The following is a 57,671-nucleotide window of genomic DNA, read 5'->3' on the forward strand; positions in this document are numbered from 1 at the left end:
CAACGGGAAGTATAACGGGCATACCTGCAGAGGGCACGGCCATCGGCGGAGCATCGAACGACGGTATCTATCCGATAACGATCACTGTAGACAGAGGAACGGAAACGGTAACGACCGATTTTATATGGACGATATTACCTGTACCTCCAGTAGCCGCCTATCATTATCGTTTGAACGCTGCCGGTCCATCGGTAGTCTCTAGCGATAACGGTCCCGATTGGGTGGGTGGCGCAACGGGCAACGGTGCCTTCAACGGTGCTGGTTATACGGTAACTGCCGGTAACGTCGGCGGTACGAACCCTATACTCGATTATGGCCTTCGCGATAGTTCGATCCCTTCCTCGATGGATGCCGCGACATATACCGGTATATTCACGAACGAACGTTGGGATCCGGGCACCGCCCCGGAGATGGGGTACCGATTTTCGGTTCCCGATGGCAGGTATACGGTGAACATCTTTGTGGCGAACAACTGCAGCTGTACGAACAAGGTCGGTCAACGGGTATATTCCATAGCTATCGAAGGTACTGTGGTAGAGACCAACCTTGACCTCACTTCAAGATTCGGTCATAGGGTAGGCGGTATGCTGTCTTACGAGGTAGATGTGGTCGATGGCGAATTGGATGTTACCTTCTTGCATGTCACCGAGAATACATTGGTCAACGCCATCGAGGTGAAGAAAATGGTGAGCGTAGCTTCAAAAACTCGTTTTGTTACAAGTGATACAAACAACAAATTTGATTTTTCAATAAGCCGAAATCCTATTGCTTCAAGTGACCAGATTCCATTGTTAATTGAAAGTCCAATTGAATCTGAGGGAATTGTTAGCATTTATGGATTAGATGGTAAATTAATTAGTACTCATAAAATTAGATTTAGTGAGGGAAAACAAGAAGTACTACTTCCAAATTTGAATTTGACTCAAGGGTATTATGTAGTGCAAATAGAGAGTAATGGCTCGTATATTCTCAGAAAGCTTTTGGTTAATTAGCTGTTTCAATTGAGATACTAAAGTGTGACGTTTATCGTATTATTCGATAATTAATAGACTATTAGTTACTTTATAGTCAAGAAATTTTATATTTGTTTTAGAATTAAAACAACTTTTTATAAACTTTTGCATTTATTATTAAGAAGTAAATGTAATGTGCTCTATGTAAAAATTTGATTTAGTTCTGCTTAGTAAAAGAAATTGTAGTTACAATTCTTTTAAACTTAATACGTTATATTTTACAAATTAACCATACATGCTGTCTACTCAGACCTACAAATTAACTGTACAAGCATTAGATTCAAAAGAAGTTTTAGAGGTATATTCGAAATCTTTAGATAGTCTAAACTGTGTTTGCCCTTATTATGCTTATGAACTTTTATTAAGTGATGAAAATGAAATTCAAAAACTTCATTTTTTCTCCTTTAATGATGAAGATGGTTCATTGGTTGCTATAATGCCTTTTTTAATTCGCGATATTATTATCAATGATGAAAATACGGGTCTTAAAGATGTTAGCAGTCCCTGGGGTTATAATGGTCCGTACTTTAAAGAAAATAGCTCGTCAGAAGAGAAAACTAATTTCTGGAAACAAGTTGATGAATGGTATACTAGTGAGAACATAGTATCTGAATTTGTCCGTTTTAATTTATACGGTCATTATTTAGAGTATACTGGTGAAACAGTACATACACTGCTTAATGTAAGAGGTGATATTACAGATTGGGAGCAGTTTTGGTCCAATCTAAAATCTAATACTAGAAATCAATTTCGTAAAGCTGAGAAATTAGGGCTGTCCTTTAAACTGGTTTATAAAGATATGGAAAAGGAGCACATTGCTGCTTTTTATGACTTATACATTGGTACGATGGATCGTAGAGATGCGAAAGATTTTTTCTACCATAAGTTAGAGTACTTCGTTCATTTATGGGAAATGAATAAAGATAAATGTGCCATTGGTTTGGTATATAAAGATGGAAAGGCAATTTCTACAGAATTATTTCTACTTACAGACGATACCGTGTATTCTTTCTTAGGGGGTACTGATGCAGATTATTTTAAACTGCGACCTAATGAGTTTTTAAAAATTAATGCCATACAATGGGCTGGTGAAGCTGGTTTTACTTATTATAATATTGGAGGAGGATTGTCTAACAGTAAAGAGGATAATCTATACTTGTATAAGAGAAAATATTTTCCATTAGATGAAGATGTGGACTTCTATACGGGAAGAAAAATTTTAGATGAAAACGCATATGAAATGCTGATAGCCAAAAATAATGTAGAAGCAGATATTGCAGCTTCTAAAGACTTGGCCAACGGATATTTTCCTAAGTACCGAGAGTAATCTCTATAGGTTTATTTTCAATTTCTTGAATAATATTGCGTTATTTATAATTCAGGCAAAATTTGAAGTGTACTCTTATTTCCAATGAGCGCCCTCTTTTAATAGTTTTGCAGGGTGCCCACCTATTAAACAGTTCTCTTGCTCAAACTTTCCTTTTACTATAGAATTACTGGCAACTATACTGCCATCTGCAATGTATGAACCTTTGTAAATTTTAACACCACAACCTATCCATACATTGTTGCCAATATAAATGTCGTTGCTTTTAAGGGGCTTTTTATGATTTTTAACTTTGTTTGGATAATAGATATGATGAAAGTCTTCATCTAAAAATTGACAATCCCATGAAATGGCACAATTGTCACCAATGGTAACTTTATGTGCCACCACCATTTGAGTATAAGAGTTCATGTAGCCTCCTTTTCCTATTTCTAGTACGCCACCTTTTCTAATATCAATTTTACATCCTTTTCCAATAGAGAAGCCTCCTTTAAAAATTAATTGCCCACTTATATTTAAAAAAGTTTTTTCTTTAGGGGTGGCGAAGTTTACGGTTCTTAATCCAAGAAGAACCCTTTTGCCTTTAGTGGTTATATTTTTATTACCGTATATTTTAACTTTGGGGTGAAGAACTATGTTGTTTTTATGAACAAGCTTGTAATACAAAGAATACATTATCACTCTGAGTGTGCTAATGTTACCTTCTCTACAAACTTCTTTTAGTTTGAGATACTGATTTTTCATTAAAAATGGTTAGGGGATGGCAAATATATAAATACTAAGAGGTATTTTAAAGTAATTCTTTATAAACCTCTAATGTGTTCGCTACCATTTGTGTTTTGGTGAATTTTTCTAATGCAGTTTTTTTGGCTGCTTCACCTAATTTTTCACGTAAATCTTCGTCTTTCAATACCTTATCTAAAAGCTTCGCTAAAGCAGCTTCATCATCCATAGGAAATACAAAACCGTTTTCACCATTGGTTATTTGGTCATAAGCTCCATTAGAATCTGAGCGTATAACACAGCATCCGCCCATCATAGCTTCAACGGCAACCAACCCAAATGTATCTGAACGGGACGGAAGCACAAAAACATCGAACAATTGATAATAGGGTTTAGGGTCTCTAAATGATAAAATGGTAATTTGATTTTGTAGCTTATTATCCTTCAAAAAAGTATCGAACCACTCTTTTGAGCCATTCGATTCATAATCACCTAAGAGAACAAGGTGTATTTTTTCTTTTAGTTCAGGCGAAAGGTACTTACCAATAGCGTTTACAAGAACATCCTGTCCTTTCATTGGGGTAATTCTACCTACCACTCCAATTAGTATTTTATCGGTTGGTATATGCTCTTTTTCTTTTAAAGCTACTAATGTAGCGGCACCTTCTACTTTAGCGAATCGTTCATCTATACCGTGGTATACCATTCGTATACTTTCCTCTGGGGAGTGCATTACCTTCTTAGTAAATTCTTTAGAACCTTCGCTTACTGCAATGAGTAGGGTAGGGTGTTTGTACCTAAAATTTGGGGTTATGGTATCTGCATGTACTGTTGAAACACATTTTTCACCCAAAAGCCATGGCACAAAGGTCATATTTGGCGAATGGCAGTGAATAACATCGGCATTTATTTTTTTTACCTGTAACATCACTTTAGAAAAGCTAAGAATGGTTTGTATTCCCTTTTTAATAGGGTTACCCTTAGGTTCCTTAAAATAATGCATGTGTACCCCAAGATGCTGGAATTCACTTTTAAGATTATCAAAGAATTCGGTATTATTCGATGATTTTATTTTATAGCCACTTGTAAGAATGTGTACTTCGTGCCCTTTATGGACCATACCTTTGGTCAATTCTAAAATATTAGTGGCTAGCCCATCCTTACCAAAACGCATTACAACAAATAGAATTTTCATGAGATGGGTTGTATGTGTTGAAATTCTGGTTGTCTTTGACGAATTAGGTCCATTGCCTCAGTAGTTGGGTTCGCATTAGGATCTACTTCAATATCGGCAGATTTTAGCACCTTTTGAAAAGTTAGCCATAAGATTTTAACATCATTGGTAAAACTTAAATTCTCTACGTAGGTGACATCATTTTCAAATTTACTCTCCCAAGTAATTAAATTTCTGCCAGATACTTGTGCAAGTCCGGTAATACCTGGTCTTGCAGAAAATCTTTTGCGCTCTTCGGTCGTGTAATAGGGTAGGTATCTAATTAAAAGAGGTCGCGGTCCAATTAAACTCATTTCGCCTTTTATTACATTCAATAATTGTGGTAATTCATCTATCGAAGTTTTACGCACAAAAACCCCAAGCGGCGTTAAACGTTCACTATCAGGTAATAAATTACCATCGGCATCTCGTTTATTATTCATGGTTTTCAATTTTAAAATTGAAAAGATTTTTTCATGCCTACCGGGTCTTCTTTGAACAAAGAATGGACTTTCTCTAAAACTTATGGCAAGTATTATAGCAGTAATGAATACAATAGGGAAAACCAAGATAAAGCCGAATGTTGCCAGCAAGAAATCTAAAGGTCTTTTAAAGAATTTTTTATACATGATGTTATTGATTATTAGAAGTAATCCAATTATTAATTGTTGAAATAATATAATTTAAATCTGAGGTATCGAACCTATAATCCATATGAATATTTAATAAATAGGTATAGGTAGTGGTTAAATCATTATTAGGCCATAATAATGCGGGGTAAATTTGATGTTGTACTAAATGCCTTTTTAATTCATTTAAGGTGTCTTCGCTTTTAAAAGCTAATAGCAGACCAAAGGGTGCTTTAGTTGCATGATGTACTATCTTAAAGGCATTAGAAGCGATTAATTTAGGCTGAACGTATTCTACATTCTCTTTCTTAAAACGATTAAAATCGGTATGTATATATCCATTCATGAAAGCTGCATGCGCTGCCGAAACGTGGTATACTTCATAAATAGATCGTACCATCAGTTCACCTTGCATATACGCGTCTAAGTACTCTTCTTTTTGAGCGTTTTCAGTGCAAGTTTCCTTTAGTTGCATAGCGCCTATAATAGTATCCCAAGCAGTATTCATAGGGTTTTGACCTGTATATGTGTCGAAAACTTCTGGTTTAGAAAGCGTCATGTCGCTTTTAGAAGCTTTAGGTTTCCAAGCAACACCACCCATTGGTATAGGTAATGTTTTTCGTAATGATGCAAAACAAAAATCTGCCTTACTGTTCAAGCTACCTTCACTTAACCACCCGTGAGAGTGGTCTTCAATAATTATCGGTCTATCGCCATCTGGTATGTCTGTATTTTTTAAACCCCAGTAGTTATTGACCATAACCAAATCTGTTGTCGAATTAAATTGCGACCAATCAATTTTCGATTCAGGTTCAAAAGGATCGACATAGTAATATTTTATGGTTTCGAATTCGTGATGCATCCACTCTTTAACAAAAGGGCAGTAGTATTGTGGCATCCAAATAGTATCAATATCGGTATCGGCGCTAATACGCTTAATCAAATATTTGAGCGCATATCTACCGGCATAGAATAAAAGCGTGTCGCCAAAATCGGGTGCACTCAATTGTGGTAGTTTTCTACCATAAGTACCCTCAATAAAGGATCCGTAACCAATGATATCTTTTCGCATAGTACAAAGAAACCAATTATAAACGATAGTTAATATCGTATTCGAAGAAGTTCTAATTTAATAGTTAAAAGGAATTCTTAGGAAAATAGAAATAAAAAAGAGCCTTACTTTTTAGTCTTTTAATAACGATTCATATTCCTCATGCAAAAGTTTCCAAATTAACTTCTGATCATACCTGTCTACAATCATTTGTCTACATTTTTCAGATGAATATTTTGTCGAATCAGCTTCAATAAAGTCAGCGATAGCTTTCTCAAGTAATTCTGTATTTTTCACAGGTACAATAAATCCATTTTCACCAGAGATGATAATTTCGTTACTACCGTTTATATCACTAACGATAACAGGAACACCCATTGCCCCAGCTTGCATAACAACATTTGGGAACCCTTCTCGATAACTTGGGAAAACCATTACATCTGATATTGCCAAATACGGTCTAACATCTTCGATCCAACCCGCCATTTTTATTTTTGGGTGGGTATGTAGTAATTCTTCAGTTTTAGGTTTTATAGGGTCTAGCTCTTTTTCAGGCGTTCCACCAACAATTAGTGTTACGTTAGCATATTTAGAAGCTATGTTAACAAAGGCATCGACTAATTCATGAATACCTTTATCGTTCACAATTCTACCTAAAAAAATTAAAATAGTTTCATCTTCGGCAATACCTAGCGAATTTTTTAAATCTTGCTTTTGAATATCCGAGAATAAATCAGGGTTAAAGTGTGATACATTTACACCGTTAGAACTCCCTTCACCGATTACTTTAAGTTTACTCGATTTAGTAAATTTTTCTTTTTTAACAAATTCATCTAAACCATTTGAGTTAGGGTACACTTTTGTAGCACAAGCATATGTTATTTTTTCAACGGTATTTAATAATAGTCTTTTCTTACCTGTTGCTTCCATTAATGGTAAGCCTGCGATAGTATGCAATCTATTTGGTACACCTGCTAAAAGCGCTGCCAAAAGACCTAAGGTACCTGCTTTAGGTGTGTGCGTATGTACAATAGCCGGTTTTTCTTTTCTAAAAAAAGTATACAACTGCCAAACAGCCTTTAAGTCTTTAAAAGGTGTTATTTTTCTAGTCATATCTATACCCTTAGTTCGTACGCCTTCTATTTCGGTGACTTCTGCTAAAACAGGGTCTTTTGAAGAAACACCAATGACATCATAAAATTGGTTCATGTAAGACAACTGCCCCTTAAGTAGTATTTTAAGAGATGATGCTACGGTAGTAACTCTAATTATTTTTTTATTGGACATGTAACTTTATTCTAAAATTTTATCTAGCATGTTGAATATAGCTGCTGATGACGATCATATATTTTATCGATGTCAAATTCTGTATGCACTTTAATTTTAAATTTTTGTGCCTTTTGTTGTGCCTTTTGATAATCAGACATCAAATCTATCAATTTTAAATGAAAGCTGTCTAGTTTAGATAAGTATCCGGTCGTGTCATCTAAAAAATCTGGAATACTACCGACAGGTGTTGTAACTACAGGTAACCCAACTGATCCTGATTCTAATATAGAAATTGGCATACCTTCCCATTGAGAAGGCATAATTTGAGCACTAAAATCTTTTAGAATATCAGGCACATCATTTCTGAAACCCATAAGTTCTATATGATCTTGTACTTTGAGTTTATCGATTTTTTGAATTAAAGAATCTTTAAGCGGACCGCTTCCTAGAAAATATACCTTAAAATTAGTGTGCCCGCTATCCTTTAATTTTACCACCAAGTCAGGTACAAAAAGTGGATTCTTTTGTTCTGTTAAACTTGCCAAAAATAGAAATTTAAAAATTTTAGGATTTTCAGAAACTAGCTCCTTTTCACTTTTAAACTTGATTAGATTAATTCCATTAGGCAGAATTACTCCTTTTTTTAAATACCATTTTTCTCCTCTATCAGAAAAAATAATATCTTTTGACCTTAATGGTTTGGTTATAAATAGCAACCATCTGCGTAATACGCTACTTACAATATTGTTATGTAAAGTGAACACAATCTTTAATGAAAAACCACTTAATTTTATTAATATAGCAACCCATAGCGCATGAAACATATGGCAATGAACCACAGGTTTTGGTTTAAATGGCGTCAAAATTGTCTTTAGCTTTTTTAGACCTTGCCCAAGTTGAGAAAATGAATCAATGTTTAAGAATTCGCAGGTTATACCTAGTTTGGTAAACTTATGTTCAATGTCATTTAAGCTCGTAACAGAAATCACGACAACTTTTTTATTATCATTCTTAGCTCTTTGACTTAAGTCTAAAACCAAATGTTCAGCGCCACCGCCAGATAGACCAGTTATAATATGAATGTTATAGTTCATTTAGTAATTGGTTTTGCTTAAAAATAGATTCTCATAATCTGCAATAATCTTACTTTCATTATATCTAGAAACCACAGCATTTCTTACTTCTTGTATATTCCAATCTTTGTTGGCTGAAATCTTTATCTTATCTGAATATTCCTTTTGATCTTCTGCAATAAAACCATTTACACCTTCAATTATTATTTCATTTATACCACCAGGGGCATTAAATGCTACTACTGGTGTGCCTACTGCACAGCTTTCTAATAATACATTGGGGAAACCTTCAACAAAAGAACCTAATAAAAAGATATCGTGTTGCTGTAGTAGAGTAGAAACTTCGTTAGAAAATTGAATGTGGGTTACTTTATCGGTTAGACCATATTGTTCTATAACACTAAAAATTTCATCTTTAAGTTCACCATTGCCAACGATAGTATATGTAAAAGGTATGGTTAAATCTTTTAGAACTTCTAGAATTCTCAAATGACCTTTTCTGCCAGAAAGACTACCTACAGTTATTAGTTTGACCGGCTCATTTTTATCTCGTAATTCTGTCTTTAGTTGGTATTTATCGGAAATAGGATTGTTTATAATAGCTATTTTTTCTTCTGGAAAATTAGATAGTTGCTTAATGTCTTCAGCCATATCTATCGATTGGCATACCATTACATCTAATTTGTGCATTAAATATTTATTTAGCCAAGGTGGTAAAGTTGCTTTAATATGTTGTACTTCAGCTAACTTACTTATTACATTTACTTCTCTACCAATAAAGATGGTTTTAGAGAAAAATATTTTACAAAGACCTAGCATTATATTTACATGACCAATGGTACCAAAAACAATATCTGGTTGACCATTTTTTATAGTTTTATAAACTGTGCCAAAACTTCTCGAAACTCTATCATGATTTAAAAACTCTAGATTTACATCGGTTACTTTAAACGTAGCATCTTTATTAGAGCCTATTACGTAAAGTGTAGTGTCAAATTTAGATTTATCTATTTTTTGAGCAACAAAAGATACCACACGTTCTGCTCCTCCAGCTCTAAGCGAGGGTATAAAGAAGAATATTTTAATTTTACCTCTAGTTTTACCTGAGTTCAGCATATCTTTTGAAAATTATAATTTTTATGTATTGCGGCTTGATTATTTTTTGATTAATTCACTTGTTCAATCCAATTTAAGTAACAAATGTTTTTGAAACCTTTATACTGTACCAAAATGTAAAAATCATTTTTAAGATGATTACGACACTCGTACAAATAGCTATACCTAGAATACCATAATATTGTATAAATACATAATCTAAAATTATATTTAAGATTAACGCGATTAGTGATGAATATGCCATAAAAGCATTTTTGTTGATACTAGTTAAAAAATTAACTACAACCATTCCACAGATTGTGAATGGCGTATGTATTAGAAATACTTTTTGCATGGTAGAAACTATTGACGAATCTTCAGACGTAAATTTGTTTCGTTCATAAAATAATTCAACTAAAAAGTCTGAAAATAAGATTCCAATAATCGCACAAATAGTAGAGACTATAAATAATAGTTTTACCATTTTTAAATAAGAATTAAAAGCCTTTCGTTGATTGTCAATGAACATGCTTGAAAATTTAGGTAATAAAACATTGTTTAAAGCGACCACAAGAATACCAATTAAAAAAGCAGGAATTTTTTGACCATAATTAATGGCAGCAATGGAGCCAACCAATAATTGAGCAGCAAAGTATTGATCTACGACACTGTTCATTCCTGTTAAAAAACCCGATGAAACTTTTGCGGGTACTTGTTTTAACATTAGTTGGACGTTGGCATCTTTTATATTCGGTTTTGATAAGGTGAGTATGTTTTTTTTAATACAAATAAAAATTAAAAATATGATACCTAGTAGTGAACCTACTAAAGTGCCAATTGCTAAAACGTTATAGCCTAATTCTTCTTTGAAATAAGCAAGGAATAAAATCGTAACTATGGGTATGAAAAAACTGGGTAAAGAAGAGTATACAAATTCTCCTTTAATATTCAACATACCTGATAGAAGCGATGATATGCCCCATAAAAATATACAAGGTGCTAAGAAATAAAACTGTGACTTGATCATGGAGTAAAAAAGCTCGTCATGATCAGGAAATAGAGTTTCTAAAAACGTATCGGTTATTAAATATGCAATTAAAACGAAAATTGCAGAGGTAACTATCGTAATTAAAAAACCCGTTGCTTGAAAAGAAGCAGGGTTGTTTCCCTTTTTTAATTCAGCAACATAATTAGGTATAAAAACCCCTTTGAAGGCACCAAGAAAGACGTTTTGAATAAAGCCAGGCACTAATATTGCTATGAAAAAAGTATCTAATACTAGCGATAGCCCAAAGCTAGAAGCAATGTATGTTTCTTTAAAAAAGCCTAAAAATTTGCCCAAAAGTGTAATACTCGCTACAATAAGTAAATTACGAGCAGTACTATTATTTTTAGAAAAAATATTTTTTATAAACTGTTTTGGATTCAATACAGAAAATTAAATTGGTCTTTACTATATTACTAGAAACATAAATCTTAAAATTCATATTATAAAATATAAACCCTTTAAATAGATATATATTGTATTATGATAGACTTTACGCGGTATTAATTATAGAAGAATTTTCAACAGGCGTTGATTCTTTTTTTAGTTCTACATGTATCCACATTAAAATAAATAAAGAATAATTAGAAGTCAGGAAATTATGATTGGTCATCAAGAATAAACTAAGTCCTAAAATCATCATTAATAAATGGGGTTTATCATTGAACACTTTATAGCTCTCAATAAATAACCAAATAATATATATAAGAAATATTGTTATCGGAATAATACCGCCTTCACCCCATATTAAGAGATAGGTATTATGAACACCTACTGGTGGTGCAATACCTGACCCAAGAAATGATTGATATCCATTACCAAATATTGGCTTGTTTTGCAATGCGTCATAATATCTACTCCAAGTTGTCCATCTTGAATCTTTATCTATACCCTTAGATTTTGTTTCGTTACCTGTCAAAGAAGCACTTATTTGTTCTAATCTTGGATTTTTGACAGGTAGAAATTCATTATAAATAAGTAGGGAGCTAAGAATGCCAAAACCTATTGCCAGCATTTTAATATTTTTAATACTTAGCTTAATAGATAGTACATTAATTAATATCCAAGTAATTACAAAGGTTCTCGAGAGTGTAAACAGACCCAAGAGTGTAAAAGCAGCTTTACCTATTATTTTATAGACTTTTGGTAATAAAAAAGATGCTGAAAAGCCCATCAAACAGATAAGGCCTCCATTATTTGGGTCTAAATAGAATCCACTATATCTTCCGTAATCAGCTTTTGGGTCGTTAAATAAAAACATATTTCCTAATATAGATAGTGCTCCAATCATTAAAAACCACCACATTTCAATTTTACTAGTCCTTTTCAGGACTTCATACCCTCCCCATATTACAATGAAAAATTTAATTGCTATAACAAGAAAAAACCTAAAATCTGGCATGTATTGTTGGTCAACCAAACCTGATATTAAGAAATAAGATAAACCGAGTAATAACATGCTTTTGTTATTACCGCTCTTTCCATTAATTATAACATATAGAATTAATAATGCATATGATATATAACTAATTATAGATGATATCGAACCATTCATATATGTTAATATAAATGCTGGCAAATTCCATAAAAATAGAGCTAAGATTAAATATCTTAATACAGGAAATCTATTTTTATTTTCATCTAAATTATGTGTCATATAAAAACTATTTATTAATAGATAGAATTAATTTTTCCCACTTCTCTAAAATAGCGTTTAAACCATATTTCGATATAGATTTTGGACCATTATTCGCTATTTTAAATCTGAAATCAAAATCGTTAACTAATAATTCCAAACCTTCTTGCATAGCCTTACTATCCTGATCAGGAATTAATAATCCATTCTCATAATTTTGAATTAATTCACTAGGACCTGAATTACAATCATAAGAAATACATGCCATTCCATTAGATAGCGCTTCCATTAGCCCCATAGGTAAACCTTCAAATTTCGAGGGTAGGGCAAAAATTTGGGAATCTTGCATAATCTTATCTATGGATTTTACGAAGCCTAAAAATTTAACTTGTTGCTGTATTTCTAAATCGGCAGTAATCTTTTGTAATACTTTTAATCCCTTTTCTCCATCACCTGCAAATACTAAGTTCCATTCTTTGTTTTTTTTAAGTATAGGGGCTAAAATGTGTAAGATTTGATCAAAACCTTTATTTTGATACCTATTTAAAGAACCAACTACTAATATATTTTTTTTTCTTTCTTCGAAAGGTTTAATTTCAATAGGAATTATCAATGGGTTAGGCATAACTTGGACATTTGCCTTAAAACTCTCGTAATATGGTTTGTCAAACTTTGTAAGTACCGTAGTTACATCAGCAAATCTATAGAAATACTTTCTAATGATGTCTTTTTTTCTGGTAGAAGGGGCTGTATGATTTGTATGTTCGGAAATTATTAATTTAATGGAATATATTTTACCTACAATTATTGCTGTTAAGTTGTTTGATGGTAAAAATGAAATTAAAATGTCTGGTCGTTTTTTTTTTTGTTTGTAATAGGTGAAAAGATTTTTGATTGAGCGTATTGTTTGATTTTTATCGTTACCACCATGTAGTTTTACACGATTAATATTTGTGGATAGTTCGTAATCCTGTCCTTCATGAAAAGTAATTAATTCTACTTCATGATTATTAACAAGACCATTCGCTATTGTTGACATGACGCGTTCTGCACCACCACCAATAAGAGAAGGTATTACGAAATGTATTTTCATTTTGAAATTATAATTTAAAACTGCGAATATAGACCCTACTTTAGAAATATTCCTATAGTATTTGTTTAAACGCATTTTATGGCGACAAAATTATATAATGTGATATATTAATCTTACTACTATTTAGTAATTAAAAACAGCTATAGTGTGTTTATGATTTATAATTAATATTTTCGTTATTTATTTATATAAAATGTTGAAAAATTTACTTCCTGTTTTTAATTTAATTGAAGAGGAAATTTATAAATACAAATTTACTGTATTTGTACCTGTATATAATGCAGCGGAAACCATTAGCTTAGTTTTTGATTCTTTAAATGCTCAAACCTTTAAGGATTTCGAAGTTATTATTATTAATGATGGATCTACTGATAATTCTCATGAAGTTATAAATAGTAAATTACCAGATTTAAGTTTTGACCATACTTATATTAATAATATTGTTAATGTAAACAAATTTGGTATATTATTCGAAGCAGTTGAAAAAGCTAAAGGTGAGTTTTTTATAATTCATGATTCTGATGACCAATGTACATCAAATGCTTTGGAAACATTTTTACGGCAGTATAATTCAATTCCCAACGAATTAAAAGACAAGATAAGTGGTGTTACATGTAAATGTAAGAATCAATTTGGAGAGGAAATAGGTGCGAAACTACCAGAAAATCCTTTGTTTAGTAATACTTTTGAAAGTTCAATCAAATATGGTTTGTCTTTTGAGAAGTGGGGATTGGTAAAGACTAGGTTACTAAAAAGTATAAAAATCGATAAATTTATTGTAGGAAAAGGAATGATTCCAGAAAGCTTTATTTGGATGATTTTTGCGAAAAACAATTACCTAACTAAATACTGTTCTGATGTAATCAGAATTTATTTTGTTGATAATCAGAATAGCTTGTCTACATTGAAGTATGATAAAAAAGCTCTAGGAATGAGTTTGTATGCTATAATGTTTATGAATTATTTTTATGAGGATTATATATTTACTTATCCAAAACACTTTATAAAAAGACTTGTATCCCTTTTAATGGCGAGTAAATATTTAGATTATACTTTTAATGATTATTCTCGAAGTATAGATTCTATATTATTAAAAATTTTGTTCACAATACTTTGGCCTTTTAAATCTTTCTTATAAAAAAATAGCCTTGTTAATAATTAAATTAACAAGGCTAAAGAATTCCTTTTACTGAAATAAACTATTAACTTATTCTGAATCTACTTGATTCATATATTCTTCAATATTTTCATAACCATCACCATCAAAGTCACCTCTGTAACTTTGGTTCAAATTTCCAAATGTTTTTATTTCCCATGCATCGGCCATGCCATCTTTATCTGAATCATAAGAGTTTGGTCTCGTATTTGAAGGTATATTTGGTAAAACCCACTCACTAACTTGATGCCATTTTTTATCAAGTCTAGTTTGAACTGCATTTAAAAAGTATTCGTCTAAAGGGTCTAAAAAGGTTTGTGCATTACCGCTGTTATCTAAATATTTATTAGCTCCAACATTTCTATTGATAATTTTACTATTGTAGGCTTCCTCAGCAGATGCGGGTATCAATTGATTAGGTATGTTTGGGTGTGCATGTTTGTTATTTGTAAAGAATGAATCAGCCAGAGGTATTGTTCTATCATAAAAATCAGTCCAGATTTTTTTATTTTCATTATTAACATTACTTCTTAAAGGGTTTGTCCAACCTTCGTAAAAATTTCCAGTTGTGTAAATTATCGGATATACTTTTTCGGTTACACCAACATCTTGATATGCATGCGTTTTGTATGATGTTGAATTAGTTGGTATTCCATGCCAGTTGTTAATGTGGTTTAAATTTAATTGGTAATAAGTATTTATCATTTTTGAGCCCACTTCATAAACAACGTTATTAATTATTTCCGATTGACCATTCCAACTAACATTTGGAGTTCGATTCGATCCTATGAAAACATTTCCATTTATAGATATGTAATCAATTTTATCTTCAGGATTATTATCTTTATTTGGATTAACTCCCATTGCCATGTTTGTATGGCTATCAGCAACAATATTATCTTGAAATGTTAAATTATAAACAGTATTACCTTCAGCGGCTACTAATGCATCAACATAACCACCCATTGCTTTATCGTAAGAAAAAGATGCACTACTATTAGAAACAATTATATCGTTTCCGCCATAAAATAAAAAAGCCCAAGTAAATGAATCATCATCTGCAATACCATCAATATTACCTTTAGCCCCATTCTTATCATAAATAGGCCTACTACGCAAGAATCTAAATATTAAATTTTGATTGTCCCCATATCTACCATTAAGTCGAAAGGACCCCCCGGTTAAGGTAATTCCACCTTGAGGTGCCGATTGTCCAAAAATTGTTTTGTTGTTAACACCGCCCATACCATCATAGCCAAATTGATTTTGAGTTCCGCCTACGCCTAGTTGAATGTTTCCTGAAATATTAAATACAATGTAACCAACATTTTCATTTTGCATTGCAGGAAATAAACCGCCTTCGTAATATTCGTCATTACCGTTCTCAGCTGGATAATATGTTAAAGTTTTATTTCTATCTAAAGTATTTATGATTGCTAATGCTTTACCTCTACCACCGGTAGCATTTGAACCACCGCCATAGGCACTCGGAAATGCTTTTACTGGCCCGTTATCACTAACAGATACAGTAACTGTTGCTTGTTCTTCAGTTACTTCACCAGTTTCTTCATTAACCACTTCTGCTGTATAGGTAAAGGTATCTTCCTCTGGTGTAGTTTCTTCAGTTGGAGCTGTTTCGTCAGTTGGGGTTGTTTCTTCTGCTGGAGTTGTTTCTTCTGCTGGAGTTGTTTCTTCTGGTGTATTTTCCTCAGGAGTTGTTTCCTCTGGGCTGGTGTCATCTCCCACCTTATATGTTAACGTATTGTCATCATTAATAGTGACAACACCGTTAATTGGATTGGAGGTCTCAATAATGGTAACAGTACTATTAGAACTCAAATTATCATTATTTAAAACATCCATTAAAATTGTTGTTTGACCTTCGTTCATAAAGAAAGTATCATTAATTAATAATGAAATTTCTAATTGAGAGTCATCTGTTTTAATAACGTATTCAGATAATAAATCGGCATCTTTACTGCAGGAAAAAAGAAAAAATGATGCAAGAATTGACAGGGTCACTTTGGAGGATAAACGAATGAACTTTGACATAAGTAGGTAAATTGCTTTTGAATTAAAATAATTACTATTTGGGTTACAATAATAATCTAATAAGTTATTGTGTCGATGAAATAACTGTTATTTTCGATGAACTGCATAATTTGTTTTGGGGCAACGGTTGTTCAACGCTGAAATTCATATTTTATTTTTTAAAATTATGATTTTCGATTAAAGGCATTTTCGATTTTTAAATTTTAGATAATTATTTATAACCCTTTGGTTACGTGGTTTCTTAGTTGTTTGGATGTTTTTAATCGATGAACTACACTTCTTTTTTAAAATACTCGACCAAATACAACATTTGTTAACATCTTACTAGGAATTTGAAGAGTAATATTAATTCGTTAGATAATTTTTTTAACGCTAAAAGAGAGATGCTTGGGCGTTAAACGCTGTTCGCTTGACACCTTGTTTTACGCTAAACGCTGTTTGCTGTACGCATGGCGCTTTTCGCAATTCAATTGATAATGTATTCCTTAACAATGGATGCTGTTCTTTAATTGCTACCCCTTAGTCCTTTATAATACCTGGCAGAATTTGTAATGTATAGGAGGAGAAATCTATAAATTATGTCAAAAAAAAAGCTTGTATAAATATTTCTATCCATACAAGCCTTTCAATTTTTAATATACGGCGATTATAATCTTGCGTCTACATCTTTCTTAAGTATACCTTTTACATCGTATAAGACACCTTCTGGCTTTAGTAAACTCTTTAGTTCCATTTCTAAAAACTCTTTATGTGCTACCGTTAAAACAATAGCATCGAATTTTTCTGTCGGTAATTCTTTTACGACATCCATTTTATATTCATGCGCAACTTGTTTTGCAGATGCCCAAGGATCAAAAATAGTAACATTGGTACCGTAAGATATTAGATTGCTGATAACATCTACCGCCTTAGTATTTCTAACATCGGGGCAGTTTTCTTTAAAAGTGATCCCTAATACCAGAATTTTACTACCTTTTATTTTAATATCTCTCTGAACCATTAATTTTATAACCTCTGAAGAAACGTATTTGCCCATGGTATCGTTCATACGTCTACCGGCTAATATAATTTCTGGATGGTACCCAAATTCTTGTGCTTTCTGAGCTAAATAATAAGGATCAACACCAATACAGTGCCCACCGACTAAACCAGGCTTAAAAGGTAGGAAGTTCCATTTGGTTCCCGCAGCTTCTAATACATCATGGGTATCGATACCCATAAGATTAAATATTTTAGCTAATTCATTTACAAAAGCAATATTAATATCACGTTGCGAATTTTCGATTACTTTCGCAGCTTCAGCAACTTTAATAGTTGGGGCTAAATGTGTGCCTGCAGTAATTACAGATGCGTATAGTGCATCCACTTTTTTCCCAATTTCAGGTGTAGAACCTGAAGTGACTTTAAGAATTTTTTCTACTGTATGTTCTTTATCTCCCGGATTAATACGTTCTGGAGAGTAGCCAGCAAAGAAATCTGTATTATATACTAAACCACTTTCTTTTTCTAAAACCGGAATACATTCATCTTCAGTTACCCCAGGATATACCGTTGATTCATAAATAACCGTGTCACCTTTCTTTAATACTTTACTTACCGTTTCAGAGGCTTTGTATAATGGTGTTAAAATTGGTCTGTTGGTACTGTCTACAGGGGTAGGTACGGTAACGATATAATAATTACAATCAGCAATATCAGCTAACTGATTGGTACAGAATAAGCCAGTTTCCATTTTAGGACCATCTTTTTGTACAGCCTGTAAGATATCATCTTCAACTTCAAGTGTACTATCATGACCCTTGCTAAGTTCATCAATACGTTCTGTATTAATATCGAAACCTATAACAGGATATTTAGTTGCAAATAATCTAGCAAGTGGTAAGCCTACATAGCCTAAACCAATAATAGCAATTTTAATGTCTTTCATAATCTTAATACTACGGTTATTTTTACTAACCTTAAATTTATCAGAACGGTTGCGATAAGCAACCATTGTTTATATTTTAACTCCTAACTCCTAACTCCTAACTCCTAACTCCTAACTCCTGAAAAATCTTATTTCAAATTCTCCCAATACCATTTGACCGCTTCTTTAAGTCCGGTTTTAATATCAAACTGAGGATCGTAATGTAATAATTCTTTTGCTTTATCAACAGATGCCAAAGAATGAGGTACATCGCCGGCTCTTGTAGGGCCGTATATATTTTTCACTTCTTTTATTTTTGGGTCATATTCCCCTAAATATTCTTTTAATAGTTCTGTTAGTTCATTTAAATCGGTCCGTTCACCATAGGCTGTGTTATATACGGTATTCATCGCGTTTTGGTTGTCTGAAACTATGGCGCGAACATTCATTTGAATTACATTATCGATATAGGTGAAATCTCTTGAAAAAGAACCATCACCATTAATAACGGGAGATTCATAATTCATGAGCTGCATTACAAATTTTGGGATTACGGCAGCATAAGCGCCGTTGGGATCTTGTTTTCTACCAAAAACATTAAAGTAGCGTAAGCCAATCGTTTCTATTCCATATGTTTTACTGAATACGTCTGCATATAATTCATTCACGTATTTTGTAATCGCATAGGGGGAAAGCGGTTTGCCTATAATATCTTCTACTTTAGGCATATTAGTTGAATCGCCGTACGTAGAGGAACTTGCGGCATAAATAAAACGTTTTACCTTGGCATCACGTGCAGCTACCAGCATATTTAAAAACCCAGATACATTAACATCGTTACTGGTGATAGGGTCATTGATTGACCGTGGTACCGAGCCTAAGGCGGCTTGATGTAATATATAATCTACACCTTCACATGCCTTTTGGCAATCGCTTAAATTTCTAATATCTCCTTCAATCAAGGTAAATTTTGGATGGTCTGTTAAAGGAGCCACATTTTCGCGCTTTCCAGTAGCAAAATTATCTAAGCAGGTAACCTGATTACCATTTTGTAGTAAGGCGTTACAAAGGTTAGAACCAATAAAACCGGCACCACCTGTAACAAGTATATGAAAATTAGAATTAAGATTGTATAAACTCATGTAGTTAAGTTATAATAGTAAAGTTGTAAATAAGAACTCTGTAATTAGGGCCTTAGTATTTTAAATGTTATTTAATTTAACATTTTTAGAAAGATTATTTATTTGCAATTAATTTGACCTTAATGGAATCTGTAAAAATTTTTGCTCCTTTGTCTGACAGATGGGTATTATCTCGCCAGTTTTCTAAGGCCCTATTATTTTGAAATAGGTCAGTGTAATTCCAATAAGTTATTTTCTTTTTATTTAAAAATAGACTTAGAGCATTATCATCTTTTTTACAATCGTCTTTGTAAATGGGGGCTGTAAAAATGATTAAGCGTTTATTGTTTTTTCTACAAAATGTGTCAATATCATTTATATACTTTTCATAAATAGAATTTAGCTGATAGTCATTAGGGCAGGTAATATCTATTTTTTGATTACTAATCTTTTTAAAAATTTCTTTTTGTTGCTCAGTCACTTTTATAGGGTCAAAACCTTTATAATTTGTTACGTCATTTTTTGGAAAAAAGTAATTTTTTAATAAACCCAACGTCGATCCATTAAAATTTATGGTCCAAAAAAACTTTTTCAAAAAAGTGATTTTGTTAAGTTGGTCAAATTCTCTTTTTATAATTTTATTTTGATTGTATAGTTTGGATAAAGCTTTGATATCATCACCATTATATAACGTATCGTAAGCATAGCCAGGGGATAGATGAAGTAAAACAGTCTGCTCTTTGTTTTCTGGTAAAGTCATTAATAATGTTGCAGCTGAAGCAATTTTTGCACCGTCCATCCCGATATTAAATGATTTATCCGATAATTGCGCATTATCGATATGATGATTAGCCCTAGAGCTGCCAAAAACAATTAAATCTAATTCATCTTTTTCTTTTAAAAATTGATTCACCTTGCCACCACTTTGTCCGGTAAAAACATTTTTGTTTAATTCTTCTAAGCCGAAATAGGCAATTTTATCAAAAACGTAAACCATTACCACTAAAAGTAGTGACAGCTTGAGAACATATTTTAGGTTGTTTTTTTTCATGTTAAAATTGAAAATATATAAAATTGTTTGAAGTGGAGTAGAAGAGATTTGTTAAAACAATTAATACGCTGCAAATGATAGCAATTTTCAAAGGTTTGAAATTCTTGCCGAAATTCTCTAATGCTATATTTTTTTTAAATAAATAATAATCAAAAGCGATGCCTATGGTTAGCACAAATAATGAATTAACCATAACATTAATATCACCGATAAAGGGAATACCACCTTTAAAAATCAAAATCTTATGAATAGCAGTAATAGCGCTATTTAATGTAGTGGCTCTAAAAAATACCCATGCCAGTAGTACAATAAAGAATGTGATGGGATAGCCTAAAAAAGCGAATCTATTTAAAAAGCTAAAGCGTGAATTAGATTTTATATATTTCTCAATGCTCAACACTAAACCATGAATACCACCCCAAATGATAAAATTCCAAGAGCTACCGTGCCATAGGCCACCAAGTAACATAGTGATCATCAAATTACGGTAGGTGATTTTAATTCCTTTTCTGTTGCCGCCTAATGAAATGTATAAATAATCTCTTAACCAAAATGACAATGAAATATGCCATTTTCGCCAGAATTCGGTTAATGATTTAGAGAAATAAGGTAAGTTGAAATTTTGATGAAATTTAAATCCCATAACCTTTGCTGTGCCTATTGCTATATCTGAATACCCCGAAAAATCAAAATAAATTTGAAAAGCATAGAAAAAGGTGGCTAATAATACGGTACTAGAATTATAAAGACTAGGGTCTGCATATATGGTGTCAACATATGTTGCAAGGGTATCGGCAATAACAATTTTTCTAAATAAACCAATAAAGATTTGTATTATACCCTCATTGAAATATTCTTTATTGAAAGTTCTTTTTTTCTCTATTTGTGGTAAAAGATTAGAGGCTCGTTCAATTGGCCCTGCCACAAGTTGTGGGAAGAAGGCGATATAGGTAAAAAAAGATAAAATGCTTTTTGTTGGTTCAAAACTTCTTCTATAAATATCAATGGTATAACTCAATGTCTGAAAAGTGTAAAAACTTATACCTACTGGTAATATTATATTTAGCGTTAAATCATTCGGTTGCCAACCTAAAGTAGAAACAGCTTGGCTAAAAGATTCGGCAAAGAAGTTATAATATTTAAAAATAGATAGAAAGCCTAAATTCGCTGTCAAACTGACTATTAGCCAAAACTTTCGTTGCTTTTCTGTTTTTGCTTTATATATGGATAAGCCAGCAACATAGTCAATAATTGAACTAATAATTATTAAAGAAAGAAAACGCCAGTCCCACCAAGCATAAAAAATATAACTAGCACCTAACAGCATTAAGTTTTGTAATGTTAACTTATCACTTAAAAACCAATATAGTATAAACACAATTGGAAAAAATATTAAAAATTCGATGGAGTTAAATAGCATAAAAAACTATTAAATGAAAGGATTAAAAATTTGCTTTGGAAATGTTATTGGTAATTTAACTTTGAATAGTTAGAACTATATCTTTTATTGATTATTGATTTTAGTTTTTTATTTATTAATAATCCAAATTCTTGAGAACCCGCAAGGTTAAAGTGGGTGGCGTCATAGAATAAGTCAGTATTTTTTTGAAGGGAATATCCGTCAATGAAAAATATGTTTAAGCTTTCACATGCAATTTTCATTTCATTATTGAAATTTTGATATTTTTCATCTATAGAGATACTATTTTTAATTTGTGAGATATCTATTCCGTTGTTGTTAATATAATTACCATAAGGTGTAGGTGCAGAAATGAAAATTGGAATTGAATTATTCATCTTAACAATTTTGTTAATTTCATTTAATTTTTCCTTTATCTTAGTATTAAGTTTTCTTGGAATATTCGTTTGTTTATTAGAAATTTTCTGCTCTGTTTCCCAATTTATTTTTCGATGACCTATATTGGAGTTTTCTTTACTTCTAATAAATGGTATTATAACTGATTTAAACAGATTAATTTCTTTTACAAATTTTTTGAGATTTGGTGTAGAGTCTTCTGTATCAATCAGGTCATTATTGTTAAACGGGTCAAAAAGAATGATAGTGTATGCTGGGTTTATAAATTTAGTATTTTCTATTTGAGTTGTAAGATTTTTGATTTTTAATCCATCGACTCCACAATTATTATACCATAAATTGAGATCCTGAATTGCAAATGTAGTCCACTTATAACTGTTAGGAACATAAAATGATTGAGTAGTACTTGAACCTAAAAATATTATTTTTTTTCTAGTTATTGTATCTGTAAAATTTTCACCTAAATAATTGATGTTGTTGTATTTAACCTTAATTATTTGTGGTAATTCGGGTATGAAGTTATTTTGGAATTGTTCGGTAATATTTGACCGTTTATTTGCTAAAGGATTATATAATTCAAAAGAGAGCAATAGTAGAGAAAAAGTAAATAATATAAATAAACCAACTTTCTTAATTAGTTTTAATTTAGAACTGGAAGTATATAAAGCTTGCTTTGTCATTAAGTAGGTATTTATAAATTATAATAATAGCTATAATTAAATATGAGGAATATCGAATAATGTGTTTATCTTTTAAAAAGGAGTAAATATCTCTTTCATCATTTCTGATTAACCATTCGATTATAATAAACCCCGCTATAGTTAAATTTAAATTCAAAAAAGAAAAAGAGCCAAGTTCACCTTCATTGCTACCGAAATCGAAGGAAAACATTTTTTTTAAATAGTAAAATGCTACATTAATAGTTGGCGATCTAAAAAATATCCACGCAATAGTAACAAAAAAATAATTCGTTAGTATTTGATAAATTTCTTTTAAAGAAGGTAAGTGTCTATTTTCTGCAACAACAGCACTTACATAGTTTCTGTTCGTTTTGAAAAGAAAGGATGGTAAGTATAGCATAGCATGTATCAAACCCCAAAATATAAAAGTCCAATTAGCTCCATGCCAAAATCCACTGACAAGAAATATAATGAATATATTTCTTATTGATTTAAATTTTGAAAATTTTGACCCTCCTATTGGGAAATACAAGTAATCTCTAAACCATGTGGAGAGAGAGATGTGCCATCTTCGCCAAAACTCTCCAATATTTCTGGAGAAATATGGAGTCTTAAAATTTGACATCAGCTCAAAACCTAATACTTTAGAGGTTCCAATGGCTATGTCTGAATATCCGCTAAAATCACAATAAATTTGAAATGAAAAATAGATAGCACCTAGCAGAAGAGTAGTACTGTTTAGTGTACTATAATTTTCGAAAATTTGATTCACGGTTGGAGCTAAAGAATCTGCTATTACCACCTTTTTAAACATGCCCCAAAGAATTAATCTTAATCCTTGCCTAGCTTGGTCATAATCATATTTTCTTTCTCTTAAAATTTGTGGTAGTAAATTGCTTGCTCTTTCTATTGGACCAGCTACAAGTTGAGGGAAAAATGAAACAAATGATGCAAACGAAATAAAGTTTTTAGTCGGGGTTAAACTTTTTCTATATATGTCTATAGTGTAAGACATGGTTTGAAATGTATAAAAAGAAATGCCTACTGGTAGTATAATTTTAATGGTCCAACTATTTTGAAGCGAATAACCAAAAAATGTAAAAAATTCGACAAACGATTCAACAAAGAATGAGTAGTATTTGAAAAAACCTAAAACGGAAAGATTAAATATAACACTAATCCATAAAAAAAGTTTCCTGTGAATTTTTGAATTACTCTTGTGTATTTTAATACCAATAAAATAATCTACTATGGTGGATAAAAGAATTAATCCTAAAAATCTGTAATCCCACCACCCGTAAAAAACATACGAACTTACTAAAATTAATATATTTTGAGATTTTATGTTTTTATTGAAAACAAACCAATAAAGTATAAATATTATTGGAAAAAAAATAGCAAACTCTAAGGAGTTAAATAGCATAGACTACTTAGTTTATATTTGGAAATCTAGGTTTTTTTGGGTTTTTTAAAAATAGTATTCTTTATACCATGTAATAAACTTGTCAACTCCTTCTTGTATAGGCGTATTTGGGCGATAGTCATAATCAGCTATTAAGTCATCTACATTTGCCCAGGTTTTTTCAACATCGCCAGGTTGCATAGGGTACATGTCTTTTTTAGCTACGGTATCTAAACTCTCTTCTATAGCGGTAATAAAATCCATCAACTTCACAGATTTACTATTGCCAATATTGTAAATTTTAAAAGAACCTTTTTTCTCTAATTGCTCGGTAACCGGTTTTTGAATAATACGCACAACACCTTCTGTAATGTCATCGATATAGGTGAAGTCGCGCTCCAATTTCCCGTTATTAAATACTTTTATGGGCTTGTCATTTACAATGGCATCGGTAAATAAGAACATGGCCATATCTGGTCTGCCCCAGGGTCCATACACTGTAAAGAAACGTAGCCCCGTAGTTTTGAATCCGTATAAATGACTATACGAATGTGCCATAAGTTCATTGCTCTTTTTAGTAGCAGCATATAAACTTACAGGGTGGTCAACAGCATCGGTGGTTTCGAAAGGTATTTTTTCGTTTAAACCATATACACTTGAGCTACTGGCATATACCAAATGTTTAATCTTGTAATTACGGCAGCATTCTAAAATATTTAAAAAACCAACTACATTACTATCGACGTATGCTTCGGGGTTTTCTAAACTATAACGAACACCTGCCTGCGCAGCTAAATTACAAACTACATCAAAATGCTGTGCTTGAAATAACTTCGGTAGATTTTCGCGATCTTCTAAAGCTAATCGAATAAAAGAAAATGAATTGGAAGTAGCACTTTTTGTAAGTACATTAAATTCTTCTGCATTTTTTCTAGCCATGCCAAGTTCGTTTAACCTGGCATATTTAAGATTGATATCGTAATAGTCATTGATGTTATCTAAGCCAACAACTTCATGACCTTTTTCTACTAAACTTTTAGAAACAAAGAAGCCAATAAAACCGGCAGCACCGGTTACTAAAATTTTCATGATTGCCCTATTTTGTAATAATTAAAGCCAATACCTTTCATAGTGTCCGTATCTAACAAACGTCTACCGTCAAACACAAATGCAGGTTTAAGCATTTGCTGATGAATTTTTTCCCAGTCATAGGTTTTAAATTCATCCCATTCGGTTAAAATTGCAATGGCATGTGCATCTTTCGTCACTTCAATAGGATCGTTGGTTACCTTCAATAATCTTCTATTTTCTTCTGGTGATCTTGTATTTAAGTAATCTAAATCGGCATAAATGCGTTCTTCAGAAACTTTTGGATCATATACGATGATTTCGGCACGTTCTTCTAATAAAGCATCTGCAACTGCAATGGCGGCAGATTCGCGCGTGTCATTCGTATCTTTCTTAAATGCCCAGCCATATATAACAATCTTTTTACCTGAAATGGTATTATAAAGGTTAGCTATAATGTTTTCGGCAAAGCGACTTTTTTGATAATCATTGGCAATAATTACCTGCTCCCAATAATCGGCAACTTCATTTAAGCCATAAGACCTTGCGATATAGACTAAGTTTAAGATGTCTTTCTGAAAACAAGACCCTCCAAAACCAACCGATGCATTTAAAAATTTAGATCCTATTCTACTATCAAAACCAATGGCTCTAGAAATTTCTTGAATATTGGCATCTGTTTTTTCGCAAAGTGCCGATATGGTATTAATAGACGATACACGTTGTGCCAAAAAGGCATTGGCAACTAGTTTTGATAACTCTGAAGACCACACATTCGTTTGTAATATGCGTTCTTTCGGCAACCAATGTTCGTATACAGCACTTAGTGCGTCTTTAGCAGCTTGACCACTTGGCGTATCATTACCACCAATTAATACACGGTCTGCATGAATTAAATCTTCAATAGCCGTACCTTCCGCTAAAAACTCTGGATTAGATAAAATTTCAAACTTAACAGCGTTGCCGGTATTATCTAAAATATTTTGAATTGCCTGAGCGGTTCTAACAGGAAGTGTCGATTTTTCAACAACAATTTTGTCATCTTTAGCTACTTTGGCAATATTACGGGCACAAAGTTCTATGAATTTTAAATCTGCTGCTTGCCCTTTCCCTTTACCATAGGTTTTGGTAGGGGTGTTTACAGAGATAAATATCATTTGAGCTTCATCGATAGCTTTATCAACTTCGGTAGAGAAAAATAAATTCTTACCGCGTCTTTCGCCAACGATTTCTTTTAATCCTGGTTCATATATAGGAAGTTGATCTAAATCGGTAGTATTCCACTGATCAATACGGTCTTTATTAATGTCTACAACTGTTACTTGTATTTCTGGACATTGTTTAGCAATAACAGACATGGTTGGGCCGCCAACGTAACCAGCACCTATACAACAAATTTTAGTAATTTTTTTCATTAATGGTTTAATAGGGATTAAAAAATGCAAAGATTAAAAAATAACGCTCGATTAGAAAATATATTTTAGATGAAGTCGTTATTTACTGGGTTCAAAAGCTTGTAGATACGATAAATGACGTATGCCATTTCCTTTAACCGATAATTTACACGAATTAAACGAATTATACTATGAATTGAGTGATTTGGTTAAATGTATAGTTAATTTTGAATCTTATATTTGTAACCCTAAATGAACAACTTTTGAAAACCATTGCAACACCTACCAAAATATGGCTTTCTTCTCCGCATATGGGAGGAACAGAGCAAGACTATGTTAATGAAGCCTTTGATACAAATTGGATAGCACCATTGGGGCCCAATGTTAATGCTTTTGAGCAGGCTATTAAAGATGAACTAGGCAATGCCGTTCATGTGGCCGCCTTAAGTTCTGGGACGGCAGCTATTCATTTAGGACTTGAATTATTAGGTGTAGGCAAAGGTGATGATGTCATTTGTCAAAGTTTTACATTTTCTGCGTCTGCCAACCCAATTGCTTATTTGGGTGCAGAACCTGTATTTGTAGACAGTGAAACAGAGACTTGGAATATGTCTCCAGTACTTTTACGAAAAGCTATTGAAAGCGGAATTAAAGAAGGTAAAAAACCAAAAGCGATTATTGCCGTTCACTTATATGGCATGCCGTATAAAGTTGCCGAAATAAGAGCTATAGCCGATGAATTTGAAATTCCAATTTTAGAAGATAGTGCAGAGGCCCTTGGTAGTTCATGTAATAACATTGCCTGTGGTACTTTTGGTGATATCGGAGTGTTGTCTTTTAATGGAAATAAAATAATAACTACTTCAGGTGGTGGTGCCTTAGTCTCTAAAAATAAGGACTATGCCGAAAAAGCTATATTCTTAGCAACACAAGCTAGAGATGATGCACCGCATTACCAACATTCTCATATTGGGTATAATTACAGAATGAGTAATGTATTGGCAGGTATAGGGCGTGGTCAAATGGAAGTTTTAAAAGACCGGGTAAACGCACGTAGAGCCAATCATCAATACTATATAGAGTCTTTAAATCAATTTAAACAAATTGAATTTCTTTCTGAACCCAAAGGGTACTTTTCAAATAGATGGTTAAGTTGTATCTTAACGCCATCTTTTGAAATGAGAGAAAAACTTAGGTTAGCCCTTCTAGAAGAGAATGTGGAGTCTAGACCTTTATGGAAACCACTACACCTTCAACCGATTTTTAAAAGTTCGAAGCAGTTTGTAGATGGTACCTCGGCATCGTTGTTCGAAAGAGGTCTTTGTTTGCCGAGTGGTTCTAATTTAACCAATGAAGAATTAGAACGAGTTGTAACAACTATCAAAAACGTTTTATCATGATCCAGAAATACCTAAATTATAATGCACAACGCTATGCCTCTAAATGGTTGGTGTTAGGCATTGACCTATTAACGGTAGTTTTCTCATTTATACTATCTTATTTTATTCGCTTCAACTTAACCTTAAATTTTGATATCCATAATTTTTTGGTTCAGATACCTTTAATTGCAGCAGCTGCTTTGATCGCTTTTTTAATTGTAGGTTCTTACAAAGGTGTGGTTCGACATACAGGAGTTAGAGATGTCTATAATATTTTCAATGCCGTTTGTTTTTTTAGCATTATTGTTATTTTCATTGTATTGACCAACAGACAGCTTGGTGTACTAAGTCAATTTACGATACCATTGTCTATAATCATTATTAATAGTTTGATTGCATTTATTGGTTTAGTTGCCTCTCGTTTTGTATTTAAGTCTTTTTATAACAAAATGAATAGTAATATTAAGGTGACCAAAAATATTATTATTTATGGTGCTGGCGATTCAGGCGTACTTACACACAGTGCAATTACAAATAATATGCAAAGTAGGTACAAGGTAATTGGATACATTGATAGAGATGCTAAGAAAATTGGCAAGAACATTAATGGTGTTCCTGTATTTGGAAGAAAAACCTTAACCGAAGCATTCATTGTAAAAAACAATATTTCTGAAATTATTTTTTCTATACAGAATATAGATTCCCGTAAATTAAGAAAGACCGTAGAAGGTTTGGTCGATTTGCCGATTGTGGTAAAAATAGTACCGCCAATTGAAGATTGGATCAACGGAGAATTAAAAGTTTCTCAAATTAAGCAAGTGCAGATAGAAGATTTATTAGATCGCGCACCTATTACTATTAAGAACAGTAAAATTGCTATGGAGTTGATGAATAAGACCGTTTTAGTTACCGGTGGTGCTGGTTCTATTGGTAGTGAGATTGTTCGTCAAATATGTAATTATGGTTACAAGTCTTTAATTGTTATTGATTCTGCCGAGTCTGCTTTATATGATCTACAACAAGAATTGAAGCAAAACGGATTTCATAATTTTATACCGATCGTAACCGATATTCGAGATAAGAATAGAATGAATGCCTTATTTGGGGAACATAGGCCAAATGTAGTTTTTCACGCTGCAGCATATAAGCATGTGCCTTTAATGGAATACAATTCTTACGAGGCGATTAAGATCAATATTGGCGGAACAAAAAATGTAGCGGATCTATCTGTATTGCATGGTGTCGAGAAATTTGTGTTTGTTTCTACAGATAAAGCGGTAAACCCAACTAATGTGATGGGGGCAACGAAGCGTATTGCAGAATTGTATATCAGCTGTATGCAAAAAGAAAACAAAACTAAATTTATAACCACACGTTTTGGTAATGTTTTGGGCTCGAACGGGTCTGTAATTCCATTATTTAGAAAGCAAATTGAAAACGGTGGGCCGTTGACCTTGACCCATAAAGATATTACCCGTTATTTTATGACCATACCAGAAGCATCTCAACTCGTTTTAGAGGCAGGTGCAATGGGTGAAGGTGGTGAGATATTTATATTTGATATGGGCGAATCGGTTAAGATATTTGATCTGGCCAAAAATATGATCAAGCTTTCTGGATTAAGATACCCAGAAGATATCGATATAAAAATTACCGGATTAAGACCAGGTGAAAAATTGTATGAAGAGTTATTGGCCAATGGAGAAAATACCTTGCCAACGTATCATCAGAAAATCAAGATCAGCAAAGTGCGTGATGTAGAATATGCGAAAGTAAGATCGAAAATAGATGAGTTATGTATTACCAATATGTTCTTTAGCGGAAACACGGTGAAATTAATGAAAGAGATTGTTCCGGAATACGTGTCTAAAAATTCAGATTTCTGTGAGCTTGATAAAACACCAAATTCTGCGGACGATACCAAAGCTCCTTTAAAAATAGTACAACCTTAATCATTTGAACATTAACCATATTTATAGAATTAGAAAGATGAATACATTGAAAACGAAATTTAATCATTACGGATTACTGGTATTTTTAGGAGTGCTTATTGCTTCTTGCGGGTCAAAAAAGGATGTTGTCTATTTTCAGGATGCCGAAGATTATGAAACCATTGTAAGTGACAATACCCATACGAATACTTTTAAAGTTGATGATGTTGTCGGTATCAATGTTTCTACTTTAGATGCTTTGGCAAGTATGCCTTTTAATTTATTCTCTTCAGCACAAGGTGAGCGAAGTATGGGTCAACCACAACAATTAGATTATATCGTTGATAAGAATGGTGAAATAGATTTTCCGGTAGTGGGTAATATTAAGATTGTTGGTCTTACACCAGAAGAAACAAAAGATTTGTTAAAACAAGAATTACAGCCCTATTTAAAAGATCCCATTATCAATATTCGTTTACGAAATTTTACGGTAACAGTTTTAGGTCAAGTAAATAGACCTGGAACGTACGAAGTAAATGGTGAACAAATTACCGTTTTAGAAGCTATTGGTCTTGCCAATGATTTAAATATTAAAGGTAAGCGTGATAATGTGCTGGTCATCCGAGATTTTAATGGAACTAAAGTGTACACGCGTATCGATTTAACCAAGAAAGCAGCGTTAAATTCACCAGTGTATTATTTAACACAGAATGATGTAGTGTACGTAGAGCCAAACCAGTCGGCAGTTACACAATCTACTTTAGATAATAGAGCAGGATTAACAGTATCTATCGCGTCTTTAATCATTACTACAGCTGTAATTATTCTTACAAGAAGCTAGAATCCTATTTTAATTACCCAATTCAATATATTATATGAATATTTCTGATAAAAAAGAAGATATTAAAAATGTGATTACCACCTACGCCAAACAATGGAAATGGTTTATGCTATGCGGCATTCTAGCATTGGTAATCGCTTATATTAATATTCGTTATACAGTACCTGAATATGCGGTGATGTCGCAAATTCAAATCGTGCAAGAAAAAAGTACACCAACAGGTATGAACGTGTTTCAAGATTTAGACATGCTTGGTGGTGGTAATCAGCAAGTAGAAGATGAAATTGAAATTATTGCTTCAAGATCTAATTTTATTGATGTAGTCAATGAATTAGGAGTTAATAAGAAAATAATGGCTTTAGGTAATGTCATCAATTCTGAAGTGTATAAAAGTCAGCCATTTAATATGAATTTTATAGCATCTGACTCTATTATTAAAAATGCCAACTTTGGTTTTTTTATTGAGTTTTCATCTGCTAGTACCTTTGGTTATGTAGAGAATGAAGGGGAGCCTGCTAAAATTTATTCTTTTGGTAATGGTATACCAACGCCAGTAGGCGATATGGTAATTACACCAAATGTAAAAGATGTAAAGGCTTTAATCGGAAAGAAGTTTCAAGTTAAAATGAGTCCGGTAGAAGATGTGGCGAGGTCATTGAAAACGGCAGTTCAAATAGGGGTGTCAGCTGAATATTCAAATATTCTAGATGTCACCATGACCAGTGCAATACCAGAAAAGGCAAAAGATATTATTGATAAATTGATTGAAATTTACAATAGAAATGCTGTAGAGGAAAAAAAGCGTATCGCCGATACTACTTCTGACTTTATTAATGATAGAATTCAATTGATTTCTGGTACTTTAACTAACGTAGATAAAGATGCACAAGAGTTATTGACCGAAAAAGGGATGACTGGATCTGGTTTAGAGGTCGGTGCTGCTGTTCAAGTAAGTGCAGGTAGCCGTCAAAACCTTGAAAATGCCAAGGTACAATTAGAAATGGTCAGTGGATTAAAAGATTATGTTAGTGGTGAAACTGGTTATGATGAAATGCCTGTGGTTGATGTAGGTAGTGGTGCGTTAAGCCAAGCTACACTACAATACAATACGTTGGTTTCAGAACGTAAACGATTATTGAAAAGTGCAGATGAGCAAAACCCAATGATCGTTAACCTCGATGAACAGTTAGATGGTTTGAAAAATACGATGCAATCTAGTTTAAATTCATTAGAGCGTAATGTAGGTATGAATGTAAGTACACTTCAAAGTCAATTAGGAAGAATACAAGGTACCATATACTCTGCACCACAGAATCAACGCGAGTTAAGAAATATTACCAGAAAACAAGAGACTACGGAATCTTTATACTTGTATTTGTTGCAAAAGCGTGAAGAGTCTCAAATTACATTCGCATCTGCAGCACCGAAGTCTAATGTGATAGATTTGGCTTATGTATCTAGTCCGACACCGGTAAAACCTAAAAAAGCGATTACCTATTTGGCAGCTTTGATGTTAGGATTGTTATTGCCATTCGGCATTATTTATGGTAAGGATCAATTAGATACAAAAATTCATAATAAGCACAGTCTAGAGAAATATACGAAAGATGTTCCTGTATTAGGTGAATTACCTAGATTGTCTAAAAAAGATAGTAAGATTATTATTAATGATGACCGTTCAGTATTAGCTGAGGCGTTACGAATAATTCGAGCGAACCTTGACTTCTTAATTAAAACCAAGCGCGCTAGTAATAGTAATAAGAACAATGTTATTTATGTTACTTCTAGTACACCAGGAGAAGGTAAAACGTTTGTATCTTCTAACCTGTCGATGATATTGGCAAGTACCGATAAAAAGGTTTTATTAGTGGGGGCAGATATTAGAAATCCGAAATTATATACCTTCTTTTCTGGAGATTCTGTCGATAAGTTGAAAACACCTTCTAGAAATAAAGATGCTGGTTTGACAGAATTTTTATTGGATGATTCTATTAGTGTAAAGGATATTATCAGACCGATGTTAGTGCATCACAATACAATTGATGTAATTTACTCAGGAAAAATACCGCCAAACCCTGCAGAGCTTTTAATGAGTTCTAAAGTAGAAGAGTTATTGGCTGAAGTTTCTGAAATGTACGATTATGTAATTGTCGATACTGCTCCAATGATGGTAGTAAGTGATACGTTGTTAATTGCGCCTTATGCGAATCATATTATATATGTAACTAGAGCAGGAGTAACCGATGAAGCTGCAGTGAAATTTCCGTTAAACCTTCGTGATGAAGGGAAATTAAAAGGAGTTTCTTTTGTAGTGAACGATGTTACTTTAGATGAACTAGGATACGGAGGTAAGTATGGTTACGGATATAGTAAGACCAGTAAAAAGTGGTGGAAATTTTAAACTTGGTTACTTGATAATCGAGATTATAAAATCCTGATTTTTGTCTCTAAATTTTATAGATTTCTTTCTTATGAATACCTAAAGATTTTGCTCAGAGGTAATTTATTTGAAATTATAAATAGTCTTTTCAATTATAGGCTTTATAAGCATCAATGTTTTTTCATTGATGCTTATTTTTTTGAGATACTTTAGTTGCGATATTTTGTGAATATCACTGGCAACAAAATCTATTAAATTGTTCTTCAACAACCATAACGCAGTTTGCTTTACTTCTTTACCATAATATTCACCGATAGATAAAATATTCATTTGAAACAACAATCCTTCATTTTTATACCGTGAATAAGCATTTAGGTTTTTATGTAAATACGCATACCGCTCAGGATGCGCGAAAATTGGAAACAATCCTGCGCTTTTTATTTTTTCTACCGAACTATCAAAATTTATTGAAGCTTGTAAGTAGGACATTTCTATTAATAGGTAGCTTTTGGCTATAGGCATAATATGTTTGTCTACGAGGAGTTTTTCGAAGCCGGAATCAATCATATGCTCTGCTGCTGCATTTATATTAACATGCTCTAGATTATTCATTTTTAAAGCATTCTTAAGTAACGATAGCGAGCTATTTATTATTGTCGGGGTATTAGGATAGTAATTCTCCATAATATGAGGAGTACATATAAAATCTGTCACTCCGAATTCACCAAAACCTTTTATAAGTTCAATAGAATCTTCAACAGTTTTTGCGCCATCATCTATACCTGGTAATATATGATTGTGAATATCGATAAAACCTTCAAGATAATCTATTAAAAAATGTTTTTTAGAGAAAAAGCTGAACATAAATTAGGTTTTAGTTTTCTGAGGATTTATTATACATCAAAGTTACTATTTATTACCATTATAAGTTTTTACGAAAGCTACAATGTGGAATGGATTTACTTTTATTACTTGTATAACACAGTATCTTCAAAGTTGATAACTATAAAAGGTCTCTATTATTTTAGATGTATCAATTAAAAATATAGTTTAGGTATTTTTAGGTGCAATGTGTAATTGTCTTGAGCCGTACCAAGAAAAGAACTCTCCGTCGACTAATCTAACTTCTGTATTTTTTAGAAGATCCTTAATTGTTTTTAGATTCTCGTTATTGAACGGGTAGGGCTCAGAAGATAACAATACCATATCTGGATTAACATCACTTATTTTTTGTAACGTTATACTAGGGTAGCGGTTTTGGTCTGCAAACACATTTATATAGCCACACCTATTAAGCATGTCACTAATATAGGTATCGCCACCTACGGTCATATACGGGTCTTTCCAAATTAGATAGACTACTTTTATTGATGGTCTTTTTGGTTTTAATGTATGATTTAGTTGATTAATGATTTCCGTCGCTCGTTTGGTGCTAGAAGTTATTTGACCAATTTGTTCTATCATTTTAAGACTGTCGTCAAAGGTTTTAACATCACTCAACCATACTGGAGTGGATTCACTTAAAAATTCAATCTGATTCTTTACATTTTCCTCTTTATTTGCGAGAATCAAATCTGGCTTAAGTTGTAGAATCTTTTCAAGCTTCAGGTCTTTTGTACCACCAATCATGCTTTTTGTGAGATACGGTTTATTGGGGTGCACACAAAATTTGGTGCAACCAACCACTTTATCTCCTAGACCTAAATCGAATAATAATTCAGTAATGGAAGGAACAACAGATACAATACGAGATGGAGTACCATCGATATTTAATTGATTTCCTAATTGGTCAATATAAATCATGAAAATAGCAATAATAAGAGTCGTAAATCTACCCTTTTTAATGTGAAATACTAATTAAAGAAAATCAATACATTATCTTAAAAATATTAATTCGTCAATTTTCAGGTACATATTTATTAATAAATCATATTCGAAGCGCAGGATTGAAGAAAAGTGAAATTATACTAATTAAAATCTTTATTTTCGTGTCATCCTAAAATTGTTGTTACAACATCAATATTTATCAAAGTAGTAAAGTATTGAACGACGATTTATTGAAGCGTAATTGATTCATCCCGTGGAAAAAAGATTGGGTTACTAAATATTAAATTGAGCATAGAAAATGAACGATATCATACAAACTCCTTATAAACCGCTAAATAATATACGTATTGTTACCTCGGCTTCCCTTTTTGATGGTCACGATGCTGCTATAAATATCATGCGGAGAATTATACAATCTACGGGTTGTGAGGTTATTCATTTAGGTCATAACCGTTCTGTACAAGAAATTGTTGACTGTGCTATTCAAGAAGATGTGCAGGCAATCGCAATTACTTCATATCAAGGCGGACATGTAGAATACTTCAAGTATATGTATGATTTGTTGCAGGAGAGAGGAGCATCGCAAATAAAGTTATTTGGTGGCGGTGGCGGAACAATTCTACCTGAAGAGATAGAAGAATTACATGCCTACGGAATTGAGAAAATATATTCTCCGGATGACGGTCGTGCCATGGGACTTCAGGGTATGATTAATGACTTGATTAAAAAAAGTGACTTTGCGATAGGAGAGCATCTTAATGTAGAATTAAGCGAATTAGAAGAACTTAGTTACGCTGATATTGCACGACTAATTTCGTCAGCAGAGAACTTTCCAGAAAAGCATGAAGGTGTTTTAAATACTATCAGAAAAAAGGTTGAAACGAAAAAGGTAGCTCCCGTATTAGGTATTACAGGAACAGGAGGCTCTGGTAAATCATCGTTAGTAGATGAATTGGTGCGTCGTTTTCTTGTTGATTTTGAAGATAAAAAGATTGCAGTAATTTCAGTAGACCCTTCTAAACGCAAAACGGGCGGAGCATTGTTGGGGGATCGTATTCGAATGAATGCTATTTTTAATGATAGGGTATACATGCGTTCACTGGCTACACGTCAGTCAAATTTAGCCTTATCAAAATACGTGAAAGATGCGGTAGATATTACAAAGGCTGCGGGTTTTGATCTAATTATTTTAGAAACTTCAGGTATTGGTCAGTCCGACACTGAAATTACTGAGCATTCAGATGTTTCTTTATATGTTATGACTCCGGAATACGGTGCGGCAACACAACTTGAAAAGATTGACATGCTTGATTTTGCAGATTTAATTGCTTTAAACAAGTTTGATAAAAGAGGGGCTCTAGATGCTTTGCGAGATGTGAAAAAACAATACCAGCGTAATCATCAATTGTGGGATACTCCGGCAGAAGAGCTTCCGGCTTATGGTACTATTGCATCCCAGTTTAACGATCCAGGTATGAATCAATTGTACAGGGCGGTTATAGATATTTTAGTAAATAAAACTGGAGCAGAGGGCTTAATATCGACCTTTGAAAGTTCTCGAGAAATGTCTGAGAAGATTTACATCATCCCACCAAAAAGAACAAGATATCTTTCTGAAATAACAGATGCTATTCGTGATTATAATGAAAGAGCAGAGCATCAAAAAATGATTGCCCAAAAACTATTTAGTCTTAAAGAATCTTCTGAAATATTAAAAGATAAAGAAGATGTATTAAGCGCGATTGAAGACGCGAAGGAAGAATTGCAGTTAGACCTTGACCCACATAATAAAAAAATAATAGAGGAGTGGCACATAAAGAAAGCTAATTATGAAGGAGATTTTTTCACCTACATAGTTAGGGGTCAAGAGGTGAAGGTAGAAACAACGACCAAATCTTTATCGCAGACACAAATACCAAAAGTAATTTTACCTAAGTACGAAGGCTGGGGAGATATTTTAAAATGGTCTTTACAGGAAAACGTACCGGGAGAGTTTCCTTTTACGGCAGGTGTATTTCCTTTCAAAAGGCAAGGCGAAGACCCAACTAGAATGTTTGCTGGTGAAGGCGGACCAGAAAGAACGAATAAGCGTTTTCATTATGTTTCTAAAGGATTACCGGCAGCTCGCTTATCTACAGCATTTGATTCGGTGACACTTTATGGAGAAGATCCAGGTGATCGACCAGATATTTACGGAAAAATCGGAAATTCCGGTGTGAGTATTTGCTGTTTAGATGATGCCAAAAAATTATATTCGGGATTCGATTTATGCGCGCCGACAACTTCGGTCTCTATGACCATTAATGGGCCTGCAGCTACAATAGCGGCATTTTTTATGAACGCGGCAATTGATCAGCAATGTGAGAAGTATATTAAAGCCAACGGATTAGAAAATGAAGTAAACAAAAAGATTGAAGCCATATATAAGAAGTTAGGAGCTAAGCGCCCAACTTATGCAGGTGAGTTGCCAGAAGGTAATGATGGTCTTGGTTTGTTTCTATTAGGTGTAACTGGCGACCAAGTTTTAAAAGCAGATGTATATGCAGAACTAAAGGCTGATGCATTGTCTAAAGTAAGAGGAACGGTACAAGCCGATATTTTAAAAGAAGACCAAGCACAGAATACCTGTATTTTTTCTACTGAATTTTCATTGCGTTTAATGGGTGATGTGCAACAGTACTTTATAGATCAGAAAGTCCGTAATTTCTATTCGGTCTCCATTTCTGGATACCACATTGCAGAAGCAGGTGCAAACCCTATTAGTCAATTGGCATTTACACTTGCCAATGGCTTTACTTTTGTAGAATACTACCTTTCTAGAGGTATGCATATTGATGAGTTTGCGCCCAACCTTTCTTTTTTCTTTAGTAACGGACTTGATCCCGAATATGCCGTAATTGGTAGGGTCGCAAGAAGAATTTGGGCAAAAGCCATGAAGTTGAAGTATAACGGGAACGAACGTTCTCAAAAGCTGAAGTATCATATTCAAACATCTGGTCGCTCTTTACATGCGCAGGAGATTGATTTCAATGATATTAGAACCACATTACAAGCGCTTTATGCCATCTATGATAATTGTAATTCATTGCATACCAATGCCTATGACGAGGCAATAACCACACCTACAGAGCATTCTGTTAGAAGGGCAATGGCTATACAATTGATAATCAACAAAGAGCTTGGGTTGGCTAGAAACGAGAATCCGATGCAAGGATCTTTTATTACGGAAGAATTGACTGATTTAGTTGAAGAAGCTGTTATGGTTGAGTTTGATAGAATCACCGACCGTGGCGGAGTGCTTGGAGCAATGGAAAGTATGTACCAACGTAGTAAAATTCAAGAAGAGAGTTTGTATTATGAAACGAAGAAACATACTGGGGAATTACCCATTATAGGAGTAAATACCTTTTTGTCTTCTAACGGCTCACCTACTATAATACCAGAAGAGGTTATTCGTGCAACCGAAGATGAGAAGAAGGCACAGATCAGCAACCTTGAAGATTTACAAGAAAGAAATTCAGCTATAGCAGAAGAATCTTTAAAAGCGTTACAGGATATTGCCTTGAATAATAAGAACACTTTTGAACAATTAATGGAAACATCTAAATATTGTTCTTTAGGTCAAATTACACATGCCATGTTCGAAGTAGGAGGGCAGTATCGTAGAAATATGTAATTGTTTTTTAAGGATAAAAATTAAGCTATAATTTCTGATTTCTGAAATATATAAGATGTTGATGGTTGCATATTCTTCGTTGACACCTATTTTTACATAAAGAAATAGCCCATGCTTCATTTAAAATTAGCAACTGACCCGCGTTGGGTCAATATTGTAGAAAAGAATATAGAAGAGATATTAACGGATCATGCATGGTGCGAACAAAAGGCAGCTACTAATGCGATTACGATTATTACACTTAATTCTGAGTATCCAGATTTAGTGACAGAATTACTTCTGTTAGCTCAAGAAGAATTAGTGCATTTTCAAATGGTTCATGATATCATTAAAGAACGCGGTTATACACTAGGTAGAGAGCGTAAGGATAGTTATGTAAACGAGCTTTATAAATTTATGAACAAAGGTGGTAGTAGATTACAGTCTATGGTAGATAGACTGTTGTTTTCTGCTATGATAGAAGCAAGAAGCTGCGAACGATTTAAACTACTTTCAGAAGAAATTCAAGATATAGAATTATCTAAGTTTTATCGAGATTTAATGATAAGCGAAGCAGGTCATTATACGACTTTCATTGGCTTTGCTCGTAAATATGGTAAAGATGTTGATGTTGATAAACGCTGGAAAGAGCTAGTTGAGTTTGAAGCGGAAGTGATTCAAAATTATGGCAAAGATGAAACTATTCATGGTTAATTTCTCTTTTCGTGGTATTACTTCCCGATACAAAAATTAGCAAAAATATTCCCAAGTAATTCATCATTTGTAACTTGCCCCGTAATTTCGCCTAAGTGATATAGAGCTTCTTTGACATCGATGGCCATAAGGTCACTGGAGAGTTCTGCCTTCATTCCAAATTGCACCTTTTCTATTTCCTCTAAAGCTTTAAGTAGTGAATTGTAATGGCGCGTATTGGTTACGATTGTTTCATTATTACGAAGGGCACCGGTATTTACAAATTCTAAAAGGCTGTTTTTTAACTCCTCAACTCCTTCGCCTGATTTGGCTGATAGATATCTAACATTTTGTAAATGCAAACTAATTTTCTCTTTATCAGCAGTCGTAAGGGTATCTGCTTTATTAATCAATAATAATAAAGGTTTCTGCGGATTCTGATTTTTTATCTTCTCAAAATCAATTACGATATTCTTCAGTTTTTTGTCGTCTGCTAATAATTTTGAGCCGTCAACCAATAACAAAACTACTTGTGCTTGTTCTATTTTTTCGAAGGTTCGCTTAATGCCCATTCCTTCGACAACATCTTGGGTCTCGCGAATACCTGCCGTATCTATAAATCGAAATCCTATTCCACCAATAGAAATTTCATCTTCTATGGTATCACGTGTGGTACCTGCAATATCTGATACTAATGCGCGCTCTTCATTTAAAAATGCGTTTAAAAGTGTTGATTTACCAACATTGGGTTCGCCTACGATAGCAACCGGAATCCCGTTTTTAATCACATTACCAACTGCAAATGAATCAATTAGTCCCTGTAATACTTTTTGAATTCGTGTTAAAAGCTTTTTAAATTCTGTACGGTCCGCAAATTCTACATCTTCTTCAGAGAAATCTAGCTCTAGTTCAATTAATGAAGCAAAATTCAATAATTCTGTTCGTAACTGCTTTATTTCATTGCTAAATCCGCCACGCATTTGTTGAACTGCTATTTGATGGCTGGCAGCATTATCGCTTGAGATTAAATCTGCAACAGCTTCTGCTTGGCTTAAATCCATTTTACCATTCAAGAATGCCCTTAAAGTAAACTCACCGGCATCTGCTGTTCTGCATCCATTTCTTATAAATAATTGAATAATTTGTTGTTGAATAAATGAAGATCCGTGACATGATATTTCGATCACATTTTCTCCGGTATACGAATGCGGATTTTTGAAAATGGAAATCAATACTTGATCTAATACATTTTCTCCATCTTTTATGTATCCTAAGTGTATGGTGTGACTCTTTTGGTCTCCAAGAATTTTGCCTGAAACTGATTCAAAATGTGCTGAAGCAATCGTTATTGCATCCTCTCCAGAAAGTCTAATAATTGCAATGGCTCCTGATCCTGCAGGAGTTGCTAATGCTATTATGGTATCGTTTTGAATCATGCTGCAAAAATAATCAATTATTAACTGTTGTAGTTTTCTTAATTTAAAAGCATTTTGTTTTCAGTATATAATTATATAGTAATTTCGCATGTAATAAAATGTAATTAAAAAAATGAAAAAAGTTGTTGTATTGTTAGTGTTCCTATTTGTTTCTTCTTTTGGTATCGCTCAAACCGATGTTCCTGAGCCTACTGGTGAAATTACAGTAACACAAGAAAAGGAAATGGAAGAGGTAAAAAAGAAAGTTGATAAAGCAGAAGCTGAAGCCAAAAAAGAAAAAAAGGAAGCTGCAGCGAAAAAGAAAAAAGATGCAGCGAAAAAGAAAGAGGAGAAGCTGCAAAAGCAAATAGATGCTAAAAGTAAGTCTATTTCTAAGCAAGAAAGGCAGGTTGAAAAATTAAAAACTCAACTTGAAAAAGGGAAGCTGAAAGGAACGCTTTCTCCTGTCGATATTCAAAAAATCGAAGATAAGGTTGCCAAGAGTCAAATGAAGATTATGAAGGAGCAGGAGAAGCTTAAAAAATTGAATAGGAAACTATAAATTATTCCAAAATTGTAACAATTTGCGACTTTATGCGTCTTATTTGTAGTATTCATCATTAAATCAATCAAAAATGGAACTAGTAAATAAAAACGCAGTAGTTGTTCGTGAAGACCGTAATTTGTTGGTCATTACTCATTTATCTCAATATTTAGATTTTGTAACAGGATTTGGCGGACTCATAGTACCCCTAGTAATTTGGTTAACGACCAAAGATTCTGTTATAGGTATGGATGAGCACGGTAAATCGGTAATCAACTTTCAGTTAACGTTACTCTTATATCTTGTAATCGGTATACCTGGAATCTTATTATTCGGACTCGGTATCTTATTATTAATATTCGCAGGGATTTTGTCAATTGTTATGCCTGCAGTAAATGCAATAAAAGCTAGTAACGGAGAATCGCCGAGTTACTTTGGCACCATACGGTTTATATCGTAAGTATATTATAAAACAAAAAAAGGGTCAGTTTAATAACTGACCCTTTTTAGTTTATAGATTTTAAGTACTAGCTGTTAAGCATAACAGGCATTACTAACATAGTTACAAATTCACCTTCATCTAAGCCATCGGTAGGTGTAAGTATACCTGCACGATTTGGAAGACTCATTTCTAAAGAAACCTCATCAGAACCTAAATTGTTCAACATTTCTGTTAAGAATCTAGAGTTGAATCCGATTTGCATATCATCACCTTGGTAAGAACATGTTAATCTTTCTTCAGCCTTGTTTGAATAATCAATATCTTCTGCAGAAATATTTAATTCTGCACCTGCTATTTTTAAGCGTATTTGGTGTGTCGTTTTATTCGAGAATATAGAAACCCTTCTTACTGAGCTCAAAAATTGATTTCTAGCTATAGTAAGTTTATTCGGATTCTCTTTTGGTATTACCGCTTCGTAATTAGGGTATTTACCATCAATTAGTCTACAGATCAATTCTGTTTCTTCAAAGCTGAATTTCGCATTGCTTTCATTGTACTCTATTAGTACATCAGATTCGCTACCTGCCAGTATACCTTTTAATAAAGTCAAAGGTTTTTTAGGCATAATGAATTCCGCAACTTGCGATGCTCTTACATCGGTACGTTGGTATTTCACTAATTTATGCGCATCGGTAGCAACAAAAGTTAAGTTCTCTGTAGAAAACTGAAAAAAGACACCGCTCATTACAGGTCTTAAATCATCGTTACCGGCTGCAAAAATTGTTTTATTGATAGCTGTTGCCAAAATATCACCAAGCAATGTCGTAGAACTAGGACTAGCTAATTCAACCGCTTTTGGAAATTCTGCTCCGTCTGCATAAGCCAAAGCATATTTACCATGGTTAGAACTAATTTCTACCGTATTGTTATCTTCAACAACAAACGTTAGTGGTTGCTCAGGAAAAGTTTTCAAGGTTTCTAAAAGCAATCTTGCCGGTACTGCAATAGTACCTTCGCTATCTGAATCTACTTTTATAACCGAACTCATGGTCGTTTCTAAATCAGAGGCTGACACAGTTAGTTTATCCTTTTGCAAATCGAACAGAAAATTATCTAAAATAGGTAACGTGTTACTGTTATTGATAACACCTCCTAATATTTGAAGTTGTTTTAGCAAATAGGTACTTGAAACTATAAATTTCATTCTTTATTTTTTTGTTGATATTTCAATTGAAGTTTTCAAAAGAAATAGATTTAAACTCCTGATCGTTGGCAGTTTTAGTTACCAACAAAGATATTTTAAATGCCCTTTTTAAGGAAACAAACTTATTAACAGTTTATACGTGTTACGTGCGTTGTATAGCACTAGGTATTACTACATTAAGCCTGTAATTTTCATTTTTGTCAATTAGTTATTAACTTTTGCCATTTAGGTTATTGTTGAAATTACGATTAAATTTTCTAGAAGTCATAGCATCTGCATTTATTCGAAATCTATCATGATAGTGTCCCTATAATCTAATCCTAATAGGGTAGAGGCACCACCAACTGTAGTAAGATTGCTCTTGTAGATCGCCAACTCAATGAAATCTGATGAATTAAATATAGCCAATAAATCGCCAGCACTTTTACGCTGAGATTTTTCAAGACTGTAATCTATAAAGTCATTGTATGTTTTATGAATCTTTGTGATCTTATGATTTCGCACAAACAAGGTAAAACCTTTGTCTTTGCGGTAAGCATCGAATAGATTTTTACGAATATTGGTAACAACATTGCCATAGTTATCAATATAGATAACACTGCCAATAATCTTTTTGCCGTCTTCTGTAATTCTTGGGGCAAACTCACGTAAATCGTTTAGCTCTGTAAATGGTTTGCCAACAATTTCTAATGTACCACCACGGGCAATATGACAGGCAACCTGAATAAATACATTTAAAACAGGAAAGGAATTTGCAATGGAGTCGGGTAGGTTAATTTCTACTACCTTTTCTGGAGTCATTTCAGAGGTGATGAGCCCAATGACACCGGTATTTGCACTAATAAAATAATGTCCGTTTACAAGCACAACTACATGCTTGTTATCTGGTGTTTCTTCTGAGTCTACACCAACAATATGTATGGTGCCCTTCGGGAAACTTTTGTATGAATTGGATAATATATAAGCGCATTCTTGAATATTGAACGGCATGATGTCATGCGAAATATCAACAATTTTGGCATCGGGTAATTCTGTATATATGGAGCCTTTTAATACAGCTACAAAGTGATCTTTTAATCCGAAATCTGTTGTTAGGGTGATGATTGCCATACAGCAATGTTGATATGTTTTTGGTTAGTCGAACTTAAAATTTGCTTAAATTTGATATACAAAATTAAACAAAAAACAGCGATTAAAAATATTCTTCGCTAACTATAAATCATAATAAAACAGACTGTTTGAACGAGATAATTCTAGAACTTACCGAAATTAGCCCGAGAGAGTTTTTTGGGCAGCAAAATGAGCATATTGATTTATTGAAAAAATATTTTCCGAAGTTGAAAATAGTTGCCCGTGGCAATAAGATAAAGGTTTTCGGAGATCAAGAACTTTTAGAAGAGTTCGAAAAACGTTTCGATCTACTTACGCAACATTTTGTAAAGTACAATAAATTAGATGAGAATAGCATTGAAAGGCTTTTAACCAGTTCTGAAGGCGACGAAATTAAATCTTCAAAGAATAGCGGCGAAACTCTTGTGCATGGTGTAAGTGGTAGATTAATAAAAGCCCAGACTGCCAATCAACGTAGATTAGTTGATGCCTCTAAAAAGAACGATATGGTTTTTGCTATTGGCCCCGCCGGTACAGGTAAAACCTATACAGGTGTTGCACTCGCTGTAAAGGCTTTAAAGGAGAAACAGGTTAAGAAAATTATTTTAACCAGACCTGCCGTTGAAGCGGGTGAGAATTTAGGTTTTTTACCGGGAGATTTAAAAGAGAAGCTAGATCCTTATATGCAACCATTGTACGATGCGCTTAGAGATATGATCCCTGCAGAGAAACTGGTACATTATATTGAAAATGGTACCATACAAATTGCCCCTATGGCATTTATGCGAGGTAGAACCTTAGATAATGCATTTGTTATCTTAGATGAAGCTCAGAATACTACGCATGCACAAATGAAAATGTTCTTGACCAGAATGGGTAGAAATGCAAGATTTTTAATTACTGGTGACCCCGGACAAATTGATTTACCTAGAAGAACTATATCTGGATTGAAAGAAGCTTTATTAATTTTGCAAAACGTTCCTGGTATAGAAGTTATTTACTTGGATGATAAAGACGTTATCCGTCATAAACTTGTGAAAGAAGTTATTGAGGCTTATAAAACTATAGAACATCACAATTAAAATTTTACATGTCAAAGAATACTATTTACGAAACAGAATTCAATTTTCCAGGTCAAAAGAATGTCTATAAAGGCAAAGTAAGATCGGTATATACTTTAGAGAACGATATGTTGGTCATGGTGGCTACAGATAGGTTGTCTGCTTTTGATGTAGTGATGCCAAAAGGTATACCGTATAAAGGTCAAATTCTAAACCAGATCGCCACGCAAATGATGGCTTCCACCGAAGATATTGTACCTAATTGGTTAACTGCTACTCCCGATCCAAATGTAGCTGTAGGTGTTGCTTGTGAGCCTTTTAAAATTGAAATGGTTATTCGTGGGTATTTATCTGGTCATGCAGCTAGAGAATATAAACTAGGTAAAAGAATGCTTTGTGGCGTTGCAATGCCAGACGGAATGAAAGAGAATGATAAATTCCCTAGTCCGATTATTACTCCTGCAACTAAGGCAGAAATGGGAGACCACGATGAAGATATCTCTAAAGAGGATATTTTAAGTAGAGGGATAGTTTCTGCGGATGATTATGCGGTGTTAGAAAAGTATACCTACGCACTTTTTAAAAGAGGAACAGAGATAGCTGCCGAAAGAGGATTGATTTTGGTAGATACCAAATATGAATTCGGAAAAACTAAAGAAGGTAAAATTGTTTTAATTGATGAGATACACACTCCCGATTCTTCAAGATATTTTTATTCTGATGGATATCAACAACGACAAGATGCCAATGAACCTCAAAAGCAACTTTCTAAAGAGTTTGTAAGGCAGTGGTTAATCGCAAATAATTTTCAAGGTTTAGAAGGACAAACGGTACCGCACATGACTGATGAGTATATTGATTCAGTTTCTGAGCGTTATATTGAACTTTACGAGCATATTACAGGTGAGCCTTTTGTTAAGGCAGATACTACACACATTAATGACCGTATTAATAGAAATGTATTGAATTATTTAGAGAGTCTTTAAAAGACTATCTAATTAAATATTTAAGCGAGAAATTTTTCTTTTCCTTTAAACGAGAAATTATTTTTAAGAAGGCGACTGCCGTTATATAGGCGTCGCCTAATGCGGTATGTCTATCCTTTTTAGATATTGAAAATTTATCGGCAAGCTCATCTAGTGAATAATTAGTTTTTGGCTGAACTAAATACGATTTTATAAGGGTTTTTTTATAGATAACTCCCGTATCTAATACGGTGTTTTTTAATTTAGGTAAACCATTTCTTTCTAATGCCGTATTTAGCATACCCATGTCAAAACCGGCATGGTGTGCTACTATAATAGCATTACCTACATATTCCAGAAATTTCTCAAGTGCCAAAATTTCACTAATACAGTCCCGTTGCCCATTTTTTAGAAGTCCGTGTACATGTACTGTATCTTTACTAAACTTTTCTTGCGCTAAATAAATATCAAAAACTTCTTGAACAGATAAGGTTTCTCTTTTGATTTTTACGGCACCAATAGAAAGTATTCGGTCCTCGTCAAAGCTGAACCCTGTTGTCTCTGTATCTAAAACGACAAATACAAGGTCTTCAAAATTTTTGTTCTGAGTTTCCTTAAATAGATTGGCGTAGTTTACCCAAAACTCAGGTAGATTTTTAGGTGTTTTTCTAAATAATCCCATTAGCCTAAAATATTAGTAACCTTAAAACGTAGTGTTATCAATTCTTGAATTTCTTTAATTGCTTTAAAGGTGCGCTTTAATTTCATTTTTTCTTGCTTACTCAATTGATCTAATTGAATAAACCGTCCTGAATCATGATTAGCCAACCCTTGTCGTGTTCTAAACTTTAATAATGCTTTAGTGGCATAAGAGCAAGCCATGTACAACTCTTGATTATTAGGTTCTAGTTCTGCCAACTTCTCATACCTTTCCCACGTATTACTAATTGCTTTTACAGAATGCGATAATATCAAGACCCTGGCAGCATCAATTAACGGTCTTAATGCTCTGCTTTTTAAATCAAAAGAATCTTTGTGCTGCCCATCTTGCTCAACAACAAATTGTCTAAAAAACCCCGTTGGTGACGGACTCTGTAATGCTCCGTTTGCCAAGTGCACTAAGAAAATGGGGTAATTACCAACAGTTCTGAATATGTGTTCAGACATATTGTCCAATAAACTACGTTCACCATAGGCCAAGCTGTAATCGAAAAATATGGAGGACATAAGTACTTCGTTCGGTCCGGGGTTGCCTATCCAATAAGACAATTTATTTTTCCATTCTTGTAAGCTTAAGCACCATTTAGGGTTAGATGCCATCATATCTGCAGGGCAGTATTCGTAACCTATGGTATTTAATCCTTTGGTTATATGCTTTGAAAGTTCTAAAAAGTACGTTGTGGTTTTTGATAAATCTTCTTCGGGTACATCTTCAAAGACCAAGGCATTATCTTGATCTGTATGTAAAAGTTGCTCGCTTCTACCTTGACTTCCTAATGCCAACCACGCAAATTTTACAGGCGGTGGAGCGTCCATTCTTGCAAGAGAAATTTCAACAACCTGTTTTATGCAGGTATCATTTAGTTCTGAGATAATTTTAGCAATTAATCCTAACGGAATATTTTGCTCTAAATACCCGCTCAAAAGCACCATAACACTTTTTCTGATTTGCTTTATCTTTTTAATTTTCGAGGTACGTTTAATGGCTTTTACCAAAACGGCTGGGTTATCACCTAACGAAACCATAACATCATGCTTAGATAAAATACCTAATGCATTAGAATTTGGGGTACCGTCTTGGGTAATGACCAAATGACTGATGTTACTTTTCATCATGGCCATTTGTGCTTGGGTAATCGTTAGATTTTTAGGGTAAGTGATTACCGGTGCCGTCATTATAGATTTTACAGAAGCTGTAATAGGCTGCTCACCAGAAATTACTTTATTTCTAAAATCTTTATCTGTTATTATACCTACAGGTAAATCGTTGCTAGTAACTAGAATAGAGCCGATTTTCTTTTTAGACATGATATCGGCAGCTTTTTTGATGGTAGTTCTTGTAGAACAGGTCACCAATTTTTTTGAGTAACTGGCTAATTGTAGGTCTGGTAGTAGGACGTCTTTGGTGACTTCTTTTTCATCTTCATTATCGAAGAGTTGCCCTTTTTGGTCTTTTGCATACGGGTTGCGGGTATTGGAGGCAAAACTCTCCATCAAAAAAATGCTTACCTGCTCGTTCTTCTTTGCAATAGGTTTAAAAATATCAATGGGGATTCCGTAGAGAATGCATTCTTCATGTGCTCTAGCTTCTAACTTATAATTTTCATTGGCAAATAGCGGGCGTAAGCCAAAAATATCTCCCTCATCGCAATAGTCAAGAACATTCGAAGAAGCGGCGTTGTTCAAGGTAACGGCACCTTTATGAACTAAGTAAAAATGAGAATGTTGAGGTTCATCTACCTTAAAAATAATACTGTTCTTTTCTTTGTAGACAATTAGCACTTGTTCAGCAAGCTGAAATATCGATTTGCTATCAAGAAGATTAAATGGCGGGTAGTTTTTTATAAAGTCGGCTACCCTTTCAGAAATCAGGTTTTTCATATATTAAAGTTAGCGGAATATCGGCTTATAAAAAAAGGACATCCATTTATACAACTACAAATTAAAAGGAGCTTCTTTTTAAAACAGTTTTAGCAATCAGTCAAGAAAACACCAACTGCTAATCCGCCTTCAGAGGTTTCTTTATATTTAGAGCTCATATCTTTTGCAGTTTCCCACATGGTCTGTACTACTTTGTCTAACGGGACTTTAGCTGCTGACGGGTCAGAACCCAAAGCAAGCTCGGCTGCATTAATAGCTTTTATAGCACCCATCGAATTTCGTTCTATACAAGGTATTTGAACCAAACCTCCGATAGGGTCGCAAGTAAGACCCAAATGATGTTCCATAGCAATTTCTGCTGCCATAAGTACCTGTTCGGGTGTGCCACCTAATAGTTCGGTAAGTGCACCTGCAGCCATAGCTGACGATACGCCTATTTCTGCTTGGCAGCCACCCATAGCAGCCGATATTGTTGCGCCTTTTTTAAAGATGCTTCCTATTTCGCCGGCAACCAATAAAAATTGCTTTACATGTTCAAAATTACCTGCATGGTTTTCAATGACCATATAATACATTAATACAGCAGGTATTACTCCTGCGCTACCATTTGTAGGTGCAGTAACAACACGACCTAAAGATGCATTTACCTCATTTACACTAAGTGCAAAACAACTTACCCATTGTAATATTTGACGAAATTTCACTTCTGTCTGTCGTATGGTCTGTAACCATTCTTCGGGTGTAGAGTATGGCAATTCACTTTTGAGTTTGCTATGCATTTCAAAAGCCCTGCGTTTAACATTTAATCCGCCAGGTAAAATACCTTCTGTATGGCATCCGGTATACATGCATTCTAACATGGTAGACCAGATGCGGTTTAATTCGTAATCGATCTTCTCATCATCTCGTAAAGATCTTTCATTCTGTAAAACAATCTCAGAGATTGGTAGATTTTCACTTTTACAAAATTCAAGTAGTTCGGTTCCTTTCTGAATAGGAAAAGGAAATTTATTGAACATGTCAACTTTACGCTTGGCATTCTTTCGTTCCTCACTAATAACGAAACCGCCACCAATAGAGTAGTATGTTTTTGATATTAATCTGCCAGATTTCAGTTTTGCCTTAAAGGTTAATCCGTTGGCATGAAAAGGTAGAAACTCTCTATTAAAAATAATGTGCTGTTTTGGATCGAACGTAATTTGGTATTTACCATCTAAATGTAAAATATGTTCGTTCTTAATCGTCTGTACTAAAGAGTCTATTTTATCGATAGGTACTAATTCTGGATCAGCACCTAATAACCCTAACATAACGGCATAGTCAGTGGCATGGCCCTTACCTGTTAATGATAGCGAACCATATAAGTGAACCTCGACTTCTTCTACTTTTTCGAGATTGTTTTTCGAGTTTAAACGAGCCAACCACCTTTCGGCAGCGCGCCATGGACCGAGCGTGTGGGAACTTGAAGGACCTACGCCAATTTTTAGCATATCGAAAACACTTATACTTTCTATTTCCAAATCAAAGTTATTTATTGGCTAAGGTACAATGTTTAAAACACGTATTAACTATACTAAAATGGCATATTTTTCAATAAAAAATGACGATTAATGACATCATGTCAGTTTTTCTTGCTTGGCATATTGTTTGTCATTTACAAATCGATTGTAAAATAAAGCACTTAATTTAAAACATATAAAATGAGTAAGATTATAGGAATAGATTTGGGTACTACAAACTCCTGTGTTTCCGTAATGGAAGGTAATGAGGCAGTAGTAATACCGAATGCAGAAGGAAAAAGAACAACACCGTCTGTTATCGCTTTTGTTGAAGGTGGCGAAATTAAGGTTGGTGATCCAGCTAAAAGACAGGCAGTAACCAACCCTACAAAAACCATTTATTCTATTAAAAGGTTTATGGGTAACAAATTTACAGAATCTAGTAAAGAAGCTGAAAGGGTACCTTATAAAGTAGTAAAAGGTGATAATGATACACCTAGAGTTGATATAGACGGTCGTTTATATTCTCCTCAAGAATTATCTGCAATGATTCTTCAGAAAATGAAGAAAACGGCAGAAGATTATTTAGGTCAAGAAGTTACTCGTGCGGTAATTACTGTACCTGCATACTTTAATGATGCCCAAAGACAAGCAACAAAAGAAGCTGGTGAGATTGCAGGTTTAACTGTAGAGCGTATTATCAATGAGCCAACTGCTGCGTCTTTAGCGTACGGTATGGACAAAAAAGATACGGAACAAAAAATAGTTGTTTTTGATTTTGGTGGTGGTACGCATGATGTATCTATCTTAGAATTAGGAGATGGTGTTTTTGAAGTATTAGCTACTGATGGTGACACTCACTTAGGTGGTGATGATGTTGATCAAAAAATTATTGATTGGTTGGCTGATGAGTTCAAGTCTGAAGAAGATATGGACCTTAGAAAAGATGCAATGGCTTTACAACGTTTACGTGAAGCTGCTGAGAAAGCTAAGATTGAATTATCATCTTCTGCACAAACAGAAATCAACTTACCATACGTTACAGCTACCGCTTCAGGACCTAAGCACTTGGTTAGAACTTTGACAAGATCAAAATTCGAGCAATTAATTGCTGACTTGGTAAAAAGAACTATTGAGCCATGTGCAAGTGCAATGAAGGCAGCTGGTTTGAAAAATAGTGATATTGATGAGATTATCTTAGTTGGTGGTTCTACAAGAATACCTGCAGTACAAGAGGCTGTTGAGAAATTCTTCGGTAAGAAACCTAATAAAGGAGTTAACCCAGATGAGGTTGTAGCGGTAGGTGCTGCAATACAAGGTGGTGTTTTAACAGGTGATGTAAAAGATGTATTGTTATTAGATGTTACTCCGCTTTCTTTAGGTATTGAAACTATGGGTGGTGTAATGACAAAATTAATAGAGTCTAACACTACGATTCCTACAAAGAAATCGCAAGTATTCTCTACTGCATCTGATAATCAGCCTTCAGTTGAGATTCATGTATTACAAGGTGAAAGACCAATGGCACCTGATAACAAAACGATCGGTAGATTCCATTTAGATGGTCTTCCACCAGCACAAAGAGGAACACCTCAAATTGAAGTTACTTTTGATATTGATGCTAACGGTATCATTAAAGTTTCTGCAACTGATAAGGCAACGAACAAAACTCAGGATATTCGTATTGAAGCTTCTTCTGGTTTAACTGAAGAAGAAATCAAGAAGATGAAAGCTGAAGCTGAAGCAAATGCTGAATCTGATAAAAAAGCTAAAGAAACTGCAGATAAGTTGAACGAAGCAGACGGAATGATTTTCCAGACTGAATCTCAACTAAAAGAATTTGGAGATAAATTATCTGACGATAAGAAAAAACCAATTGAAGATGCTTTAGCAGAATTAAAAGCTGCATATGAAACTAAAGATTTGGCGGTTATAGCACCTGCTTTAGATAAAATCAATGAAGCTTGGAAAGTTGCATCTGAAGAAATGTACAAAGCGCAAGCTGATGGACAAGCTGGTGCTCCTCAAGGAGAGCCAACTGCTGATGGTGGTGCTGAAAGTGATAACGTTGAAGACGTTGATTTCGAAGAGGTTAAATAATATAACGTTAAGTTGTTATAAAAAAGGGACGGTATATACCGTCCCTTTTTACTTTTACATCATAATTTTTTATCCCTAGTTATAATAAAGTAATTTTGCAATATGATTAAAAAATACTTTCGGACTCTTTTTATCATTGTTATCGCAGTAGTTCAGAACATACAAGGTCAAGAAATTCAGATTTTCTCCCTTGAAGATTTTGATTTGAAGGGGCAAGTGAAATCATGCTTGGTTAGTACCGATTATGGTAAAGAGGAATATGATTTTAATAAAAAGGGATTTTTAACGAAATCAGTTACGAGATACAACGATCAAGATTATGACGCTGTGTATTACAAATACAGTAATGGTGAACTTTTAGAAAAACGTTCAGAGTCATACAGAAATAATACGTTCGATGCCAGTACTTCTATTGCTCATTTTTATTCTATCGATTCTACCGATACGATGAAAATTCAAGAACGAATTTTTTCATATGATAAACAGTTTTTAGATGAATACATATATGTTTATGATGAGTTTGGCGATTTAGCTAGTATAAAAAGAACCAACAATGATGGTACCGATGTAACACAGATTGAACATAAGAAGTTTCAAGGGGAAAACACCATTACTTATTTACTAAACGATGTGCCGTTGAAATCAATTCGTACGTCTACCCAAAAGCTTAAAAATAGACCTGAACAAAGAATTGTTTTGACCAAAGAGTATGTAAAAGGGGAAGAAAATTTTGCCTTTGAAGAAGTATTTACTTTGGATGGAAGATTAATGGCGCAGCAAGAATTCGAATATAATGTGCAAGCGAAGAAATTTGAGCCAACCACGAGAACTAGTTATACCTATGATGACATGGGTATGTTGGTTTCTGAAACGGCAAAAAGAGGTGCTGGTATTATAAAGAAAGAATACATCTATCAATATGATAAAAAAATAGAAGGCAACTGGATCAAACAAATTGTAACGCCCGATAATACTTATACTACTAGAAAAATTACTTATTACCCAGCTGACACCAAAGTTATAGAAAAGTAAAGCTATTTCTGATTAGTTTGCCATTCTTCCCGTAATAGACCGTAGCAACACGTATTTCTTTTAAAGCCATTTAGTAGATAAACATCTTTTCGTAGCATGCCTTCTAATGTGCAACCTAATTTTTCAACTGCCTTTCTGGAAGCTAAATTTCTTTCATCTACGCGGAATTCCACTTTTTCAAAATCTATCGTAGTAAAAGCATATTCAAGCATTAATTTTTTCATTTGAGTATTTAATCCCGTGCCTTGAAATTCACGTCCGATCCAAGTGGAACCAATATGCAAAACTTTGTTTTTTGAATTGATGTTCATAAAACGTGTACAACCTGCAAAAGCGTTATACTTTCTATCATAAATAATGAATGGTATGCTAGTGCCTGTTTTTTGCTGTTCTAGTGCGGTTTCTACATAGTTTTTCAAACTTTCTGGTGTTGCAATATCAGAAGGGGAATATTGAACTAGATTCTCTTGAGATGCAATGGAAATAAGCTTTTCAAAATTTTTTATGGTTAGCGGACTCAATACAACCCGTTCATTTTCTAAAGTTGGTGTGTTGTTCATTCTGCCAGTTGATTTATAATTTCTTTTTTAAGCTCATGTCCGCCATCAAAAGTGATGTATTGTACATTATCACCAAAAAGGGTTTTAAGTTTACGGTTCTCTTCTATTGATTTGTCTGGGGTAATGTATTGATCCTCGTTTCCAAAAACTGAAATAATCTCTGTATCACTTTTTAAATGTGTAAAATCTGATTTTTTCAATTCCGTAGGTATTCCGCCTGCATAAAGAATCAATTTTGAGCAAGTCAGTTTAGAATACGCCAAATATCGTAACGCTATCGAAATGCCTTGCGAAAAACCGAAGAAAATAATTTTACAGTTAGCTGGTAATTTTTCATGTGCTATTACAGCATCTAAATAATTGTACAGGTTAGCTGTTTCAAGTGCCGTGTTTTCTTTGGTCAACCAACTAGCGCCTACATGTTTATATTCATTTTTTAAATAATATTTTGAAGGTGCCTGGGGTGCGATAATGTAGTTTTCGTTTTCGGGTAGTTCATTGAAATACTTTAGAAAAAAACGACTCAAAAATCCTATACCATGAAAAACAATCCAGACGCGTTTGGTATCACTATGCAATTTATTTAAAGTCTGGTACGTGTTTGTAGTATTATAAGTAACATTTTTAATTTGATTTTCCATAAAGTATACAATTCATTCAAGCTTTTCTGTTGGTAATGTAATGCTTAATTTTACAAAAAAAAGAATGAACGACTACAAAGAAAAAATTTTGAAGATTTGTAACGAAACTTCTAAGAATACTTTAATGGAGACCTTAGATATTGAATACATTGATGTAGGTGAAGATTTTTTGTTAGCCAAAATGCCTGTAACACCTAAAGTACATCAACCAGATGGCGTTTTACATGGTGGGGCAACAGCGGCACTTGCCGAAAGTGTTGGTAGCGCTGCGTCTTATGTTTTTTTAGACGGTAATAAGTTTTTCGTTCGAGGTATAGAGATTTCTGCAAATCATGTGAAAAGCATAAAAGAGGGTTTTGTTTATGCTAAAGCAACAATCCTACACAAGGGTAGAACTACTCAGTTATGGGAAATTAGGATTACTAATGTAGATGATCAGCTAATTTCTCTATGTAAATTAACCACAATTACATTACCTAAAGTATAATATGGTGCAAGAACTTTTTAATCGAGCTGCAAGTTGCTTGAAAGAGCAGTTGCCGTTTGTCTTGTATAGTAAACCTAATGATACCGAATTGATCGGAGTTTTTCAAAACAACGATGCCATTCATGAGGTTAGAGATTTCACTGAAACCGGATTCGTTTTTGCTCCGTTCGATTTGAATTCAGATGCTATAGTATTGAAAATGGATGCTGTAGAAAAAGTTCAATTAAATAGGTCTCATGAGCCTTTATCTATTGAGAATAAAACACCTGAAAGTGACACGATAGAGCAGACTAGATATGAAAAGCTACTATCGAATGCCATTCATGAAATCAGAGAAGGTAAATTCAATAAAGTAGTTTTATCGCGAAAAATTGAAGTTGATTACAAAGATGATTACTTTGACATTTACCTGCGAATTCTTAACGGATATAAAAATGCATTCTGTTATTTCTGGCATCACCCTAAAATAGGAACTTGGATGGGGGCTACACCAGAGATTTTGGTAAAAAGTAACGGTTCGCAATTTACGACAATGTCTTTGGCAGGTACTCAAAATTCTGTTGGTGACGCCAAGCCACAATGGTCTGATAAAGAATTGAACGAGCAGCAACTAGTAACCGATTATATTTTTGATACTCTAAAAGATAAAGTGATATCTCTAAATAGTTCTGAGCGAGAATCGGTAAAGGCAGGTCAGCTTTGGCATCTTCGAACAGAAATGAAAGGTACTTTTGCCCCGAATAAATTTGGTGCTGTTTTAAAAGCGCTTCATCCAACGCCTGCCGTATGTGGGAGTCCGTTAAAAAAAGCAAAGGAGTTTATTTTAGAAAACGAATTGTATGAGCGGACTTTTTATACAGGTTTTCTTGGGGAACTAAATACGAAATCAGAATTATCAAGAAATAAGAATCGTAGAAATCAAGAGAATAGCGCGTACCGAAGTATAATGAAAACTTCTGAACTTTTTGTAAATCTGCGCTGTATGCAATTATTCAAGGATAAAGCCGAAATATATGTTGGTGGCGGAATTACTGCTGACTCTATTCCTGAAAAGGAATGGGAAGAAACTGCTTTAAAAAGCAAGACTATGTTTCGCATTCTGAACAGTAAATAGACGCTTAACTTTTGGGTAATAACCCGCTTTGGTCGTATTTTTGAACTACATGAAATACTCCGCTATACCTACCGCACAATCAATTGTTTCGCATTGCCAAGCAAAGAATATTTCTAATATTATAATTTCGCCTGGTTCTAGAAATGCGCCTCTTACTATAGCTTTTGCAGAGAATCCGTTTTTCAAATGCTACAGTATAGTCGACGAGCGTTGTGCTGCATTTTTTGCATTGGGCTTAGCGCAACAGTTGCAAGAGCCTGTGGTTGTTTTATGTACCTCTGGTAGTGCACTTTTAAATTACTATCCGGCAGTAGCGGAGGCTTATTTCAGTAATATTCCGGTAATAGTTATATCTGCTGATAGACCGGTCTATAAATTAGGAATAGGAGATGGGCAAACCATTAATCAGCAGAATGTCTTTGAAAATCATATTAGATATTCTGCCAACCTGAGACAAGATGTTAGTCATTCTACAGAAAAGGTTATGCATTATAAACAAGAATGGTTTGATGGAAAAGCGGTTAATGATGTTCAGCATGAAGTGCAAAATTATAATGATGAAGAATTAAACCGAGCTTTTGAAATTGCATTTACAACGAATTGTCCGGTTCATATAAATGCGCCTTTTGAAGAGCCTTTATATAATACGCTAGAACAACCTTCGGTATTGCCAGAAATTAGTGCGATACCTGCTAAGTTAAACAGTGTTATAGATTTAAAGCATCATAAGAATATTTGGAATTCCTCTATTCGTAAAATGATATTAGTAGGGGTTAATACTCCGAATGCCATTAAAGACATTGTTTTAGAAAAGTTAGCTAATGATCCTAGCGTTATAGTGTTGACTGAAACAACATCGAACATTCACCATCCTAGTTTTTTCAATAGTATTGACTCTTTAATTGCACCTATTGAAATGCATGCCGAGAAGGAATTGGAATTTGAAAAATTGAAACCAGAGGTCCTTATCACCTTTGGCGGACTCATAGTTTCAAAAAAAGTAAAAGCATTTTTAAGAAATTATACGCCAAAGCACCATTGGCATATTGATGGTCAATTTGCGAACGATACTTTTTTCTGTTTAGAAGAGCATATAAAAGTTTCTATTAATGATTTTTTTTATGAAATGTATGCTGATAGCCCAACTTTAGAAAGCAATTATTTTTCTCATTGGAATGTGGTAAAAGAGCAATATGAGCTAAAAAGAGAAGACTATTTAAAAGAGATTCCGTTTTCAGATTTTTTAGCATTCAATCATATTTTAGAAACTGTACCTAATGATTATATGTTGCAGCTGGCAAATAGTTCTACTATTAGATATACACAGTTATTTAATGTTAACCCTACGCTAAAAGTATTCTGTAATAGAGGTACTAG

Annotated in this window: 47 protein-coding genes (1 of these 47 running past the window's edge); 18 read left to right on the plus strand and 29 right to left on the minus strand. The window is 33.7% G+C overall.

Annotated elements, in window-relative coordinates:
• Positions 1-992, plus strand: a 992-nt coding sequence (locus tag ACEN2N_RS15705) for a malectin domain-containing carbohydrate-binding protein (RefSeq protein WP_441825203.1), incomplete at its 5' end; no start/stop codon positions are given.
• Positions 993-1,248: 256 nt separating this feature from the next.
• Positions 1,249-2,340, plus strand: a complete 1,092-nt coding sequence (locus ACEN2N_RS15710; RefSeq protein WP_441825204.1) for a GNAT family N-acetyltransferase — start codon at positions 1,249-1,251, stop codon at positions 2,338-2,340.
• Between the two features lie 75 nt (positions 2,341-2,415).
• Here ACEN2N_RS15710 and ACEN2N_RS15715 read toward each other — a convergent pair whose 3' ends face one another.
• The 10 genes from ACEN2N_RS15715 to ACEN2N_RS15760 all read right to left on the minus strand — a co-directional run bounded on the left by ACEN2N_RS15715 (position 2,416) and on the right by ACEN2N_RS15760 (position 13,167).
• On the minus strand, positions 2,416-3,084 hold the full coding sequence (locus ACEN2N_RS15715; RefSeq protein ID WP_441825205.1) for an acyltransferase: 669 nt from the start codon (positions 3,082-3,084) through the stop codon (positions 2,416-2,418).
• Between the two features lie 46 nt (positions 3,085-3,130).
• Positions 3,131-4,258, minus strand: coding sequence for a glycosyltransferase family 4 protein (locus ACEN2N_RS15720; protein WP_441825206.1), 1,128 nt, complete (start codon positions 4,256-4,258; stop codon positions 3,131-3,133).
• Positions 4,255-4,905, minus strand: coding sequence for a sugar transferase (locus ACEN2N_RS15725; RefSeq protein ID WP_441825207.1), 651 nt, complete (start codon positions 4,903-4,905; stop codon positions 4,255-4,257). The genes ACEN2N_RS15720 and ACEN2N_RS15725 overlap by 4 nt, the downstream gene beginning before the upstream one ends.
• A gap of 4 nt (positions 4,906-4,909) precedes the next feature.
• Positions 4,910-5,977: a hypothetical protein gene (locus tag ACEN2N_RS15730; RefSeq protein WP_441825208.1), complete on the minus strand. Its 1,068-nt coding sequence runs from the start codon at positions 5,975-5,977 to the stop codon at positions 4,910-4,912.
• A 111-nt stretch (positions 5,978-6,088) separates the two neighbouring features.
• Positions 6,089-7,243, minus strand: coding sequence for a glycosyltransferase family 4 protein (locus ACEN2N_RS15735; RefSeq protein ID WP_441825209.1), 1,155 nt, complete (start codon positions 7,241-7,243; stop codon positions 6,089-6,091).
• Between the two features lie 23 nt (positions 7,244-7,266).
• Entirely contained in the window at positions 7,267-8,319 is a 1,053-nt protein-coding gene (locus ACEN2N_RS15740; protein ID WP_441825210.1) for a glycosyltransferase family 4 protein, read from the minus strand.
• Positions 8,320-9,414: a glycosyltransferase gene (locus tag ACEN2N_RS15745; RefSeq protein WP_441825211.1), complete on the minus strand. Its 1,095-nt coding sequence runs from the start codon at positions 9,412-9,414 to the stop codon at positions 8,320-8,322. It abuts the gene before it with no gap.
• 73 nt (positions 9,415-9,487) lie between these two features.
• Complete coding sequence (murJ, locus tag ACEN2N_RS15750) at positions 9,488-10,822, minus strand: murein biosynthesis integral membrane protein MurJ (protein WP_441825212.1); 1,335 nt, start codon at positions 10,820-10,822, stop codon at positions 9,488-9,490.
• Positions 10,823-10,931: 109 nt separating this feature from the next.
• On the minus strand, positions 10,932-12,095 hold the full coding sequence (locus ACEN2N_RS15755) for an O-antigen ligase family protein (protein WP_441825213.1): 1,164 nt from the start codon (positions 12,093-12,095) through the stop codon (positions 10,932-10,934).
• Positions 12,096-12,102: 7 nt separating this feature from the next.
• The gene (locus tag ACEN2N_RS15760) at positions 12,103-13,167 is read right to left on the minus strand and encodes a glycosyltransferase family 4 protein (protein WP_441825214.1); all 1,065 of its coding nucleotides are present in this window, start codon (positions 13,165-13,167) and stop codon (positions 12,103-12,105) included.
• Between the two features lie 193 nt (positions 13,168-13,360).
• Here ACEN2N_RS15760 and ACEN2N_RS15765 point away from each other — a divergent pair, with 193 nt between their 5' ends.
• Positions 13,361-14,305, plus strand: a complete 945-nt coding sequence (locus ACEN2N_RS15765) for a glycosyltransferase family 2 protein (protein ID WP_441825215.1) — start codon at positions 13,361-13,363, stop codon at positions 14,303-14,305.
• A gap of 69 nt (positions 14,306-14,374) precedes the next feature.
• On the opposite strand, the gene ACEN2N_RS15770 is transcribed toward ACEN2N_RS15765, so the two are convergent.
• The 9 genes from ACEN2N_RS15770 to ACEN2N_RS15810 form a co-directional block, all read right to left on the minus strand.
• On the minus strand, positions 14,375-16,375 hold the full coding sequence (locus ACEN2N_RS15770; protein WP_441825216.1) for a hypothetical protein: 2,001 nt from the start codon (positions 16,373-16,375) through the stop codon (positions 14,375-14,377).
• A gap of 646 nt (positions 16,376-17,021) precedes the next feature.
• Positions 17,022-18,302: a nucleotide sugar dehydrogenase gene (locus ACEN2N_RS15775; protein ID WP_441825217.1), complete on the minus strand. Its 1,281-nt coding sequence runs from the start codon at positions 18,300-18,302 to the stop codon at positions 17,022-17,024.
• 128 nt (positions 18,303-18,430) lie between these two features.
• A complete protein-coding gene (locus tag ACEN2N_RS15780) occupies positions 18,431-19,423 on the minus strand; it encodes an SDR family oxidoreductase (RefSeq protein ID WP_441825218.1) in 993 nt (330 codons plus the stop codon).
• A gap of 94 nt (positions 19,424-19,517) precedes the next feature.
• The gene (locus ACEN2N_RS15785) at positions 19,518-20,315 is read right to left on the minus strand and encodes a hypothetical protein (RefSeq protein WP_441825219.1); all 798 of its coding nucleotides are present in this window, start codon (positions 20,313-20,315) and stop codon (positions 19,518-19,520) included.
• A 139-nt stretch (positions 20,316-20,454) separates the two neighbouring features.
• Entirely contained in the window at positions 20,455-21,831 is a 1,377-nt protein-coding gene (locus ACEN2N_RS15790) for an MBOAT family O-acyltransferase (RefSeq protein ID WP_441825220.1), read from the minus strand.
• An 86-nt stretch (positions 21,832-21,917) separates the two neighbouring features.
• Positions 21,918-22,949, minus strand: coding sequence for a hypothetical protein (locus ACEN2N_RS15795; RefSeq protein ID WP_441825221.1), 1,032 nt, complete (start codon positions 22,947-22,949; stop codon positions 21,918-21,920).
• On the minus strand, positions 22,915-24,372 hold the full coding sequence (locus ACEN2N_RS15800) for an MBOAT family O-acyltransferase (RefSeq protein WP_441825222.1): 1,458 nt from the start codon (positions 24,370-24,372) through the stop codon (positions 22,915-22,917). Before ACEN2N_RS15800 ends, ACEN2N_RS15795 begins: the two co-directional genes overlap by 35 nt.
• A gap of 45 nt (positions 24,373-24,417) precedes the next feature.
• Complete coding sequence (locus ACEN2N_RS15805; protein WP_441825223.1) at positions 24,418-25,440, minus strand: NAD-dependent epimerase; 1,023 nt, start codon at positions 25,438-25,440, stop codon at positions 24,418-24,420.
• Positions 25,437-26,834 (minus strand): nucleotide sugar dehydrogenase, encoded by a 1,398-nt coding sequence (locus ACEN2N_RS15810; RefSeq protein ID WP_441825224.1) that lies wholly within the window; start codon positions 26,832-26,834, stop codon positions 25,437-25,439. The genes ACEN2N_RS15805 and ACEN2N_RS15810 overlap by 4 nt, the downstream gene beginning before the upstream one ends.
• 290 nt (positions 26,835-27,124) lie before the next feature.
• Between ACEN2N_RS15810 and ACEN2N_RS15815 the strand changes: the two genes are divergently transcribed.
• From ACEN2N_RS15815 to ACEN2N_RS15830, 4 genes are read left to right on the plus strand one after another with little or no spacing between them, the layout of a single operon-like run.
• A complete protein-coding gene (locus ACEN2N_RS15815; RefSeq protein WP_441825298.1) occupies positions 27,125-28,213 on the plus strand; it encodes a DegT/DnrJ/EryC1/StrS family aminotransferase in 1,089 nt (362 codons plus the stop codon).
• Complete coding sequence (locus tag ACEN2N_RS15820; RefSeq protein ID WP_441825225.1) at positions 28,210-30,144, plus strand: polysaccharide biosynthesis protein; 1,935 nt, start codon at positions 28,210-28,212, stop codon at positions 30,142-30,144. The genes ACEN2N_RS15815 and ACEN2N_RS15820 overlap by 4 nt, the downstream gene beginning before the upstream one ends.
• A 37-nt stretch (positions 30,145-30,181) precedes the next feature.
• Positions 30,182-30,964, plus strand: coding sequence for a polysaccharide biosynthesis/export family protein (locus tag ACEN2N_RS15825; protein WP_441825226.1), 783 nt, complete (start codon positions 30,182-30,184; stop codon positions 30,962-30,964).
• Positions 30,965-30,998: 34 nt separating this feature from the next.
• A complete protein-coding gene (locus ACEN2N_RS15830; RefSeq protein WP_441825227.1) occupies positions 30,999-33,365 on the plus strand; it encodes a GumC family protein in 2,367 nt (788 codons plus the stop codon).
• Positions 33,366-33,467: 102 nt separating this feature from the next.
• Here the strand turns inward: ACEN2N_RS15830 and ACEN2N_RS15835 are convergent, their stop codons facing one another.
• A complete protein-coding gene (locus ACEN2N_RS15835; RefSeq protein WP_441825228.1) occupies positions 33,468-34,208 on the minus strand; it encodes a tyrosine-protein phosphatase in 741 nt (246 codons plus the stop codon).
• A 186-nt stretch (positions 34,209-34,394) separates the two neighbouring features.
• Entirely contained in the window at positions 34,395-35,147 is a 753-nt protein-coding gene (locus ACEN2N_RS15840) for a helical backbone metal receptor (RefSeq protein ID WP_441825229.1), read from the minus strand.
• Positions 35,148-35,469: 322 nt separating this feature from the next.
• Here ACEN2N_RS15840 and ACEN2N_RS15845 point away from each other — a divergent pair, with 322 nt between their 5' ends.
• Together ACEN2N_RS15845 and ACEN2N_RS15850 are read left to right on the plus strand one after the other, a co-directional pair.
• Positions 35,470-38,847, plus strand: a complete 3,378-nt coding sequence (locus ACEN2N_RS15845; RefSeq protein ID WP_441825230.1) for a methylmalonyl-CoA mutase family protein — start codon at positions 35,470-35,472, stop codon at positions 38,845-38,847.
• Between the two features lie 111 nt (positions 38,848-38,958).
• Positions 38,959-39,540, plus strand: a complete 582-nt coding sequence (locus ACEN2N_RS15850) for a tRNA-(ms[2]io[6]A)-hydroxylase (RefSeq protein ID WP_441825231.1) — start codon at positions 38,959-38,961, stop codon at positions 39,538-39,540.
• Positions 39,541-39,557: 17 nt separating this feature from the next.
• Here ACEN2N_RS15850 and mnmE read toward each other — a convergent pair whose 3' ends face one another.
• A complete protein-coding gene (gene mnmE / locus ACEN2N_RS15855) occupies positions 39,558-40,955 on the minus strand; it encodes a tRNA uridine-5-carboxymethylaminomethyl(34) synthesis GTPase MnmE (protein WP_441825232.1) in 1,398 nt (465 codons plus the stop codon).
• A 112-nt stretch (positions 40,956-41,067) separates the two neighbouring features.
• Between mnmE and ACEN2N_RS15860 the strand changes: the two genes are divergently transcribed.
• Together ACEN2N_RS15860 and ACEN2N_RS15865 are read left to right on the plus strand one after the other, a co-directional pair.
• Positions 41,068-41,496 (plus strand): hypothetical protein, encoded by a 429-nt coding sequence (locus tag ACEN2N_RS15860; RefSeq protein WP_441825233.1) that lies wholly within the window; start codon positions 41,068-41,070, stop codon positions 41,494-41,496.
• A gap of 73 nt (positions 41,497-41,569) precedes the next feature.
• Positions 41,570-41,938, plus strand: coding sequence for a DUF4870 domain-containing protein (locus tag ACEN2N_RS15865; protein ID WP_441825234.1), 369 nt, complete (start codon positions 41,570-41,572; stop codon positions 41,936-41,938).
• A 67-nt stretch (positions 41,939-42,005) separates the two neighbouring features.
• On the opposite strand, the gene dnaN is transcribed toward ACEN2N_RS15865, so the two are convergent.
• Together dnaN and ACEN2N_RS15875 are read right to left on the minus strand one after the other, a co-directional pair.
• Positions 42,006-43,124: a DNA polymerase III subunit beta gene (dnaN, locus tag ACEN2N_RS15870; RefSeq protein WP_423998913.1), complete on the minus strand. Its 1,119-nt coding sequence runs from the start codon at positions 43,122-43,124 to the stop codon at positions 42,006-42,008.
• Between the two features lie 279 nt (positions 43,125-43,403).
• The gene (locus ACEN2N_RS15875) at positions 43,404-44,234 is read right to left on the minus strand and encodes an SAM hydrolase/SAM-dependent halogenase family protein (RefSeq protein ID WP_441825235.1); all 831 of its coding nucleotides are present in this window, start codon (positions 44,232-44,234) and stop codon (positions 43,404-43,406) included.
• A 128-nt stretch (positions 44,235-44,362) separates the two neighbouring features.
• On the opposite strand from ACEN2N_RS15875, the gene ACEN2N_RS15880 reads away from it, so the two are divergent.
• Positions 44,363-45,316 carry a PhoH family protein gene (locus ACEN2N_RS15880; protein WP_441825236.1) on the plus strand — a complete coding sequence of 318 codons (954 nt, stop codon included), beginning with the start codon at positions 44,363-44,365 and terminating at the stop codon, positions 45,314-45,316.
• 8 nt (positions 45,317-45,324) lie between these two features.
• On the plus strand, positions 45,325-46,281 hold the full coding sequence (locus tag ACEN2N_RS15885) for a phosphoribosylaminoimidazolesuccinocarboxamide synthase (protein ID WP_441825237.1): 957 nt from the start codon (positions 45,325-45,327) through the stop codon (positions 46,279-46,281).
• Between the two features lie 4 nt (positions 46,282-46,285).
• Here ACEN2N_RS15885 and ACEN2N_RS15890 read toward each other — a convergent pair whose 3' ends face one another.
• The 3 genes from ACEN2N_RS15890 to ACEN2N_RS15900 form a co-directional block, all read right to left on the minus strand.
• On the minus strand, positions 46,286-46,942 hold the full coding sequence (locus ACEN2N_RS15890; protein WP_441825238.1) for a 3'-5' exonuclease: 657 nt from the start codon (positions 46,940-46,942) through the stop codon (positions 46,286-46,288).
• A complete protein-coding gene (locus ACEN2N_RS15895) occupies positions 46,942-48,861 on the minus strand; it encodes a DUF294 nucleotidyltransferase-like domain-containing protein (RefSeq protein WP_441825239.1) in 1,920 nt (639 codons plus the stop codon). The genes ACEN2N_RS15890 and ACEN2N_RS15895 overlap by 1 nt, the downstream gene beginning before the upstream one ends.
• 89 nt (positions 48,862-48,950) lie before the next feature.
• Positions 48,951-50,375 carry an L-serine ammonia-lyase gene (locus ACEN2N_RS15900; protein ID WP_441825299.1) on the minus strand — a complete coding sequence of 475 codons (1,425 nt, stop codon included), beginning with the start codon at positions 50,373-50,375 and terminating at the stop codon, positions 48,951-48,953.
• 186 nt (positions 50,376-50,561) lie between these two features.
• On the opposite strand from ACEN2N_RS15900, the gene dnaK reads away from it, so the two are divergent.
• Together dnaK and ACEN2N_RS15910 are read left to right on the plus strand one after the other, a co-directional pair.
• On the plus strand, positions 50,562-52,460 hold the full coding sequence (gene dnaK / locus ACEN2N_RS15905) for a molecular chaperone DnaK (protein ID WP_441825240.1): 1,899 nt from the start codon (positions 50,562-50,564) through the stop codon (positions 52,458-52,460).
• A gap of 102 nt (positions 52,461-52,562) precedes the next feature.
• Positions 52,563-53,492, plus strand: a complete 930-nt coding sequence (locus ACEN2N_RS15910) for a hypothetical protein (RefSeq protein WP_441825241.1) — start codon at positions 52,563-52,565, stop codon at positions 53,490-53,492.
• Between the two features lie 2 nt (positions 53,493-53,494).
• Here the strand turns inward: ACEN2N_RS15910 and ACEN2N_RS15915 are convergent, their stop codons facing one another.
• Both ACEN2N_RS15915 and ACEN2N_RS15920 read right to left on the minus strand, forming a co-directional pair.
• On the minus strand, positions 53,495-54,052 hold the full coding sequence (locus ACEN2N_RS15915) for a GNAT family N-acetyltransferase (RefSeq protein WP_441825242.1): 558 nt from the start codon (positions 54,050-54,052) through the stop codon (positions 53,495-53,497).
• Entirely contained in the window at positions 54,049-54,693 is a 645-nt protein-coding gene (locus ACEN2N_RS15920) for an alpha/beta hydrolase (protein ID WP_441825243.1), read from the minus strand. The genes ACEN2N_RS15915 and ACEN2N_RS15920 overlap by 4 nt, the downstream gene beginning before the upstream one ends.
• A gap of 64 nt (positions 54,694-54,757) precedes the next feature.
• Here ACEN2N_RS15920 and ACEN2N_RS15925 point away from each other — a divergent pair, with 64 nt between their 5' ends.
• The 3 genes in view from ACEN2N_RS15925 to menD are tightly spaced (at most 49 nt apart) and all read left to right on the plus strand, a layout consistent with a single transcriptional unit that may run on beyond the window.
• Positions 54,758-55,180: a PaaI family thioesterase gene (locus tag ACEN2N_RS15925; RefSeq protein ID WP_441825244.1), complete on the plus strand. Its 423-nt coding sequence runs from the start codon at positions 54,758-54,760 to the stop codon at positions 55,178-55,180.
• A gap of 1 nt (position 55,181) precedes the next feature.
• The gene (locus tag ACEN2N_RS15930) at positions 55,182-56,294 is read left to right on the plus strand and encodes a chorismate-binding protein (protein WP_441825245.1); all 1,113 of its coding nucleotides are present in this window, start codon (positions 55,182-55,184) and stop codon (positions 56,292-56,294) included.
• 49 nt (positions 56,295-56,343) lie between these two features.
• A protein-coding gene (gene menD / locus ACEN2N_RS15935; RefSeq protein ID WP_441825246.1) for a 2-succinyl-5-enolpyruvyl-6-hydroxy-3-cyclohexene-1-carboxylate synthase crosses the window boundary here: on the plus strand, positions 56,344-57,671 show its 5' portion. It continues 424 nt past the right edge of the window; only the first 1,328 of its 1,752 coding nucleotides appear in the window; the start codon lies at positions 56,344-56,346; the stop codon falls past the right edge of the window.

The organism is Maribacter spongiicola (assembly GCF_052119685.1).
Taxonomy (GTDB): Bacteria; Bacteroidota; Bacteroidia; order Flavobacteriales; family Flavobacteriaceae; genus Maribacter; species Maribacter spongiicola_A.

Bases quoted from the DNA above. Each gene is read 5' to 3' on its own strand.
- ACEN2N_RS15815 (WP_441825298.1), top strand. From the start codon at position 27,125: ATGGGAGGAACAGAGCAAGACTATGTTAATGAAGCCTTTGATACAAAT.
- ACEN2N_RS15775 (WP_441825217.1), bottom strand. From the start codon at position 18,302: ATGAAAGACATTAAAATTGCTATTATTGGTTTAGGCTATGTAGGCTTA.
- mnmE (WP_441825232.1), bottom strand. From the start codon at position 40,955: ATGATTCAAAACGATACCATAATAGCATTAGCAACTCCTGCAGGATCA.
- ACEN2N_RS15835 (WP_441825228.1), bottom strand. From the start codon at position 34,208: ATGTTCAGCTTTTTCTCTAAAAAACATTTTTTAATAGATTATCTTGAA.
- dnaK (WP_441825240.1), top strand. From the start codon at position 50,562: ATGAGTAAGATTATAGGAATAGATTTGGGTACTACAAACTCCTGTGTT.
- ACEN2N_RS15850 (WP_441825231.1), top strand. From the start codon at position 38,959: ATGCTTCATTTAAAATTAGCAACTGACCCGCGTTGGGTCAATATTGTA.
- ACEN2N_RS15725 (WP_441825207.1), bottom strand. From the start codon at position 4,905: ATGTATAAAAAATTCTTTAAAAGACCTTTAGATTTCTTGCTGGCAACA.
- ACEN2N_RS15755 (WP_441825213.1), bottom strand. From the start codon at position 12,095: ATGACACATAATTTAGATGAAAATAAAAATAGATTTCCTGTATTAAGA.
- ACEN2N_RS15720 (WP_441825206.1), bottom strand. From the start codon at position 4,258: ATGAAAATTCTATTTGTTGTAATGCGTTTTGGTAAGGATGGGCTAGCC.
- ACEN2N_RS15820 (WP_441825225.1), top strand. From the start codon at position 28,210: ATGATCCAGAAATACCTAAATTATAATGCACAACGCTATGCCTCTAAA.
- ACEN2N_RS15770 (WP_441825216.1), bottom strand. From the start codon at position 16,375: ATGTCAAAGTTCATTCGTTTATCCTCCAAAGTGACCCTGTCAATTCTT.
- ACEN2N_RS15730 (WP_441825208.1), bottom strand. From the start codon at position 5,977: ATGCGAAAAGATATCATTGGTTACGGATCCTTTATTGAGGGTACTTAT.
- ACEN2N_RS15895 (WP_441825239.1), bottom strand. From the start codon at position 48,861: ATGAAAAACCTGATTTCTGAAAGGGTAGCCGACTTTATAAAAAACTAC.
- ACEN2N_RS15920 (WP_441825243.1), bottom strand. From the start codon at position 54,693: ATGGAAAATCAAATTAAAAATGTTACTTATAATACTACAAACACGTAC.
- ACEN2N_RS15915 (WP_441825242.1), bottom strand. From the start codon at position 54,052: ATGAACAACACACCAACTTTAGAAAATGAACGGGTTGTATTGAGTCCG.
- ACEN2N_RS15780 (WP_441825218.1), bottom strand. From the start codon at position 19,423: ATGAGTTTATACAATCTTAATTCTAATTTTCATATACTTGTTACAGGT.
- ACEN2N_RS15740 (WP_441825210.1), bottom strand. From the start codon at position 8,319: ATGAACTATAACATTCATATTATAACTGGTCTATCTGGCGGTGGCGCT.
- ACEN2N_RS15805 (WP_441825223.1), bottom strand. From the start codon at position 25,440: ATGAAAATTTTAGTAACCGGTGCTGCCGGTTTTATTGGCTTCTTTGTT.
- ACEN2N_RS15735 (WP_441825209.1), bottom strand. From the start codon at position 7,243: ATGTCCAATAAAAAAATAATTAGAGTTACTACCGTAGCATCATCTCTT.
- ACEN2N_RS15930 (WP_441825245.1), top strand. From the start codon at position 55,182: ATGGTGCAAGAACTTTTTAATCGAGCTGCAAGTTGCTTGAAAGAGCAG.
- ACEN2N_RS15925 (WP_441825244.1), top strand. From the start codon at position 54,758: ATGAACGACTACAAAGAAAAAATTTTGAAGATTTGTAACGAAACTTCT.
- ACEN2N_RS15885 (WP_441825237.1), top strand. From the start codon at position 45,325: ATGTCAAAGAATACTATTTACGAAACAGAATTCAATTTTCCAGGTCAA.
- dnaN (WP_423998913.1), bottom strand. From the start codon at position 43,124: ATGAAATTTATAGTTTCAAGTACCTATTTGCTAAAACAACTTCAAATA.
- ACEN2N_RS15865 (WP_441825234.1), top strand. From the start codon at position 41,570: ATGGAACTAGTAAATAAAAACGCAGTAGTTGTTCGTGAAGACCGTAAT.
- ACEN2N_RS15840 (WP_441825229.1), bottom strand. From the start codon at position 35,147: ATGATTTATATTGACCAATTAGGAAATCAATTAAATATCGATGGTACT.
- ACEN2N_RS15890 (WP_441825238.1), bottom strand. From the start codon at position 46,942: ATGGGATTATTTAGAAAAACACCTAAAAATCTACCTGAGTTTTGGGTA.
- ACEN2N_RS15810 (WP_441825224.1), bottom strand. From the start codon at position 26,834: ATGAAAAAAATTACTAAAATTTGTTGTATAGGTGCTGGTTACGTTGGC.
- ACEN2N_RS15875 (WP_441825235.1), bottom strand. From the start codon at position 44,234: ATGGCAATCATCACCCTAACAACAGATTTCGGATTAAAAGATCACTTT.
- ACEN2N_RS15715 (WP_441825205.1), bottom strand. From the start codon at position 3,084: ATGAAAAATCAGTATCTCAAACTAAAAGAAGTTTGTAGAGAAGGTAAC.
- ACEN2N_RS15825 (WP_441825226.1), top strand. From the start codon at position 30,182: ATGAATACATTGAAAACGAAATTTAATCATTACGGATTACTGGTATTT.
- ACEN2N_RS15760 (WP_441825214.1), bottom strand. From the start codon at position 13,167: ATGAAAATACATTTCGTAATACCTTCTCTTATTGGTGGTGGTGCAGAA.
- ACEN2N_RS15910 (WP_441825241.1), top strand. From the start codon at position 52,563: ATGATTAAAAAATACTTTCGGACTCTTTTTATCATTGTTATCGCAGTA.
- ACEN2N_RS15710 (WP_441825204.1), top strand. From the start codon at position 1,249: ATGCTGTCTACTCAGACCTACAAATTAACTGTACAAGCATTAGATTCA.
- ACEN2N_RS15860 (WP_441825233.1), top strand. From the start codon at position 41,068: ATGAAAAAAGTTGTTGTATTGTTAGTGTTCCTATTTGTTTCTTCTTTT.
- ACEN2N_RS15765 (WP_441825215.1), top strand. From the start codon at position 13,361: ATGTTGAAAAATTTACTTCCTGTTTTTAATTTAATTGAAGAGGAAATT.
- ACEN2N_RS15845 (WP_441825230.1), top strand. From the start codon at position 35,470: ATGAACGATATCATACAAACTCCTTATAAACCGCTAAATAATATACGT.
- ACEN2N_RS15745 (WP_441825211.1), bottom strand. From the start codon at position 9,414: ATGCTGAACTCAGGTAAAACTAGAGGTAAAATTAAAATATTCTTCTTT.
- ACEN2N_RS15795 (WP_441825221.1), bottom strand. From the start codon at position 22,949: ATGACAAAGCAAGCTTTATATACTTCCAGTTCTAAATTAAAACTAATT.
- ACEN2N_RS15800 (WP_441825222.1), bottom strand. From the start codon at position 24,372: ATGCTATTTAACTCCTTAGAGTTTGCTATTTTTTTTCCAATAATATTT.
- ACEN2N_RS15830 (WP_441825227.1), top strand. From the start codon at position 30,999: ATGAATATTTCTGATAAAAAAGAAGATATTAAAAATGTGATTACCACC.